The organism is Lacrimispora struthionigena (genome assembly GCF_048627165.1).
Lineage (GTDB): Bacteria > Bacillota > Clostridia > Lachnospirales > Lachnospiraceae > Lacrimispora.
Window position 1 is genome coordinate 1,887,501 of sequence record NZ_JBMBWP010000002.1, and the last position, 57,671, is coordinate 1,945,171.

50 protein-coding genes (2 of these 50 cut by a window edge) are annotated in these 57,671 nt (G+C 43.2%); 9 read left to right on the forward strand and 41 right to left on the reverse strand.

Annotated elements, in window-relative coordinates; all coding sequences use genetic code 11:
* The 8 genes from tsaD to ACOAOT_RS17940 all read right to left on the reverse strand — a co-directional run.
* Positions 1 to 654: the 5' portion of a tRNA (adenosine(37)-N6)-threonylcarbamoyltransferase complex transferase subunit TsaD gene (gene tsaD / locus ACOAOT_RS17905; RefSeq protein WP_420218218.1), read on the reverse strand. 384 nt of this gene lie to the left of the window's left edge; only the first 654 of its 1,038 coding nucleotides appear in the window; the start codon lies at positions 652 to 654; the stop codon falls past the left edge of the window.
* A gap of 10 nt (positions 655 to 664) precedes the next feature.
* Positions 665 to 1,576 (reverse strand): ribonuclease Z, encoded by a 912-nt coding sequence (locus ACOAOT_RS17910; protein WP_420218219.1) that lies wholly within the window; start codon positions 1,574 to 1,576, stop codon positions 665 to 667.
* Between the two features lie 86 nt (positions 1,577 to 1,662).
* A complete protein-coding gene (locus tag ACOAOT_RS17915) occupies positions 1,663 to 1,905 on the reverse strand; it encodes a hypothetical protein (RefSeq protein WP_104434554.1) in 243 nt (80 codons plus the stop codon).
* 199 nt (positions 1,906 to 2,104) lie between these two features.
* The gene (rimI, locus tag ACOAOT_RS17920; protein ID WP_420218220.1) at positions 2,105 to 2,539 is read right to left on the reverse strand and encodes a ribosomal protein S18-alanine N-acetyltransferase; all 435 of its coding nucleotides are present in this window, start codon (positions 2,537 to 2,539) and stop codon (positions 2,105 to 2,107) included.
* 1 nt (position 2,540) lies between these two features.
* Positions 2,541 to 3,245 (reverse strand): tRNA (adenosine(37)-N6)-threonylcarbamoyltransferase complex dimerization subunit type 1 TsaB, encoded by a 705-nt coding sequence (gene tsaB, locus ACOAOT_RS17925; protein ID WP_420218221.1) that lies wholly within the window; start codon positions 3,243 to 3,245, stop codon positions 2,541 to 2,543.
* Positions 3,246 to 3,671 carry a tRNA (adenosine(37)-N6)-threonylcarbamoyltransferase complex ATPase subunit type 1 TsaE gene (gene tsaE / locus ACOAOT_RS17930; RefSeq protein ID WP_349674777.1) on the reverse strand — a complete coding sequence of 142 codons (426 nt, stop codon included), beginning with the start codon at positions 3,669 to 3,671 and terminating at the stop codon, positions 3,246 to 3,248.
* A 3-nt stretch (positions 3,672 to 3,674) separates the two neighbouring features.
* The gene (locus tag ACOAOT_RS17935; protein ID WP_420218222.1) at positions 3,675 to 4,181 is read right to left on the reverse strand and encodes a YcxB family protein; all 507 of its coding nucleotides are present in this window, start codon (positions 4,179 to 4,181) and stop codon (positions 3,675 to 3,677) included.
* A 37-nt stretch (positions 4,182 to 4,218) separates the two neighbouring features.
* Complete coding sequence (locus ACOAOT_RS17940; RefSeq protein ID WP_420218223.1) at positions 4,219 to 6,360, reverse strand: Tex family protein; 2,142 nt, start codon at positions 6,358 to 6,360, stop codon at positions 4,219 to 4,221.
* A gap of 176 nt (positions 6,361 to 6,536) precedes the next feature.
* Between ACOAOT_RS17940 and ACOAOT_RS17945 the strand changes: the two genes are divergently transcribed.
* Entirely contained in the window at positions 6,537 to 6,932 is a 396-nt protein-coding gene (locus tag ACOAOT_RS17945; protein WP_104434544.1) for a sodium:solute symporter, read from the forward strand.
* A gap of 4 nt (positions 6,933 to 6,936) precedes the next feature.
* Here the strand turns inward: ACOAOT_RS17945 and ACOAOT_RS17950 are convergent, their stop codons facing one another.
* From ACOAOT_RS17950 to secA, 6 genes are all read right to left on the reverse strand, one after another.
* Positions 6,937 to 7,281, reverse strand: a complete 345-nt coding sequence (locus ACOAOT_RS17950) for a DUF2752 domain-containing protein (RefSeq protein WP_420218224.1) — start codon at positions 7,279 to 7,281, stop codon at positions 6,937 to 6,939.
* A 15-nt stretch (positions 7,282 to 7,296) separates the two neighbouring features.
* Positions 7,297 to 8,505 carry an aspartate kinase gene (locus ACOAOT_RS17955; protein ID WP_420218225.1) on the reverse strand — a complete coding sequence of 403 codons (1,209 nt, stop codon included), beginning with the start codon at positions 8,503 to 8,505 and terminating at the stop codon, positions 7,297 to 7,299.
* A 19-nt stretch (positions 8,506 to 8,524) separates the two neighbouring features.
* Positions 8,525 to 9,739: a homoserine dehydrogenase gene (locus tag ACOAOT_RS17960; RefSeq protein WP_420218226.1), complete on the reverse strand. Its 1,215-nt coding sequence runs from the start codon at positions 9,737 to 9,739 to the stop codon at positions 8,525 to 8,527.
* A gap of 4 nt (positions 9,740 to 9,743) precedes the next feature.
* Positions 9,744 to 10,187, reverse strand: coding sequence for an ACT domain-containing protein (locus ACOAOT_RS17965; protein ID WP_277409158.1), 444 nt, complete (start codon positions 10,185 to 10,187; stop codon positions 9,744 to 9,746).
* A gap of 136 nt (positions 10,188 to 10,323) precedes the next feature.
* A protein-coding gene (gene prfB, locus ACOAOT_RS17970; protein ID WP_104434534.1) for a peptide chain release factor 2 occupies positions 10,324 to 11,461 on the reverse strand; the annotation gives its coding sequence in 2 pieces (ribosomal slippage) (positions 10,324 to 11,385 and positions 11,387 to 11,461; 1,137 coding nt in all).
* A gap of 89 nt (positions 11,462 to 11,550) precedes the next feature.
* Positions 11,551 to 14,121, reverse strand: coding sequence for a preprotein translocase subunit SecA (secA, locus tag ACOAOT_RS17975; RefSeq protein WP_420218227.1), 2,571 nt, complete (start codon positions 14,119 to 14,121; stop codon positions 11,551 to 11,553).
* Positions 14,122 to 14,735: 614 nt separating this feature from the next.
* On the opposite strand from secA, the gene hpf reads away from it, so the two are divergent.
* Positions 14,736 to 15,266: a ribosome hibernation-promoting factor, HPF/YfiA family gene (gene hpf, locus ACOAOT_RS17980; protein WP_104434530.1), complete on the forward strand. Its 531-nt coding sequence runs from the start codon at positions 14,736 to 14,738 to the stop codon at positions 15,264 to 15,266.
* Positions 15,267 to 15,321: 55 nt separating this feature from the next.
* On the opposite strand, the gene ACOAOT_RS17985 is transcribed toward hpf, so the two are convergent.
* Positions 15,322 to 17,016, reverse strand: a complete 1,695-nt coding sequence (locus ACOAOT_RS17985; RefSeq protein ID WP_420218228.1) for an endo-1,4-beta-xylanase — start codon at positions 17,014 to 17,016, stop codon at positions 15,322 to 15,324.
* 246 nt (positions 17,017 to 17,262) lie between these two features.
* Between ACOAOT_RS17985 and ACOAOT_RS17990 the strand changes: the two genes are divergently transcribed.
* The 3 genes from ACOAOT_RS17990 to ACOAOT_RS18000 are packed head-to-tail and all read left to right on the forward strand — an operon-like array spanning position 17,263 to position 19,728.
* A complete protein-coding gene (locus tag ACOAOT_RS17990; RefSeq protein ID WP_420218229.1) occupies positions 17,263 to 17,970 on the forward strand; it encodes a LytR/AlgR family response regulator transcription factor in 708 nt (235 codons plus the stop codon).
* Positions 17,971 to 19,314, forward strand: a complete 1,344-nt coding sequence (locus ACOAOT_RS17995) for a sensor histidine kinase (RefSeq protein WP_420218230.1) — start codon at positions 17,971 to 17,973, stop codon at positions 19,312 to 19,314.
* 57 nt (positions 19,315 to 19,371) lie between these two features.
* Complete coding sequence (locus ACOAOT_RS18000; RefSeq protein ID WP_420218231.1) at positions 19,372 to 19,728, forward strand: hypothetical protein; 357 nt, start codon at positions 19,372 to 19,374, stop codon at positions 19,726 to 19,728.
* 58 nt (positions 19,729 to 19,786) lie between these two features.
* Here ACOAOT_RS18000 and trxB read toward each other — a convergent pair whose 3' ends face one another.
* On the reverse strand, positions 19,787 to 20,710 hold the full coding sequence (trxB, locus tag ACOAOT_RS18005) for a thioredoxin-disulfide reductase (protein ID WP_104434520.1): 924 nt from the start codon (positions 20,708 to 20,710) through the stop codon (positions 19,787 to 19,789).
* Positions 20,711 to 20,859: 149 nt separating this feature from the next.
* Here trxB and ymfI point away from each other — a divergent pair, with 149 nt between their 5' ends.
* Positions 20,860 to 21,591 (forward strand): elongation factor P 5-aminopentanone reductase, encoded by a 732-nt coding sequence (gene ymfI, locus ACOAOT_RS18010; RefSeq protein WP_104434518.1) that lies wholly within the window; start codon positions 20,860 to 20,862, stop codon positions 21,589 to 21,591.
* Here ymfI and ACOAOT_RS18015 read toward each other — a convergent pair.
* From ACOAOT_RS18015 to scfA, 6 genes are all read right to left on the reverse strand, one after another.
* Positions 21,550 to 22,020, reverse strand: coding sequence for a MarR family winged helix-turn-helix transcriptional regulator (locus ACOAOT_RS18015; protein ID WP_420218232.1), 471 nt, complete (start codon positions 22,018 to 22,020; stop codon positions 21,550 to 21,552). The genes ymfI and ACOAOT_RS18015 overlap by 42 nt on opposite strands.
* 218 nt (positions 22,021 to 22,238) lie before the next feature.
* On the reverse strand, positions 22,239 to 22,535 hold the full coding sequence (gene yajC, locus ACOAOT_RS18020; protein WP_104434514.1) for a preprotein translocase subunit YajC: 297 nt from the start codon (positions 22,533 to 22,535) through the stop codon (positions 22,239 to 22,241).
* A 54-nt stretch (positions 22,536 to 22,589) separates the two neighbouring features.
* Positions 22,590 to 23,732 (reverse strand): tRNA guanosine(34) transglycosylase Tgt, encoded by a 1,143-nt coding sequence (tgt, locus tag ACOAOT_RS18025; protein ID WP_420218233.1) that lies wholly within the window; start codon positions 23,730 to 23,732, stop codon positions 22,590 to 22,592.
* Between the two features lie 16 nt (positions 23,733 to 23,748).
* Positions 23,749 to 25,902: a protein translocase subunit SecD gene (secD, locus tag ACOAOT_RS18030; RefSeq protein WP_420218234.1), complete on the reverse strand. Its 2,154-nt coding sequence runs from the start codon at positions 25,900 to 25,902 to the stop codon at positions 23,749 to 23,751.
* Positions 25,903 to 25,964: 62 nt separating this feature from the next.
* Positions 25,965 to 27,359: a thioether cross-link-forming SCIFF peptide maturase gene (gene scfB, locus ACOAOT_RS18035; RefSeq protein WP_420218235.1), complete on the reverse strand. Its 1,395-nt coding sequence runs from the start codon at positions 27,357 to 27,359 to the stop codon at positions 25,965 to 25,967.
* Between the two features lie 128 nt (positions 27,360 to 27,487).
* Complete coding sequence (scfA, locus tag ACOAOT_RS18040) at positions 27,488 to 27,634, reverse strand: six-cysteine ranthipeptide SCIFF (RefSeq protein WP_097003442.1); 147 nt, start codon at positions 27,632 to 27,634, stop codon at positions 27,488 to 27,490.
* A gap of 183 nt (positions 27,635 to 27,817) precedes the next feature.
* On the opposite strand from scfA, the gene ACOAOT_RS18045 reads away from it, so the two are divergent.
* Positions 27,818 to 28,177: a TIGR04086 family membrane protein gene (locus ACOAOT_RS18045; RefSeq protein WP_170824178.1), complete on the forward strand. Its 360-nt coding sequence runs from the start codon at positions 27,818 to 27,820 to the stop codon at positions 28,175 to 28,177.
* A gap of 640 nt (positions 28,178 to 28,817) precedes the next feature.
* Here the strand turns inward: ACOAOT_RS18045 and ACOAOT_RS18050 are convergent.
* The 13 genes from ACOAOT_RS18050 to ACOAOT_RS18110 form a co-directional block, all read right to left on the reverse strand.
* Positions 28,818 to 30,095 (reverse strand): HlyC/CorC family transporter, encoded by a 1,278-nt coding sequence (locus ACOAOT_RS18050; RefSeq protein WP_420218236.1) that lies wholly within the window; start codon positions 30,093 to 30,095, stop codon positions 28,818 to 28,820.
* 87 nt (positions 30,096 to 30,182) lie between these two features.
* Positions 30,183 to 30,650: a signal peptidase II gene (locus tag ACOAOT_RS18055; RefSeq protein WP_420218237.1), complete on the reverse strand. Its 468-nt coding sequence runs from the start codon at positions 30,648 to 30,650 to the stop codon at positions 30,183 to 30,185.
* Positions 30,651 to 30,669: 19 nt separating this feature from the next.
* Positions 30,670 to 32,070: an ATP-dependent Clp protease ATP-binding subunit ClpX gene (gene clpX / locus ACOAOT_RS18060; RefSeq protein ID WP_420219448.1), complete on the reverse strand. Its 1,401-nt coding sequence runs from the start codon at positions 32,068 to 32,070 to the stop codon at positions 30,670 to 30,672.
* A gap of 191 nt (positions 32,071 to 32,261) precedes the next feature.
* On the reverse strand, positions 32,262 to 33,677 hold the full coding sequence (locus tag ACOAOT_RS18065; RefSeq protein ID WP_420218238.1) for a S1C family serine protease: 1,416 nt from the start codon (positions 33,675 to 33,677) through the stop codon (positions 32,262 to 32,264).
* Between the two features lie 174 nt (positions 33,678 to 33,851).
* A complete protein-coding gene (locus ACOAOT_RS18070; protein WP_420218239.1) occupies positions 33,852 to 35,735 on the reverse strand; it encodes an LCP family protein in 1,884 nt (627 codons plus the stop codon).
* Between the two features lie 36 nt (positions 35,736 to 35,771).
* Positions 35,772 to 37,190, reverse strand: a complete 1,419-nt coding sequence (locus tag ACOAOT_RS18075; protein ID WP_420218240.1) for an undecaprenyl-phosphate glucose phosphotransferase — start codon at positions 37,188 to 37,190, stop codon at positions 35,772 to 35,774.
* 98 nt (positions 37,191 to 37,288) lie between these two features.
* Complete coding sequence (locus tag ACOAOT_RS18080) at positions 37,289 to 38,278, reverse strand: glycosyltransferase family 2 protein (RefSeq protein ID WP_420218241.1); 990 nt, start codon at positions 38,276 to 38,278, stop codon at positions 37,289 to 37,291.
* 1 nt (position 38,279) lies between these two features.
* A complete protein-coding gene (locus tag ACOAOT_RS18085; protein ID WP_420218242.1) occupies positions 38,280 to 40,472 on the reverse strand; it encodes a glycosyltransferase family 2 protein in 2,193 nt (730 codons plus the stop codon).
* Positions 40,469 to 41,476, reverse strand: a complete 1,008-nt coding sequence (locus tag ACOAOT_RS18090) for a glycosyltransferase family 2 protein (RefSeq protein WP_420218243.1) — start codon at positions 41,474 to 41,476, stop codon at positions 40,469 to 40,471. Before ACOAOT_RS18090 ends, ACOAOT_RS18085 begins: the two co-directional genes overlap by 4 nt.
* Positions 41,477 to 41,480: 4 nt before the next feature.
* On the reverse strand, positions 41,481 to 42,548 hold the full coding sequence (locus ACOAOT_RS18095; protein WP_420218244.1) for a zinc-binding dehydrogenase: 1,068 nt from the start codon (positions 42,546 to 42,548) through the stop codon (positions 41,481 to 41,483).
* A 9-nt stretch (positions 42,549 to 42,557) separates the two neighbouring features.
* The gene (locus ACOAOT_RS18100) at positions 42,558 to 43,748 is read right to left on the reverse strand and encodes a class I SAM-dependent methyltransferase (RefSeq protein WP_420218245.1); all 1,191 of its coding nucleotides are present in this window, start codon (positions 43,746 to 43,748) and stop codon (positions 42,558 to 42,560) included.
* Between the two features lie 31 nt (positions 43,749 to 43,779).
* Positions 43,780 to 44,712 (reverse strand): NAD-dependent epimerase/dehydratase family protein, encoded by a 933-nt coding sequence (locus ACOAOT_RS18105; protein ID WP_420218246.1) that lies wholly within the window; start codon positions 44,710 to 44,712, stop codon positions 43,780 to 43,782.
* A gap of 24 nt (positions 44,713 to 44,736) precedes the next feature.
* Positions 44,737 to 46,671 carry a thiamine pyrophosphate-binding protein gene (locus ACOAOT_RS18110; protein ID WP_420218247.1) on the reverse strand — a complete coding sequence of 645 codons (1,935 nt, stop codon included), beginning with the start codon at positions 46,669 to 46,671 and terminating at the stop codon, positions 44,737 to 44,739.
* 397 nt (positions 46,672 to 47,068) lie between these two features.
* Here ACOAOT_RS18110 and ACOAOT_RS18115 point away from each other — a divergent pair, with 397 nt between their 5' ends.
* Both ACOAOT_RS18115 and ACOAOT_RS18120 read left to right on the forward strand, forming a co-directional pair.
* On the forward strand, positions 47,069 to 48,415 hold the full coding sequence (locus tag ACOAOT_RS18115; protein WP_420218248.1) for a cell wall-binding protein: 1,347 nt from the start codon (positions 47,069 to 47,071) through the stop codon (positions 48,413 to 48,415).
* A gap of 228 nt (positions 48,416 to 48,643) precedes the next feature.
* Positions 48,644 to 49,051: a hypothetical protein gene (locus ACOAOT_RS18120; RefSeq protein ID WP_170824164.1), complete on the forward strand. Its 408-nt coding sequence runs from the start codon at positions 48,644 to 48,646 to the stop codon at positions 49,049 to 49,051.
* A 48-nt stretch (positions 49,052 to 49,099) separates the two neighbouring features.
* Here ACOAOT_RS18120 and ACOAOT_RS18125 read toward each other — a convergent pair whose 3' ends face one another.
* The 6 genes from ACOAOT_RS18125 to ACOAOT_RS18150 form a co-directional block, all read right to left on the reverse strand.
* Positions 49,100 to 49,249 carry a hypothetical protein gene (locus ACOAOT_RS18125; protein ID WP_420218249.1) on the reverse strand — a complete coding sequence of 50 codons (150 nt, stop codon included), beginning with the start codon at positions 49,247 to 49,249 and terminating at the stop codon, positions 49,100 to 49,102.
* Positions 49,250 to 49,648: 399 nt separating this feature from the next.
* On the reverse strand, positions 49,649 to 50,320 hold the full coding sequence (locus ACOAOT_RS18130) for a hypothetical protein (protein ID WP_420218250.1): 672 nt from the start codon (positions 50,318 to 50,320) through the stop codon (positions 49,649 to 49,651).
* Between the two features lie 202 nt (positions 50,321 to 50,522).
* Positions 50,523 to 51,470 (reverse strand): hypothetical protein, encoded by a 948-nt coding sequence (locus ACOAOT_RS18135; RefSeq protein WP_420218251.1) that lies wholly within the window; start codon positions 51,468 to 51,470, stop codon positions 50,523 to 50,525.
* Between the two features lie 17 nt (positions 51,471 to 51,487).
* Positions 51,488 to 52,219 (reverse strand): LytR/AlgR family response regulator transcription factor, encoded by a 732-nt coding sequence (locus tag ACOAOT_RS18140; protein ID WP_420218252.1) that lies wholly within the window; start codon positions 52,217 to 52,219, stop codon positions 51,488 to 51,490.
* A gap of 9 nt (positions 52,220 to 52,228) precedes the next feature.
* Entirely contained in the window at positions 52,229 to 54,115 is a 1,887-nt protein-coding gene (locus tag ACOAOT_RS18145; protein WP_420218253.1) for a sensor histidine kinase, read from the reverse strand.
* Between the two features lie 241 nt (positions 54,116 to 54,356).
* Positions 54,357 to 57,671: the 3' portion of an N-acetylmuramoyl-L-alanine amidase family protein gene (locus ACOAOT_RS18150; RefSeq protein ID WP_420218254.1), read on the reverse strand. The gene runs 1,101 nt beyond the window's last position; the window shows 3,315 of its 4,416 coding nt (coding positions 1,102-4,416); its start codon lies beyond the right edge, outside the window — the gene reads right to left on this strand; it ends in the stop codon at positions 54,357 to 54,359.

Below are 57,671 nucleotides of genomic sequence, written 5' to 3' on the forward strand. Positions count from 1 at the left end.
AAAATCGTATATATTTCCGTCTACTTTTGCTCTCGGGAATTTTATTGCATGTGGATTTCCCTCTTTTGCTGCCCTGTCAACTTTCGGTCCGCCCGGATATCCCAGCCCCACAGCTCTGGCCACCTTGTCAAATGCTTCGCCTGCCGCATCATCTCTGGTTCTTCCAAGAATCTCAAACTCTCCGTAATCCCTTACAATCACCAGATGTGTATGTCCGCCTGATACAATCAGACACATAAAAGGCGGTTCCAGGTCTGGATGCTCAATAAAATTAGCGGAGACATGACCTTCTATATGATGGACTCCGACCAATGGCTTGTTTGCCGCATAAGCCATTGCCTTTGCTTCCGCCACTCCCACTAAAAGTGCTCCCACAAGTCCGGGGCCGTAGGTAACCCCGATGGCATCCATATTCTCAAGTGTAAGACCAGACTCCAAAAGTGCGGACTCTATGACCTGGTTAATCTTTTCGATATGCTTTCTGGAAGCAATTTCGGGAACGACTCCGCCATATAAGGTATGAAGATCGATCTGGGAGGAGATTACATTGGACAAGATCTCTCTTCCGTTCTTCACTACCGCTGCTGCCGTCTCGTCACAGGAACTTTCAATTGCAAGTATATAGACATCTTCTTCTGTATTATTTTTCTTCATCGCCATTCCCTCATTCCTCATCAAATTCCAGTTCCAGCGTCCAGGCATCTCTTGCTGCTTTTGCCCTGGGGAAAATCTCACGAACCTTGTCCATAAAATCTTCCGGTCTGGTTAAAGAGGGACTGTAATGGGTCAGCCACATCTGTCTTGGCTGAGCTTCTTTCGCAAGTCTGGCAGCCTCATAAAATGTCATGTGGCGATATTCCCTTGCCTTTGCCTCTTTTCCTTCTTCGCCGTACATGCCTTCGCATATGAAAAGATCCGCATCCTTTGCATACTCAGCAATCACCGGTACGGGTCTGGTATCTGTACAGTAAGTCACCTTAAGGCCACGCCTGTCCGGTCCTAAAACAAGATCAGGCGTCAGAATTCTACCATCATAATCGATGGTTTCTCCCTTTTGAAGACGACTCCAGAATTTTTGTGGAATCTCTGCCGCTTTGGCACGGTCCACATCAAATCTTCCGGTTCTTGGAATAGAAATGGAATAACCATAGCAGACAACGTTATGATTGACGCGGTATGCATCAATTACGTAAGGCGCCATGGTTATCTGCTCTCTGTTTTCGGAGAGTTCAATGAATTTAAGTTCAAAAGGAAGCTCCGGCGCAATGGTACGAAGTGCTCCCACCACCCGCTCAAGCCCTTTCGGACCAATCAGAGTTAAGGGTTCTGTCCGCTCTGCGTTTCCCATTGTCAAAAGAAGACCGGGAAGACCGCTGATATGGTCCGCATGATAATGGGTAAAACAGATAGTATCAATGGGTTTTGGGCTCCAGCCCTTTTCTTTTAATGCAATCTGGGTTCCTTCCCCGCAGTCAATCAAAAGATTGCTGCCATCGCACCGTGCCATCATAGCTGTCAGCCAGCGGTATGGCAGAGGCATCATGCCCCCGGTTCCCAGTAAACATATATCCAACATAGAATTTCCTCGCTTTTGTCTCATTCAGTGGGCAGAACAAAAAACTGCCACATAAAATCATAACACAAAGCAGAGGGAATTAGCAACTATAAATATTCCAGCTGTTCCTCTACCTCCACCGGTATCTTAAACTCAGATATCAGTGCATCGTAACAGGTTTCACATAAATCAAAATGATGGATCTCCCCATCTTTCTCTGAAAAGAAGTCCCATGCGTGATTGATGCTAATGACCCCTTCCCTGGCAATCCCTTCTGACACAATAATTTTTTTGCCGCAGCAGTTGCAAACAACTGTTTCTAGCTGACCGCCGTTTTTGTACTTTCTCATCTTACTCTCACCTTTCCTTTTACCGCCCATGCTTTTCTTTCCGGGCATAATGGTATGCCTGCAAGGCGTTCCTTTTTCACATTTTCCAGAAAAATCCCTTTATCCGCCTCCCTGCACACCAGGATAGAAAAAAGGGCATCCTTACTGGATACCCCTACATTATAAACGGTGTTATGCCCTATTTTTAGTGGTAAATGTTTCAAATATGGTAACAGACCATAAGGACCGCATTTTCACTGGGATTTGAGTAGTAATGTTTTCTGATCCCCTCCTCCACAAATCCATAGGATTTATAAAGGTTTCTTGCCCTGTCATTACTTTCTCGTACCTCTAAAAATATGGATTTTACTTCTTTTTGTCTGGAATAAAAAACCATCTGGTCCATAAGTTTCTTGGAAAGGCCCCTCCCCCTCAGTTCAGGAAGGACTGCAATCCGAAGCAGCTCGCATTCATCTGCGATTGTCCGAAAAACACAGTATCCCGCTGCGGTTCCTTCTTCCCAAAGCACCAGCCAGGTATCAAGACTGCTTTCTGATCCCTTTTTAATCATCTCATAAGACCACGGATCGGAAAAGCACTGCATTTCTATTTCCAGTACACTTAAAACATCCTCCGGAGTCATCTCACCAATCATCTTACTCTCCTTTTAATGCCTCTTCTCTTTCACGCTCTGCCTGGGGCTTTCGCAGATAATCGGGAGCATGCTCCGCTGCCGTTACCGTTTTCCCCTGAAGGAACAGACGGGCTCCATAAGCTGCTACTGCACCTGCCCGCTGTCTGCTTAAATGCGCGGGTGCAAATTCAAATGGAACCTTCATGAATTCTTCTATACTTTCTTTATATGCCGGTATGCCGTCTCCTGAGAAAAATACACGCTCTCCCATGGAATTAAGCTCTTCAATTAAATCTCTGATATCCATGGCGCAGGATTCCTTCACGATGGAGAATCCCATGCGGTTATCATAAATACCGGTATAGACCTGGTTTCTTCTGGCATCCATAATTGGGCATATAATAGAAGCGCAGCCGTAGAACTCATAGGCCATTGCATCGATTGTGGGAACAGAAATAAGCGGTTTTTTCAGCGCAAGCCCCAGACCCTTTCCTGTGGCAGAACCGATCCGAAGTCCGGTAAAGGAGCCTGGTCCTGCTGAAACTGCGATGGCATCAACATTTTCCAGGCTGACTCCTGTCATGGTTACAATCTCATCAAGCATGGGAAGCAGTGTCTGGGAATGGGTCTTTTTAAAATTGACCGTGTATTCTGCAGTCAGTATGTCATCCGAAAGAAGGGCGACCGATGCAACAAGAGACGAACTTTCAATTCCTAATATGTTCATTTACATTCCCTCCACGGTGATTTTTCTGTAGTCAAATCCTTTTTCCAAATCTTTTTCAATGGTTACTGTAATAACCTGTCTGGGAAGAATCTCTTCAATCAGTCCGGACCATTCAATTAATGTGACACCTTCCCCGTAAAAGCAGTCTTCATAGCCGATCTCGTCCATTTCACTGACGTCACCAATCCGGTATACGTCAAAATGATAAAAGGGAAGGCGTCCGTCGTCATATTGCTTTACTATGGTAAAAGTAGGGCTGTCCACCGGTTCTGTAATGCCAAGCCCGGCGGCAAACCCCTGGGTGAATACGGTTTTTCCCACCCCCAGATCTCCATTTAAGCAAAATATGGTGGAAGGAGCCGCTTCCTCTCCCAGTTTTTTTCCAAGTTCAAAGGTATCTTCTGGTTTCCAGCTTTCTATTACCATCATTTATATCCTCTTTCGCCTCTCCGGAGGCAGATTTTCTTTCATTAATGCTGTTATTTCCTGCGCTTTCTCACCTGCTACAGAATCCGGAAGCAGATAGGCATGAATCTTGTCCATATAAATAATCAGCAGTTTGCCGATTCGTTTTACCACCATCACATCTTCCCATAACAATTCCAGCTTCTCCTGCCCCTGGGTTACCACAATTCCTTCTGCTGAAAATGAAAGGGTCATACCATCACGAATGGCAGATTTTTTTGCCTGTCTTACTGCCTTCGTATAGAGGACGAAAGGCTGCCAGACCGTGAACATCAGCGCACAGACAAGAATCAGAATCCGGTAAGGGCGGGATGATGTCGTCCAGGTTGCAATGAGCACATAAAGAGCAGCAGCACTGAAAAGAAAACTGAAAATCCCCTGGAATCCCCGGTATGAATGGTACATGGAAAATTTCCAGAGATCTTTTGCAGTCAGTTTCACTTCTAATATAAGCGGATTTTTCTGTTCCACATTTTCCTCCTTTTATACAGCATTTCACTGTATCTGCTTAGAATTTCATGGTAAGAGCGATTCTCTTTTTGGGAACATCTACGCTTATTACTTTTACCTCAACGATGTCTCCTACGCTGACAGCTTCTAAGGGATGTTTAATAAATTTGTCCGATATCTGGGAAATGTGAACCAGTCCATCCTGGTGAACTCCAATATCCACAAACGCACCGAAGTCAATTACATTGCGAACCGTTCCCTTTAAAACCATCCCAGGCTGTAAATCCTTCATCTCCATAACATCCGTACGTAATATGGGTTTTGGCATCTCGTCACGGGGATCTCTTGCCGGTTTTTCCAGCTCCTTTACAATATCCCGGAGGGTGATTTCACCAATCTCTAATTCTTCAGCCAGCTCTTTATAGTTATGAATCTTTTTACTGATTCCGTTTAATCCCCCGTTCATCAGCTCTTTTGCCTCATATCCCAGTTTTTTCAGCAGCTTTTTAGCCGCATCATAGGACTCCGGATGAACGCTTGTTAAATCTAGAGGATTCTTTCCTCCCTGGATTCTCATGAAGCCCGCACATTGTTCAAATGCTTTTGGTCCAAGCTTTGCAACCTTTAACAGCTGGCTCCTGCTTTCAAACGCACCGTTCTCCTCCCGGTAAACCACAATATTCTTTGCTATTGGCTTTGAAATACCGGATATATATTCCAGAAGAGAAGCAGAGGCCGTATTTAAATCAACACCTACTTTATTTACGCTGTCTTCCACAACTCCCTGTAATGCTTCACTTAAATGCTTCTGGTTCATATCATGCTGGTACTGACCCACACCAATGGACTTAGGATCAATCTTTACCAGCTCTGCAAGAGGATCCTGCAGTCTTCTGGCAATGGAGGCTGCACTTCTCTGGCCTACATCAAAATTAGGGAATTCCTCTGTTGCCAGCTTACTGGCGGAATAAACAGAAGCTCCTGCTTCATTCACTATAATATACTGAACCGGCTCCGGGATTTCTTTTAACAATTCAACAATAATGGCCTCGGATTCTCTTGAGGCAGTTCCATTGCCCACAGAAATCAGGGAAATTCCATATTTCTTAATCAGCTTCTTTAAAACAGACTTGGCTTCTTCCACTTTATTTTGAGGTGCAGTGGGATAGATTACAACGGTATCCAGCACTTTTCCTGTTTCATCTACTACTGCCAGCTTGCATCCGGTACGAAAAGCCGGATCCCAGCCAAGAACCACTCTTCCAACAATGGGAGGCTGCATTAGTAGCTGCTCTAAATTTTTGCCAAATACACGGATTGCTCCATTCTCTGCTGTTTCCGTTAATTCGCTGCGGATCTCCCGCTCAATTGCCGGCGCGATGAGACGGTCGTAACTGTCTTTTACAACTTCCTTTAATATGGGAGAAGTAACAGGATTGTCCCGAATGATTACCTGCTTTTCCAGAAAACGGAGAATCACTTCTTCCGGTGCCGCCACCTTCACAGTAAGAACCTTTTCCTTTTCGCCTCTGTTAATGGCAAGAATCCGGTGTCCTGCTGCCTTCTTTAAAGGTTCTTCATAATTATAGTACATCTCATATACAGACTCTGCTTCCTCATCCTTTGCAGCAGATAAAAGGCTTCCCTGGTTCATGGTTGCATTCCGGATATAAGTGCGGTACTCCGCCTGATCAGAAATCCGCTCTGCCAGAATATCTTTTGCCCCGTCTATTGCTTCCTGGGCAGTGGCCACTCCTTTTTCTTCCGAAACATAGTCCGTTGCGGATTCCAGAAGAGGGGTCTTCGTCATCTGAAGAATAATAAGATCTGCTAATGGCTCTAATCCTTTTTCTTTGGCGATGGTGGCTCTTGTCCGCCTTTTCTGCTTATAAGGGCGGTATAAATCTTCCACTGCAACCAGCGTCTGGGCATTAAGAATCTTCTTTTCCAGCTCCGGTGTCAGCTTCTCCTGTTCTCTGATGGATGAAAGTACCTGTTCTTTCCGCTCCTCTAAATTCCTTAAATAACGAAGCCTTTCATCTAAATTACGCAGAACTTCATCATTTAAAGAACCGGTTACCTCTTTTCGGTATCTGGCTATAAAGGGAATGGTATTCCCCTCATCAATAAGTCTGATTGTCTCTTCCACCTGATTTCTGGAAATGGAAAGTTCTTCCTGTAAAATCTTTATTATATCCATGCTGTACCTCTTATTTTTCATAGTTGGTTCAATTCAACTATTATAATTCATCATTCCCCGTTATGCAATACCCGTCTGGACACAGCGGTCTTTTCGTGCTACAATCATAAAATACAGATTTAGTTCAGGAAAATCCTGGATGACTTCTGTACTATACACATACGAGGTAAACACCAATGGGAGAAAATTATAACAGCAATAAAGGAATGCTTCCGCAAACTCCGAATACAGGTTCGTTCCTGGCATTCTGGTCTGTCCTTTTAGGCGGCCTGGGACTGCTGACAGACTGCCTTCCCTTATTCAGTATCTGGAATCTGCCGGCAGGTCTGATTTTCGGTCTCACAGGCATTGCTCTTGCTATATTATCAAAAAAAGGAAAGCCCTTCAGCCACCAGGCACAGCTTGGACTGATCCTTTCCATTATATCTGCTGTCTGTGGCCTGTTACTGGCATTGTTCATTATATTTGTCTATGATGTCATGGATACCAACACCCCTTTGGGGCTGTATTTCAGACAGGTATTTGAAGCGACAACCCAGGCACTGATGCCCACTGGGGGCGTTGGCAGATAAATCATTATAATGGAGGTAAGAGATCAATTCCTTTCACCACCAGCATATAGTTCTTGAAGATCCAGTTTATCACTACAATTGCAGCTCCAATAAGAATAAGTATCCGTTCCCTTTTTTTATGGTCCAACGGGTGCTTTCTTTTTTTTGATATAAACCGGATGATACCCTCAGCCAAAACAGCAATAACAGTATAAAGGACCAGCGGATGATACTGAACGCTCATCCGCAGGTCCCCCTGTAACAAAGTCCGCACTGCTCTCGTTCCCCCGCAGCCGGGACAGTAGAGCCCGGTGAGGGAATGAAAGATACAGACGGATCCTATTTTCCAAATTTTTCTTAACCAGATCATTGGCTCCACCTTCGTTTAATCCGCAAGATCAAAGGCATCGTGAACCGTTCTCATGGCTCGGTTTACGTCCTCTTCATGAATGAGGACCGTAATCCTTATTTCAGATGTTGCAATCATTTTGATGTTAATATTGGCATTGTAAAGGGCTTCAAACATCTTTGCGGCAACTCCTGGATTACTGGTCATCCCTGCGCCGATGATAGAAAGCTTTGCCACATCCTCTTCACTGGTCACATTCTGGGCTGTAATCCCATCCTTATGTTCGTTTAAAAGATCCATGGTTTCTTTTAAATCCTGCTTCGCCACCGTAAAGGAGATGTCTTTTCTTTCTTCTCTGCCAATGGACTGGATAATGATATCAACGTTAATGTTGTGTTTTGCCAGAAGATTAAATATTTTAAATGCGACTCCAGGCTCATTCTTAACCCCGATTACGGAAATACGGGCTACATTTTTATCTGCGGCAACTCCGCTCACCAGCATTCTTTCCAATTTTGTTTCCTCCTTGACGATGGTACCTTCTTCTCTGTTCAGACTTGATCGTACTACCAGCTGTACTCCATAGCGCTTCGCCATCTCTACCGAACGGTTGTGGAGCACTTTGGCTCCCAGAGAAGCAAACTCAAGCATCTCATCGTAGGAAACCTCCAATAGCTTTCTGGCATGGGGAACAATTCGCGGATCTGCTGTATAAACTCCGTCCACATCTGTGTAAATCTCACATGCATCGGCATGGAGTGCGGCAGCCAGTGCTACAGCCGTGGTATCTGATCCCCCTCGTCCAAGAGTTGTCAGATCATCATATTTATTAATACCCTGAAAACCTGTGATGATAACGATTTTCTTCGCTTCCAGTTCATGCTGGATCCGTTCCGTATCAATTTTCTTTAATTTAGCCATTCCATAAGCGGAAGAAGTATGCATGGCTACCTGGGACGCGTTTAATGAAACAGACGGTACACCGAGAGCATTCATGGCCATAGACATCAGTGCCACGCTCACCTGCTCTCCCGTTGCCAGAAGCATATCCAGCTCTCTCTTTGGAGGATTAGGGTTTATCTCATGAGCTTTGGCGATCAGACCGTCTGTTGTCTTTCCCATAGCGGATAAAACCACAACTACCTGATTACCTTTTTCATAATCCTCAATGCAGCGTTTTGCTACATTGAATATTCTTTCTTTGTCTGCGACGGAGCTACCGCCAAATTTTTTAACAACTAACATTGATGCCTCCTGGCGAAAATTAAATTTCTGCGCGGATGCGCTGTCTGATACCTGACAGCTTTTTCGCTCTTAAATGGTATTCCTCCTCAGTCATAACCTCTGTCATGACTGCAAATTCATCCATGTGGTCCAGTTCTGTTACTTCTACCTTTCCAAAAGCAGCCTCTGCTTCAGCAAGCCGCTTTGCAGCAATCCCCTTGATTCTTACAAAATACCGGAAGGAAACGCTGTCCATGGCAGAGATGTTAAGGCGATTTCCATCCCAGCCCATCTTCACATGATGACCCGGGTTTTTAAGGGCTTCAATAATATCTGCTACAACTGCACTGGCCGTGGGAAGTTTTCCAGCTCCGCTTCCGTAAAACATGGAAGTTCCCAGCATATTTCCCTTTACCAGAATGCCGTTGTATACGTCGTTTACGGAATACAGCGGATGATCCTTTCCTATCATAACCGGAGCTACAAACGCATGAACTCCCTGATCACTGATTCTGCTGGATCCAAATAATTTTACAGAAGTTCCAAGAGCGTCGGCATAACGGAAATCCACATCCGTTATATTAGTAATCCCTTCTGTATAAATATGCTCGTAATTCACTTCGTGTCCCGAAGCCAGAGCAGTTAATATGGCAATTTTCCTGCAGGTATCATGTCCTTCCACATCTGCCTCCGGATTGCGCTCCGCATATCCCAGTTCCTGGGCTTTGCTCAGTGCCTCTTCAAAAGTTTCTCCGGCTTTGTCCATTTTAGTCAGTATGTAGTTGGTGGTACCATTTAATATACCGGTTATTTCTTCAATTTGCTCACCGGCCAGTGAAGTATACAACGGACGGATTATGGGAATACCGCCTCCTACGCTTGCCTCAAAGAGAAAGTTTACCTGATTCTCTTTCGCTATTTTTAAAAGTTCCGTTCCATATGCTGCTACCAGCGCCTTGTTGGAGGTGGCCACATGCTTACCTGCCTGAAGGCTTGCTTTCACAAAAGGATAAGCCGGGTTTAAGCCTCCCATGGTCTCAATTACCATGGATACCTCCGGGTCCTTTTCTATGACGGAAAAATCATGAACAATCTTTTTTTCAATCGGTGTACCGGGGAATTCTCTTAAATCGAGAATATATTTTACATTCACCGTGTCACCGGTCTGTCTGGCAATTATATCTTTGTTCTGTTCCAGAATTTCAACAACTCCTGATCCGATGGTACCATAGCCCATAACTGCAACATTCATCATATTCTCACTCCCTGGCTAAAATTTTTACGTAGTGGACTCCATCCTTTTCTTCCATATCCTCAACCATCTTTGAAACATTGCCTGTTGTCTCAAGAACCTCCACGCTAAGTGTGAGGGTGGCAACGCCATTGACCGGAATACTTTGATGAATGGTTAGTATATTCGCGCGGTACACAGCTACCACATGAAGCAAATCCGAAAGAAGACCAGGTTCGTCATCCATCTGCATAACCAGTGTGATGGTCTTTCCCTTGGCATTGTCATAAAACGGAAAGATATCATCTTTGTATTTGTAAAAGGAACTCCGGCTGATTCCAACCCGGTCAGTTGCCTCCTGTACGGTGATAACCCGTTCCGACTCTAATAATTTTTTTGCCTCAACAACTTTCAGCAATACTTCAGGTACAGCTTTCTGCTTTACCACAAAATATTTACTTTTATCTTCCATAAAAAAATATCTTCCCTTCTGTGTCCGCATCGGAAATACATCTGTGCTCATAGGGAAGATATTATCATATTTGTGCATGGTATGCAACTATTTTTGAGTTTATTTTATTCGGTATTTAAAAAAATGCATGAAAAAACTAGATTTCTGCAGAATCCTCACCAGCTTTTGCTCCGGTACTTAACCATCGCAGATATGCGTACATAAACTGATCTAACGCTCCGTCAAGGACACTGTTTACATTACCTGTCTCGGAATTGGTCCTGTGGTCTTTCACCATGGTATAGGGTTGCAGTACATAGGAACGAATCTGGTTCCCCCAGCCGATCTCCGTTACATCACCACGGATACCGGAAAGTTTTTCCGCATTCTCCTGTTGTTTTAACATATAAAGCTTTGCTTTTAACATCTGCATTGCCTTATCCTTGTTCTGGAACTGAGACCGTTCATTCTGGCACTGCACCACAATTCCCGTAGGAAGGTGAGTGATTCGAATGGCAGACGAGGTTTTATTGATATGCTGTCCACCTGCTCCGCTGGAGCGGTAGGTATCAATTCTTAAATCCTCATCGTTAATATCCACATCAAGGTCCTCTTCAATATCCGGCATAACATCGCAGGATACAAAGGAAGTCTGACGCTTTCCAGCCGCATTAAACGGTGAAATACGTACCAGACGGTGAACCCCTTTTTCTGACTTTAAATAACCAAAAGCATTGACACCATTAATCTGTATGGTTACGGATTTAATTCCGGCTTCATCACCGTCAAGATAATCAAGCACTTCCGTCTGAAAGCCCTTTTTCTCAGCCCAGCGGCAGAACATGCGGTAAAGCATGCTGCACCAGTCGCAGGATTCGGTTCCGCCAGCACCGGCATTCAGTTTTAATATGGCGTTGTGGCTGTCATATTCACCGGAAAGCAGCGTATTAATACGCATCTCTTCCAGATTTTCTTTCAATTCAGCAAGCATCTGGGCTATTTCCGGAATCAGGGAGGCATCGTTTTCTTCGTTGCCCATCTGAATCATGACCCCGATGTCTTCATACTGCTGTTCTAATTCTTTGTAGCCTTGTACCGTATCTTTTAAATTCTTTGCAAGCTGGACGATCTTACCTGACTTTTCCGGATCTTCCCAGAAGCCTGGCTCTTCCATAGACTTGTCTAACTCATCAATTCGCTTTAACTTGTTATCCAAGTCAAAGTGAATCCCTCACTTCCACTAATGGTTTTTCATACGATGATAATTCGTATTTGTACTGATCTAACTCTACCACTGTGTCACCCACTTTCGTTTTTTAATTTATAAATACAAAATTGGGGTCTGTTCCCATAAAAGGGAGCGGACTCCAATCTCATAAAAATACTATACTAGTTTGCGTCCGCAACACTGCTTATACTTTTTGCCGGAACCGCATGGACATGGATCATTGGGATAGACCTTATTATCAGCCTTTTTCACCGGTGCTTTCACTGAGCTGTCATCCTTGTTGGTTCCTGTCACTTTGGCAGCCGGTTCACGTTCCACCTTCTGCTCAACTCTGATGTGGAAGAGGATACGTACGGTATCTTCCCGGATCGCTGCTGTCATCTCATCAAACATCTGATAGCCGCTCATCTTATATTCTACAAGAGGATCTCTCTGGCCATAAGCCTGAAGACCGATTCCCTGGCGCAGCTGGTCCATATCGTCAATATGGGACATCCATTTATTATCAATAACCTTTAAGAGAATCACCCGCTCGATTTCACGGATCTGCTCTCCCTCTGGGAACTCTGCCTCTTTTGTTTCATAAAGCTTAATGGCTTCTTCTTTCAGCATATGCTTCAGTTCATTTTTTCTCACCTTTTTGTCTTCCGGAATGGTGATTGGCTGAAGAGGAATCACTGGCAGAAGCAGGGTATTTAATTCATTTAAATCCCATTCTTCCGGAGTCTGTTCATCACTGATAGACAAATCCACAGCATTCTCCACAATATCAGTAACCATCTTTAAGACAACGTCACGCATGTTGTCTCCGTCAAGAACTTTTCTTCGTTCTGCGTAAATAACTTCACGCTGCTCGTTCATGACTTCATCGTATTTTAAAAGATTCTCACGGATACCATAGTTGTTGGTCTCGATCTTCATCTGAGCTTTTTCGATAGCATTAGAAAGCATCTTATGCTCAATCTGCTCGCCTTCCGGTACACCAAGTGCATTAAACATGCCTACAAGACGTTCGGAACCAAACAGACGCATTAAATCATCTTCCAGAGAGATATAGAATCTGGACTCACCCGGATCTCCCTGACGGCCGGAACGACCACGCAGCTGGTTATCAATACGGCGTGACTCATGACGCTCTGTACCGATGATCTTAAGGCCACCGGCAGCTTTGGATTCATCATCAAGCTTAATATCCGTACCACGGCCTGCCATGTTGGTAGCAATGGTAACTGCTTTATGCACACCAGCGTCAGCAACGATCTCTGCCTCAAGCTCGTGATATTTAGCATTTAAGACTTTATGAGGAATGCCTCTGCGTTTTAACATACCGCTTAACATCTCAGATGTATCAATGGTTATGGTACCAACCAGTACTGGCTGACCCTTTTCATAAGCAGCTGCCACTTCGTCACATACTGCTTCAAATTTTTCCTTCTTCGTCTTATAAACCGCATCTTCCTGGTCAATACGGGCAATGGGACGGTTTGTTGGAATTGAAATGGCATCCATTCCATAGGTATTTCTGAATTCCTTTTCCTCTGTAAGAGCAGTACCCGTCATACCAGCCTTTTTGTTGTATTTATTAAAGAAGTTCTGGAATGTGATGGTGGCAAGAGTTTTGCTCTCTCTGCGGACATTCACATGCTCTTTTGCTTCAATTGCCTGGTGAAGACCATCAGAATACCGTCTGCCTGGCATAATACGTCCTGTAAATTCGTCTACAATGAGAACCTCATCGTCTTTTACCACATAATCCTTATCCCGAAACATCAGATAATTGGCACGAAGAGCCAGAATGATGTTATGCTGGATCTCTAAGTTCTGTGGGTCTGACAGGTTCTCGATGCGGAAGAACTGCTCTACTTTTTCCACACCCTGCTCTGTTAAGTTGACAACCTTGTCCTTCTCATCCACAATAAAATCACCGGACTCAGTGATTTCTTCTCCCATAATGGCACCCATCTTGGAAAACTCGCCGGAAGCTTCGCCCTTTTCTAACTGGCGTGCAAGAATATCGCAGACTTCATAGAGCTTTGTGGATTTGCCGCTCTGTCCGGAAATGATAAGAGGTGTTCTGGCCTCATCAATTAAAACAGAGTCAACCTCATCAATGATACAGAAATCTAAATTTCTTAAAACCATCTGTTCTTTATAGATGGCCATGTTATCTCTTAAATAATCAAAACCAAGCTCATTGTTGGTTACATAGGTTATATCGCAGTTATAAGCATCACGTCTCTCATCTGAGCTCATGTCGTTTAATACAACGCCTACTGTCATTCCAAGGAACTCATGAATTCTTCCCATCCACTCCGCATCACGCTTTGCCAGATAGTCGTTAACGGTTACAATCTGTACACCGTTGCCTGCCAGCGCATTTAAATAAGCCGGACATGTGGATACAAGAGTTTTACCTTCACCAGTTCTCATCTCCGCAATACGACCCTGGTGTAATACTACACCACCGATTAACTGCACACGGAAATGTTCCATATTAAGAACTCGCCTTCCGGCTTCTCTTACAGTTGCGAACGCTTCAGGCAAGATATCATCAAGAGTTTCTCCTGCTGCCAATCTTTCCTTAAAAAGCTTCGTGTTATTTTTTAATTCCTCATCCGTAAGTGCAACCATGGTCGGGCGCAGAGATTCTATTTTATCCACAATGGGATTAATGATTTTCAATTCTCTTTCACTATGAGTTCCAAATATTTTTTGAACCAAGTTCATGATTTATTCTCCTACTCTATCTTTCAATATACACCGTACAATCCTGTATATTGTAGCACTAACCTGCCTTTAATTCAACGAATTCATAAAAAATTAACATTCTGGTAATAATCTGACCTTATATTGCCAGGTACTGCCATTTTCTTCGGCAACCTCCAGCAAATTTAAGTTAAAATTATGGTTAACCTGACACATTGCACAAAAAATTTGTTCGATTCCCGACTTTTCCACATTATCCACATTGGATTGTGTATTTTTCCCCCATTTTTATCCCCACCTCCAACCCTCGAATTTGCGAAAAAAATCAGTTATACACCAAGTTATCCACATTATCCACATTTATTCTCCACATAATACCAGCATTCCCATCACAATGACAATTGCGTTAATTTTTGTATACTTGTCATAAAATTTTCTTTTTCGACGAAAAAATCCATTTTTCCCTTGACTTTTTTTTAACCTCATCTATAGTTTTTCAATAAATTGATAAAATATAAGAAGAGACTTTTTACAAAATCTTTTCTTAAATTATCTTAATACTTTACAACATGATTGAATTATTCTAATAAATATGCTATACTATACCTATCTCAAGAAAAAGGAGCTGATGACTTATGCGTTTTACAATTACAGGAAGAAATATTGAGGTGACAGCAGGGTTACGGGAGGCAGTTGAGGACAAACTTGGAAAACTGGACCGTTTTTTCGCACCTGCTACAGAGGCAACAGTAAGACTCAGCGTGCAGAAAGATATTCAGAAAATTGAAGTTACTATTCCAGTGAAAGGACATATAATTCGAGCCGAAGAATCAAGTAATGATATGTACGTTTCCATTGATCTGGTAGAAGAGATCCTGGAACGCCAGTTGAAAAAATATAAAAACAAGTTAATCGACAAAAAATTAAACGCTCCCTCCTTTTCAACAGCATTTTTGGAAGATGAAAGTGCAGTCGATGATGATGTGGAAATTGTCAAAACAAAGAAATTTGCTGTCAAACCCATGGATCCGGAAGAAGCCTGTGTACAGATGGAGCTTCTTGGACACAGCTTCTATGTATTCCTCAATGGAGATACCGATGAAGTGAATGTGGTATATAAAAGAAAAGGCGGCACTTACGGATTGATTGAACCGGAATTATTATAGGAATTATTTATATATAAAAATGCCTCAGGCCTGTAAAGCCTGAGGCATTTTTTACTTACTCTTTTAAAAGAAGATTTCCCCACCGGGCAGTTGACTGCCAGGAATTATCAGAATCATCATTAAATTTTGCTACGCTGATTCTCTCTCCCCGCTCATTGCTGTCATTGATCTGAACATCAAATCCCATAACTTTCCCTTTTTCAGCTGAGGTGGTAAGTGGAATCTTTGCTTCTACAAGATATCCATCTTCCGTCACTTTCACGGATGACTGGAACCCTTCTCTTTTCCCATTGCTTCCAAAGGTCACCATGTTTTTACAGGAAACGCGAAACTGTCCGTCGTCTTCCTGATAATAGTAGGATTTGTCATTGTTTTCATCTAGGAACAGTTCCACAGAATCCTGCTCATAAGCATTTTTACTATCAGTATTTAAGGTTTTATCTTTAACACGGACAAGAACATAAATATTATTTTCATCCCAAAGTGTTTTTACGGTACCAGTTGCGCCCTGCCAGGCCATTGTCATAATACGAACCGGTTCTTCCTTCGCCTGATTCCAGATTTCATCCACTGTTCCATCAATTACCGGTGTACCTTTTACTGCGTTTATGGTGTTTGGCTCTGGAATCTCTTTCAGAGGGTGTTTATTTAAATATCCGTCAGGATCTGCAACTGCATAATAAGCTTCTTTGGCTTTGTAATCTCCGTCAAATAAGCAGGGGAAACTGGAGCTTCTCCAGCTTCTTGTATCCGTATAGCCCCAAAACGTCACTCTTTCAATGACATCCGAATATTGATTATAAAGTCTGAAAAGCTGGGCATACGTCTGCGCCTGAGCGATCTCCTCTTCCTTGGTAAGCCCGGTTTCCTTCGCCTTACTGACTACTACATCAAGCTCTGTTATTGAAATTTCAGCCCCGGTCTTTTTAAACAGTTCCAGGGAATGTTCTACCGTAGCCACAGGCAGCGTGGTACTGTAGTGCGCCTGCATACCGATTCCGTCAATGGGTATACCTTTTTTCTTTAAATCAGTATACATAGCGGCTGCTATTTCGGCTTTGTTGTTATCATTTAAATTGTAATCGTTATAATATAATTTTGCATTGGGATCTGCCTCATGGGCAAACTGAAAAGCCAGTTCTATGTAATCAGTTCCAATATTTCTTAGCCAGGGAGTATCCCGTAAACAGGATTTCCAGTTTCCGTCTGCTGGAAGTTTTGCTCCATCCTGAATGGCTTCGTTTACCACATCCCAGGATAATAGTTTTCCACTGTAGTGCCCTGCAACATTTGAAATGTGATCTCTCAGTCTGTCAATTGCTTCTTCCCGTCCGCATGCCGCATTCATCCAGTCAGGCGTCTGACTGTGCCATGCCAGTGTATGCCCCACTGTCTTTAAACCGTTCTCCTGGCAGAATCCGGTCATGGCATCTGCCGACTCAAAAGTAAATACGCCTTTTTGCAGCTGCATGGCATCTGGTTTCATCATATTTTCCGGTGTAACCACATTGAAATGATGAAGTACCATATCTCTATCCGCTCCCGTAAGGTTAATGCTGTTATAAATGTTTCCAATCAGGAATTTCCCCTTATAAATATCTTTTAAGGGAGTGAGGTTTTCTATGTGGACTTCTTTCTTCTCCTGATCTTTAGCAGCCTGTTCGTCTGCCAGAGACACCCCCATTGTCATATTAAGGCAGACCAGAATACTCACACAGACCGCCCCAGTTTTCCCCAGTAATCTTTTCATCTCTTATTTTCCCTCCTATTATTTTGCCGCAAACAATTGCGTCTTACTAACAATTCTATCAATTAAGGCGTATTTCACAACCGGATGAATCTTATAAAAAAACATGGTTAATTATATGGTTAAAATTTTTTGCCTGACATATCAATTCAATCTGACTGCATTTCACCACATTCCACTTGAATTTTTTAAGCGTCAAAGGTATTCTTAATGTGGATTTTTATACTATTTGATACTGAGGTACTGATTTTGATTAATATTGCTGTATGTGATGATAATGACAATATGATACTTGAGTTAAAAAACAGGATATTCGATTATATGGGTGAAACCAGTTATAAAGCCGAGGTTCATTCATTTTCCTGTGCTGAGGACCTGCTTAAAAGCGATGAATTCTATGATATTATTTTTCTGGACATACAGATGGGAAATATGACTGGTATGGAAGCAGCAAAACAGATCAGGCAGTCCGGTTTGGAAAGCTTTCTTATATTTGTTACTGTCCTGAAAGAATATGTCTATGATGCCTTTTCTGTAGAAGCTTCGGATTATCTGTTAAAGCCCTTAGACACTCAGCGCTTTCAATCTACAATGGCCCGCGTTCTTCAACATGTTCAGGATAAAAAAACAGCCGTTTTAACCATTCAGAAAGGGGCCTGGTGTAAATCAATCCCATTCTCGGATATTTTATACTGCGAAGCAATTAACAGAAAAATCTTCGTTCATACAAAACAGGAAATTATCGACTACTATTTTAAGATTAATTCGTTGGAAAATCAGCTGGAACCTGATTTCTTCTGCTGCCACCGCAGCTATCTTGTTAACCTTAAGGCCGTATGCGGATATGAAAATGGCCAGGCTAAACTGGTCAACGGGGAGAGCATACCGGTTTCAAGACTACGTATGCAGGCGTTCATGGAAGCAATGTTAAACTATATGAAGAAAGGAGACAGATAGATGCCATTCACGGAACTGTTTAACAGGTGGTTTGATTTTATTTACTTTTTTTGCATTTTAAATGCCTGTCTGGCCTGTATGGAAGTCTGGTTTTTCAGCAGATTTTCAAATCAGAAAGTAAAATGGTATTATTTTGCTTCTTACATACTGATCATATACCTGTTGGCTTTAACCGAAATATCCATACGGGCTGCATTTCCTCTATCTACCCTTATGGAACTGGGAGCACTTTTTTTATTCGGCTGGCTGGCTTTAAAATGTGCACCGGCAATGTCCGCAACTGCAGCCATACTTGCCATCTGCATTATGCAAGTTGTTAACGGCATATTTCAGTCATTGTTAAGCCTCCTCTTAACAGTCCTGTTTCCCTATTCAATGGTTCTTACAACAATAAGCGGTCTGTTCGTCATGATAACGGTTTTTTTCTCCTATCGCCTTGTCCTGACATGGCTGAAAGACAGAAAAGTTCCCATGCTGCCATATATCCTGATACTGCTGCTGCCAATCCTCTTTGTGCTTCTGGTTATGCAGCATGTTTTTTCAGTATATGGAAACACAGTTACTGTCAGTGCTGATGGAACCAGAATCTCTCCTGAGGTAAATGACTGGACCATGCTGATCATTCAGATAGCAGCCTATTTGTGCCTGTTTGCAGTTCTTTTTGCTTATAAAGAATTATTGAAAGGTTTCGCTCTTCAGATGCGCAATACGCTTCTGGAGCAGCAGGTAAATGCTCAGGTCAACTCGGTCCAGGAAATGCAGATGCGATATGAAATGACAAGAACGTTCCGGCATGACTTAAATGGTCACTGGACCGTTCTTGGCGGCTTTTTAAAAACAGGAGAAGCAGATAAAGCATTGGAATATCTTGGAAAGCTGACCACTATATCCGATCAGCTTACCTTTCCATGTCAGACAGGAAATGCCGTATTAAATATCCTGTTAACAAATAAATTGGGAATTGCGCATCAAAAGGGAATCGATGTTGACTGCACCGTGAAAATTCCTGACAACTGTATGCTCGATGATATGGATTTGTGCATCCTATTCTCAAATGCGGTAGATAATGCTGTTAAGGCCTGTATTGCAGGAAATCAAACCAGTCCGTTTCTAACTCTGAAAACAATTCAGAAAGGCGACTTTTTTATGATTGACATCAAAAACAGCCGTTCTGACGTTTTTTTGCCCGTCAGTGGTACCGGAATCGGACTTCAGAGTATAAAAGCGGTTGCCGAGAAATACCATGGTACAGTTCAAATTGAAAAAACTCCCAAAACATTTCGATTAAACATACTTTTTCTCATTCCGCAACATTCAGACAGCATCTCATTGCATCTTACTTGAATCTCTATGATATCCCTTATATATTCATAGTATCTCAGGAAAAAAGGAGGCATTACGATGAATATCAGCAGTATAGGGATATCCCCACCACAATTCCCGTCTGAAACAGACCCTGTTACACAGCCAGAACAGGACAGTACCGAGGATATTGAACAGCAAATAAAAACCCTGGATAAGGAAAAGGGGAAACTGGAGGGGCAGCGGGATAAAGAAAGAAATCCTTTCGCTTTGCAGCAAAGTGAGAAATACAAAGAGCTGGAAAAGAGGATCAAGGAATTAGACAAGCAGATACAGCAATTAAAAGCAGAGGCTTCCTCCTCGCAGAAAAAAGCAGGAAGCCAAAACAAGGAAGCAGTTTCTTCCAGAAATCCTTTTGATACTTATGAATCTGAAAAACAGGAATTTAACGGTTAGCAAAATCCTCCGGTAAAGGCAATACATACCCTTATCGGAGGATTTATTTTAATCAGTTTTATTTACCGTATCTTGTCAGATAACGTTCTACGCTTGTAATTGCATTGGCTCCGTCTGAAACAGCCGTGGATACCTGTCTTAACTGTTTGGTACGGACGTCACCTGCTGCAAAAATACCGGGAACATTGGTCTCACAGTCCTCTCCTGCCTTGATGTAACCATGATCCATTTCCACAAGGTTATCGAAAGCTTCGCTCTGTGGATTAATTCCCACTGCAATAAACACGCCATCAACGGAAAGTTTATTTGTTTCTTCTGTTTTGGAATTCTTTATGGTAAGAGACTCAACCTGGTCTCCACCTTCTATTTCTTCGACTACTGTATCCCAGATAATTTCAACATTCTCCTGGTTAAATAACTGTGTCTGTAGTGTCTTTGCTCCGCGCAGTTCATCTCTTCTGTGAATTAAGTACACCTTCTTGCACATTCTGGAAAGGAATATGGCGTCTTCGATTGCCACATCGCCTCCGCCTACAACGGCGGCTACCTTGTTTCGGAAAAACGCTCCGTCACAGGTTGCACAATAGGAAACACCCATTCCGGTCAGTTCTTTCTCTCCAACGACGCTGAGTTTTCTGTACAGAGCTCCAGTTGCGATAATGACTGATTTTGTCACGTAGGACTTCTCCTGACCTACAACGGTAAATTCTCCGTCTGCTGCCTCAATCCGAAGCACTTCGTCTGTAACAAAATCTGCTCCCAGTTTTTCTGCATGATCCCGAAATTTCATACCCAGGTCAAATCCGTTAATTCCGGGAAGCCCCGGATAATTATCGACTTCGTAGGTATTGAGAATCTGTCCGCCACTGGCGACTTCTTTTTCAATCACTACCATCTTTAGTTCAGCTCTTTTTCCATATACTGCAGCAGTAAGACCTGCCGGACCTGACCCTATAATTACAACGTCATAAATCTCATTCATTTTATCTACCTGCTTTCTTTATTTTGTATTACAGATTCTTTTGTAATCATTATATCTCACCCATCTTTTTGTATGCAATGCCCTCGTTGCATTTTAAAGCAGAATTTGTTAAAATAATAGCATCACATAACGACAGAAAGGGTGGTTTTATGTCTAGAAAAACAGTACTTGTAACTGGCGCTTCCCGGGGAATTGGAAAGGCCATTGCTGTCAAATTTGCAAAAAAAGGATACAATGTGGTCATTAACTGTCTTCATAATGAAGACCGCCTTTTGCAGACCAGAAAGGAACTGGAGTCCTATCAGATCTCCTGTCTTTCCTATATGGGTGATATGGGAGATATGAATCAGTGCCAGGAACTCTTTCAAATGATAAAAAAACAGTTTGGTTCTCTGGATGTACTGGTTAATAATGCAGGGATCTCCTACATCGGGCTTCTCCAGGATATGACGACAGAAGCCTGGGACCGTATTATACGGACCAATTTAACCTCTGCCTTTCATTGTTCCAAGCTGGCAATTCCGGGAATGCTGGAACGCAAGCAGGGCAAAATTATAAACATCTCCTCTATCTGGGGTGTCTCGGGTGCATCCTGTGAAGTAGCCTATTCCGCAACCAAGGGTGGGATTAATGCATTCACCAAAGCTCTTGCCAAAGAGCTGGCTCCAAGTAATATCCAGGTCAATGCAGTGGCATGCGGAGCCATTGATACGGAGATGAATCAGTTTCTAAGCGAAGATGAATTAATCGCTCTCATCGATGAGATTCCAGCCGGAAGACTGGGAAAAGCGGAAGAGGTGGCAGATCTTGTCTATCACCTGGGCTATAAAAATTCCTATCTAACTGGTCAGATCATCGGTCTTGACGGTGGATTTATTTAAAAAGAGCTCCACATTCTGATTCATGATTGACGCGGTGCGGTGAAGAATTTCAAGATCTTCTTCGGGAATGCCCCTGTGAAGTTCTTCCACAAATTCCTTCCTGCACCGCCTGATCCGCTCCACAATCTCCTCACTTTTCTTCGTAAGCTGGAGGCGGACCAGCCTTCTGTCATTTTTATCTCTGTCTGCTGTTAAATATCCTTTCTCACTGAGAGAATCCACAGATCTTGCGATCAGGCCCTTGGAGATATTTCTATATTGTGCAATCTCCGAAGCGCTTTTCAGTCCCTCACTATTTGCCAGAAACATCATAACTACTATCTCGTTGGGAGTGAAACCATATTCTGATACAGACTGGCTGCACAGCTTCTGGTATACCTTATCGATTTTTACAAAACATGCCAGACAGCACTCTTCTTCCTGTCTCATTCTTTCTCCTGGCATACTGGTTATAGACTCATTCATAACAACACCCTTACTAAATCATATGAGAAAATTTCCCCGCTGTATACTATGGCAGCTATTACAACGTTTTCAATAGTTCATTATTGAACCGTTTACTTTTGAAGTATATCTCATAGAAATGCACCTGTCAACCCCGTATAGAAAAAACCCGGAAAAAGAAATCCTTTTCCGGGTAATAATTTTTATGCTTCTGGCTTTTCAACCTGTGCAATTTGTGACTTCTGCATAGGAATTCTGCAGTTTTTGTTATTGCCGAATTCAACGATAACGGTATCATCAGTCATATCGATAATAACTCCGTAAAATCCGCTGCTGGTTAATATACTGTCACCAACTGCAATACTGGCGAACATCTCCTGCTGTCTTTTTTTCTCTTTCTTCTGTGGTCTGATCGCAATAAAATACATGAAGCCAAAGATTACTGCAATGTAAATTACCCAGAAACCCATGCCCATTGTACCGCCTGTTGCTAATAACATAACCGTTTCCTCCTTAAATATCGATCTGCCGTCTGCCTGTCCTAAAAGGGGGCCTTATGCCTGGGAATCGCCGGCCATCATGCCGGACAGTTTCCTCTCCTTATACTCTCCATAACGGTGATTCTCGATTGCTTCGCGAATCTCTTCCATCATTGTATTATAAAAATACAGATTATGCAAGACACATAATCTCATGCCCAGCATTTCTTTCGCTTTTAATAAATGCCTGATGTAAGCTCTGCTGTAGGAACGGCAGGTGGGGCACTGGCACCCTTCTTCAATCGGCTTATGATCCAGTTCAAATTTGGAATTAAATAAATTTAATTTTCCATGGTTTGTATAAACGTGGCCGTGACGGCCGTTTCTTGACGGATAAACACAGTCAAAGAAATCCACGCCCCGATCAACAGCCTCCAGGATATTGGCCGGAGTTCCGACTCCCATGAGATAAGTGGGCTTATTCTCAGGCAGATAAGGAACCGTCTCATCAAGAATCCGGTACATCTCCGAGTGGCTCTCTCCTACTGCGAGACCGCCCAGAGCATATCCATCAAGATCCATGGCAGATATGGTTTTGGCATGAGCAATTCTGATATCTTCAAACGTTCCGCCCTGATTAATACCAAAGAGCAGCTGATCTTTATTAATGGTATCAGGCAGCTCATTTAACCTTGCCATCTCTTTCCTGCACCTCTCCAGCCATCTGGTGGTACGGTCCACACTGTTTTGCATATATTCCCTGGTAGCCGGATGAGGAGGGCATTCATCAAATGCCATAGCAATGGTAGATGCCAGATTGGACTGGATCTGCATGCTCTCTTCCGGACCCATAAAGATCTTGTGTCCGTCAATATGGGACTGGAAGTACACACCCTCTTCCTTAATCTTCCTGAGTCCAGTCAGAGAAAACACCTGAAAGCCGCCAGAGTCTGTAAGAATGGGGCGGTCCCAGTTCATAAACTGGTGAAGACCGCCAAACTCCTTTATTAACCGGTCGCCTGTACGCACATGAAGATGATAGGTATTGGAAAGCTCCACCTGGGTTTTAATTTCCCTGAGATCATCGGTGGACACAGCCCCTTTAATGGCAGCTACCGTTCCCACATTCATAAACACCGGCGTCTGGATTGTTCCATGCACCGTAGTCACTTCCGCCCGTTTTGCACGTCCGTCTTTTGCAATGATTTTATAGTTCATTTACAATTCCTTACTTTTATTTTTTGCTTTTTTTCGCAGTTGCTTTCACACCAGAATTCTTCTTACCCTTATTCACAGTCATAATATACCACAGGGATCCTGTGATGCATACGGAAGAATAGGTACCGCATACAATACCCACCATGAGCGGAAGGGCAAACTCCCGAATGGAGGAAACTCCCATAATAAACAGAACAAATACCATAACAAATGTGGTAAGAGAAGTATTAATACTTCTGGTAAAGGTCTGAGTGATACTTAAGTTAACGATCTCAGCAAGCTCCAGCTTACTCTGAGTCTTTAAGTTTTCACGGATACGGTCAAAAATAACAATGGTAGCGTTGATAGAATAACCTACAATCGTAAGCATGCAGGCAATAAATGTAGAACCTACAGACCATTTTAAGATTGCATAAAAAGCAAGTACAACAAGCACATCATGAACCAGTGCCAGTACCGCACTGCTTGCAAACCGGATATCCTTAAACCGGAACCAGATATACAGAAGCATACAGATGGTAGCTATAATAACAGCCACAATTGCATCACGCTTCATTTCCTGGCTGATTGCTCCGGAAATACTCTCTGCAGTGATCTTCTCTGATTCTACTCCAAAATGCTCTACCATGGATTTATTAAGCGCTTCTCTCTCATCCACAGTTAATGTTCTTGTCTTAATAATAACTTCGTTTGTACCTGCTACCTTCTGAGTCTGTACATCGGCATCTTTGGTAATCTGCTCAACCACCGGAACTACATCGGAAGAGATTTTTTCCAGAGTCATGTCTTCATTAAATGTAACATTTGTGGAAGTACCGCCTTTAAACTCCATGCTGTAATTTAAAATACTTCCAGTCTGGGACCGATTCACTCCAAGCCATGCAAGACCAATAACAATAACAATGAGGGAGGCAGAAAACCAGATCATACGCTTTGAAACAAAATCGATGGGCTTTCTATCCTTTTTGATACCATACATTTTTTCATTTTCAAATCCCAGTTTAAACAGACTGTTTAATACGAACTTTGTCACAAACAGTGCAGTTATCATGGAAAGTACGATACCAATGGCTAGTGTGGAAGCAAAGCCTTTTACTGTACCGGATCCTCTCCAGAACAGCACAGCTGCTGCAATTAATGTTGTAACATTTCCATCGATGATTGCAGACAACGCTTTATGAAAGCCTGCCTCGATGGCACTTTTTACATTTTTTCCAAATCCGATCTCTTCTTTGATACGGGTAAAAATAATTACGTTTGCATCCACCGCCATACCAATGGACAGAATAATACCTGCAATACCAGGAAGAGTAAGAGTTACCTCAAACGCCTCTAACAAAATTAAGATCACGCCTACATAAATAGACAGTGCGATAACAGAAGCAACTCCTGGAAGCAAATAAACTAGAATCATAAATACAGCCACAATGGCAAATCCAATTGCACCTGCCTTTAAGCTGGTACTGATGGCTTCCTGTCCCAGTTTTGCACCCACTACATTGGAACGTAATTCTTCCAGTTCGAGAGAAAGAGATCCAATACGAATGGTAGAAGCCAGTGTTTCCGCTTCCTCATAAGAGCTCATTCCGCTGATCTGACACTGACCCTGGGTAATTGGTTCCTGAACAACTGGATTTGAGTACATCTTTCCGTCATAGATAATCGCAATTCGTTTCCCAACATTGGCAGTAGTCGCATCACCAAATACTTTTTTTCCGTCATCAGTAAACGTTAAATCTACCATATATTGCTTGATGCCGTTATTCTCAGTAATAACAGGTTTTGCAGTAGACACCTGATTACCATTTAAAATAACTTTTCCAGCTTCATCTGTAAATGTCAAGGAACCAGGTTTTCCAAGTTCTTCAAGAATTGCATTAGCATCTGAAACGCCAGGGATATCAACGTTAATACGGTTGTCACCCTCCTGATATACCTCTGCCTCAGTGCTGTAGTTTTGAACTCTCTGCTGCAGCTTGTAGATGGTATCCTTCATGTCCTCTTCACTTGGTTTTTCTTCTTTTGCCTGATAGGTAATGCTGACGCCCCCCGCCAGATCAAGTCCAAGCTTAATGTCACCCATGGTAGTATATCCAAAATAACCGAATAAACCAACCATCACCAGTGCAAAAATCAGCCCTAACAGGCCCTTGCCTTTGTTACTTTTCATGACTTTTCTCCTTCACTTTTGGATTAAAACAAGTTTAAGTCTGAAAGCTGAAACTTTCAGTCTTATTCTTCAGCCAATGCTGCCTTAATCATGATCGCACACTCAATCCGTTTCTTCTGCATCTCGCAGCCGGTATCATACGCATCCGTAATGCTTCCATGAAAATTATAGGAGTTAGCTGCACAGCCCCCGCTGCAATAAAACCTTGCGAAGCAATCCCGGCATTTGTCTTTTGCATAAACGTTGCAAAGTTTAAATTCATCGCGGATCTGTGTGTTTGTCACACCTGTATCTACATTGCCCAGAAGAAATTCTTCTTCTCCGACAAATTGGTGGCATGGATAGAAATCACCCCATGGCGTAACCGCCAGATATTCGGTCCCTGAACCGCAGCCAGACAATCTCTTGGCCACACAGGGTCCCTGAGTCAGATCAATATTAAAGTGGAAGAAATTAAATCCTTTTCCTTCCTTCTGTCTCTTAATATACTCAACAGCCAGCTTATCATACTCCTCTAAAATAGCCGGAATATCTTCCTGTCTGATAGAATAATCCTCTTCATCCTGAGCCACAACCGGTTCAATGGACATGCTCTCAAACCCAAGATCTGCAAACTCCAGAACATCTTTGGCAAAATCCATATTATTCCGTGTAAACGTACCCCGGATATAATAATCCTTTTCCCCTCTCAGCTTTGCGAACTTCTGAAATTTAGGAACGATCAGCTCATAGCTTCCCTTCCCGTTCCGGAACGGACGCATCTGATCATTAACTTCCTTCCGTCCATCAAGACTCAACACCACATTGCTCATTTCCCGATTGCAGTATTCCATAATCTCATCATTTAAAAGCACGCCGTTGGTAGTCATGGTAAAACGGAAGTTCTTATTATATTCTTTCTCTTTTGAGCGCCCGTATTCAACAAGTTGTTTTACAACATCCCAGTTCATCAGCGGTTCGCCGCCAAAAAAGTCCACTTCCAGATTCTTACGGTTACCGGAATTGGCAATCAGAAAATCCAGTGCCTTCTTACCAACCTCAAATGACATCAGCGCACGGCGTCCATGATACTCTCCTTCTTCCGCAAAGCAGTACTTGCAAGCAAGGTTGCAGTCATGAGCAATATGCAGGCAAAGAGCCTTCACAACGGTCTTTCTCTTTTTAAAATCAACCACATAATCATGGTAAATATCCTTGGTAAACAGTTCCCCTTCATCGATCAGAAACTGAATTTCTTCCAGAGCCTCTCTCACCTCAGCCTCTTCATAGGTACTTAAAAGCTCTAAAAGCACTTTCTCCTCCGCTTCCTTTGGAAGCGCTGCGGCCTTGTCCATATCTGGCACCAGCGGTGCTGCAATCTTTACAGCATCATACATAACCGGATCAACGGAATGAACAGACCCGCTGTTGACATCCATAATAATATGGAAGCCGTTATTAATATATTGATGGATCACTTGTATTCTCCTTAATTAAGATTTAAACCCATAATCATATTTAGCAGACAAGCGAAGCAACCCCTACCGTCTAACGACCGTAGGGGCATGTGCTTATCTGCCTTATGGCTGTACTATACAGTTTTATACTAGCGATTGCTGTTTTCGCAGCTCTGGTTACCTACTGTACAGGATGTTTTACAAGCTGACTGACAGGAAGTCTGGCACTCACCGCAGCCGCCTTTTTTCATAGATTCTTTTAATGTACTGGAACTTAATGTTTTTACGTGTTTCATAAACTTACACCTCCTGTATTTGCCTAATTCTTTGAGATTATACCACATGTTTTTAACCAGTGCAAGATGAATTGCCCCCTCAGGGAGGTGGCGAAACATTTTTTTCAACCGCCAATATATTCGAATATCCTCCCTGATGGACGAATATACTGAACCAGAAGACAAGACATAAGGAGAAAAAACATGGAAAAATCAAAGCTTCAGGTCACACTTAGAAATCTGCTTGTCACCTACATACTGACCGGAGTCCTGCTGGTGATCCTGGCCTTAGCGCTTTATAGATTCCGGCTGAAGGAAGGTCAGATCCGGCTGGGTGTCAATGCAGTATACGTAATCACCTGTCTCTTTGGAGGGATTCTCATGGGGAAGAGCATTAAGCAAAGGAGATTCTTCTGGGGCCTGCTACTGGGTCTTTTGTATTTCCTTGTGCTGCTGGCAGTTTCCTTTATGCTGAACAGAGGGATTAACGGGTCGATGAATCAGATACTGACTACGATGGCGATCTGCGCAGCTAGTGGGACTGCGGGGGGGATGCTTAGTTAGTGGGGGACGGTTGGTTTAGAGATGGGGAGTTATGGGGGCTGGCGGAAAATGAGGAGTCCGGTCCCCGGATACGCTCATGGTTTCGGACGGGATAGGTGTAAGGGAGAGAAAGCACAAAAATAAGGACACCGGCACCATTCGTCAGGTTTTCTTGATGAAAACCCGACTCAGGGCGCCTAAAAAACGGACTTTGTGAGTCCGTTTTTTGTCCTCATTTTTGCACTTCCTCTCCCTAACACCTATCGACGCCCTCCACAAATCGCTTTATCCGGGGACCGGACTCCTCATTTTCTGTTCAACACTGCTTCTCCATCTGGGAAAAAACGTCGCGGACGAAAAGGTGAAATAAGCACCTTTACTTCGTTAGGATTGATGACGTGGAGGAGTTCTTTTAACAGTGGAGGGGCCTGATGCGTCGCTGGAAACAGGACAGACCAAGAGGGGCGGAGACGGTTTGGAGGCGGGGTTAGAACTTCTTAGGCCGGAGAGGTGCAAAAAACATGGGCGGAAACTGGCTTCAAAGCCAATTTCCGAGGAAACCCTGAGCGCGAATTTCTTTCAGAAATTCGGGTGAAGTGTTTCCGATCCCATGTTTTTTGTGCCTGTCCGGTCTTAGAAGTTCTCCCGCCGAAACTCCGTCTCAGTCCCTCTTGGTCTGTCCTGCTTCTTCAACTCCCAGATACATTCTCACTTTATCAATTCGATTCTTATCCAGGGCTTCTACTACCAGCCTGATATCACCGTAAATCACTTCTTCTCCCTGCTCGGGTAGACGGTCTAAAAGTCCGATGATTAAGCCCGCTATGGAATCGTAGTCCTCTGATTCCAGTTCCAGACCAAGCCTGTCGTTTAAATCGTCTAGTTTCATGGAGCCTTCTACAAGGTATTCCTGGGGGGCTACTTCTACCAGCTCGTTCTCTTCGTCTTCATCGTATTCGTCCCGGATCTCTCCTACAATCTCCTCCAGTAAATCTTCCAGAGTGATCATGCCGGCTGTCGCTCCGTATTCGTCCAGGACGATAACCACGTTGTTACAGGTCTGGCGCATCTCTATCATGAGTTCAGCTGTTTTTTTGTACTCATATGTATAGAGGGGCTCTCTTAGGAAATCACGGATGTTAAAATCGGTGCTGTTATCGGTTAAAAGAAGGTCTTTCATGTTGATGATTCCAATTACATTGTCATTGGTTTCTTCATATACAGGAATTCTGGTGTACATCTCCTCGCGGAAAATATCGATCAGCTCTTCGTATGTGGCATTTACGTCTACTAAGGTCATGTCAATACGAGGTATCATGATATCCCTGGCTACGGAGTCACCGAAATCAAATACATTGTTAATCATCTTTCTTTCTTCTGATTCAATTACGCCCTCTTCATGGCTTACATCTACAATGGTTCTTAGTTCATCTTCTGTAATGGAATCCTGCTTTTTGTTGGGGTTCACGTGGATGAAACGCAAAAAGCTGGAGGAGAGGATGTGCACTACGTAGATGACTGGTGTCATGATTGTCATAAATGCGTAGATGATTTTTGCATATTTTAAAGCAATCGTTTCGGAATATAAGGTTGAAATGGTCTTAGGGGAAATTTCACCGAAAACCAGAATTACAAGTGTCAGAATGCCGGTCCCAATACTGATTGCCTTATTCCCCCAGATACTCATGACCAACGTAGTGGACATGGAAGAGGCGGTTAAGTTAACCACATTGTTCCCTACAAGAATCGCGCTGAGCATCTTCCCCTGGTTCTCCAGTATCTTCGTAAGCGTGATGGCATTCTTGTTGCCTGCTTCTGCCAGTGTCCTGACCCTGATCCGGTTCACCGTTGTAAATGCTGTCTCAGCGGATGAGAAAAATGCTGATAATGAAACTAATAAAATTAACGTAAGCAACTGTATATAGTCACTCGAATCCAAAAAAATCAACTCCTGTTTTTTTATATTTTATGAATGATTGTACAATAGAAAAACGGCTGTGTCAAGAAGACAGCCGTTTTTTTTGGTTTAGCGCTCTTTGAATGCACGTATGGTTTCAATTATGATGATGAGACCAGCACCCAGAAAGATGAAGAAATCGCCCAGATTAAAGACTACTTTTTTTAGCTTGCCATACTGAATACTGAAATAGTCTACTACGTAATGACGAACCAGACGGTCGTACAGATTGCTGACCGCTCCTCCAAGGGCTATGGAGAAGGCAAGCTTTTCTGCAGTTTTTCCTTTGCTTTTTAAGAGGCATGCTAACATTCCTCCAATGAAGGAGGCAACTGCAAGGGGAATCATGGAAACAAGTTCCGGGTGGTCTTTTAAATAGCCAAAGGAAAAGCCCGGATTGTGATTTTTGTACAGAAGAATCTTACCGCCGCTTTTCTGTAATTCTTTGGGGAAGTCTGATTCGCTTTGCTGTTCTATGGCCTGCTTGATGAATAAGTCGAGAGCCGCAAGGATACCTATGATACCGATATATAGCATGTTTCACTCTCCTTTCTTCTTATCCTCTCATCTGGATGAGAGGGCCTCCGTTTTTGTCTAAGTAAGCTCTGGTGATGATCACGGAACCGATGTTGGGGTCTTTGGGAATCTCATACATGATGTCCAGCATGAAGCTTTCTATGATGGCACGCAGGGCTCTTGCACCGGTCTTTTTTTTCAGTGCTTCCTCGGCAATCCATTCCAGGGCTTCGTCTTCAAATACCAGTTTTACTTCGTCCAGCTCTAAAAGCTTCTGGTACTGTTTTAATATGGCATTCCTTGGCTCGTTTAATACCCGGACTAATAGTTCTTTGGTTAAGGTCTCCAGGGTGACTGTGATGGGGAGTCGTCCGAGAAACTCGGGTATCATTCCGAATTTTTTTAGGTCTTCGTTGGTTACACGGGAGAGTATGTTGGCATCCTTGTCGTACTTGTCTTTTAATTCGGAGGAAAATCCTATGGAGGTCTTTTCTTTCAGGCGCTCTTTGATGATATCCTCCAGATCTGGGAAGGCTCCGCCGCAGATGAACAGGATGTTCTCGGTGCGTACGGTTGTCATGGGGGTCATGGCATTCTTCTGGTTTGCACCTACAGGGACTTCTACGGTGCTTCCTTCCAGTAACTTTAATAGTTCCTGCTGGACGGACTCGCCGCTTACATCTCTGCTGCTGGTATTCTTCTTTTTTGCAATTTTGTCAATTTCATCGATGAAGATGATTCCACGTTCTGCACGCTCTACATCGTTGTCAGCGGCAGAAAGAAGCTTTGATACTACGCTTTCAATGTCATCGCCAATGTATCCGGCCTCTGTCAAGGAGGTGGCATCTGCGATTGCAAGGGGGACATCCAGGAGTCTGGCCAGTGTCTTTACCAGATAGGTCTTGCCGCTGCCGGTTGGCCCGATCATGAGAATGTTGGATTTCTCGATTTGGACGGCATCTTCGTCGTTCTGGGCTGTGTCTGCAAGGTATACCCGCTTATAGTGATTGTAGACCGCCACGGATATGGCTTTTTTCGCCTGCTCCTGGCCGATGATGTATTCGTCAAGCTTCTGACGGACGGTATGGGGAGCCGGGATGTCTTTTCGTTCCAGCTGTTTTTTGGGCTCTTTGTCGGATCTTTTTTTGATTTTTTGTTTTTTGGGAATCTCCAGATCTTTGTTTAGGCTTCCCAGATCGTTGAGGTTTAAGTTCATGTAGGGCATTCCGGGGAGCTTGCTTAGGTCAAGGCCTCCCTGAGTGACGGAATCAAAGGCTTTCTGCATACAGTCGTGGCATAAGTTCATGCCTCCTGGCATGGATACCATGGAACCTGCCTTGCTTTCTGGTCTGCGGCATACGTAACATATTTTTTCGTATTCTGATTCGTCTTCTTTTTTTTCTTTATCAATATCAGAGTTTTGGATCTTGTCGTCTTCCATCTTCTCCTCCAGAAAATCTTTATCGTTCAAAGTATAATCTCCTTTTGTCTGTAATTCTATACTGTATATCAGATTATTATAAAGCATTTAAAAGAGTCGTACAAGAGGAGACAGACAGTTTAGAGTTTTTTAATGAAATGGAAAACTCCCGGAATTCCTCTGAGGATTCCGGGAGTCTGATTTTTTATTTGTTATTGCTGATTGGCGTCTGCTGGCTTTTTGCCCAGGGTGATGTCAACGTTACGTTCTACATACTGGCCGTTTTCCAGGGACTGTACAGTCAGGGATACTTTTGTTCCTCCTGCATAGTATTTGAGCATGCTGGTTAAGTCATCATAGGTTTTGATTCCCTGTCCGTCGAATTTGGTGATGATGTCTTTTTCACGAAGATCTGACTGGGAAGCTGCTCCGCCTTCTACAATTTTGTAGATAAATACACCCTGAGGCATACCCAGCTGCTGGCTGGTGGTGGAGTCAATGTTCTTGCACTGGATTCCTAAATAACCCTGATCATTGTCTGCAACCTGAGTTCTGGTCTTCTTGGTTATGAGACCATCTATGATTGTCTGGGCTTTGGAGATTGGAATGGCGTATCCCATACCTTCTACTTCTGTAGAGGAATATTTGGCTGAGTTAATGCCGATTACTTCTCCCTGCATATTTAAAAGTGCGCCGCCGCTGTTACCTGGGTTAATGGCTGCATCGGTCTGAAGCAGATCACGGTTTGTTCCGTCTTCGGTCTGTACAGCACGGTCAAGTGCACTGATATAACCTACGGTTACAGACTGGCCGTATCCAAGTGCATTACCGATGGCAATAACGCCCTGACCTACTTTTAATGTTTCGGATTTTCCAAGTGAAGCAATGGCTATTTTGGATAATGTGTCAGAGGAGATATTTTTTAATGGAACTGCTATCACTGCCAAGTCACTGTCTGCATCGGTTCCTTTAATGGCTGCATCTACTGCTGTCTGATCAATAAAGGTAACTTTTAACTCCTTGGCTCCCTGAACCACGTGGTTGTTGGTGACAATTAAAAGCTCATCGTCGTTTTTGCCAACAACGATTCCGGAACCGCTTCCTTCTCCTTCCTGCTGCATGGGGCCAAACCATGTCTGGCTTTCATAGACCACCTTGCTTGTAATGGCAACTACCGATGGCATTGCTTTGTCAACGATAGGGGAAACGTCATTGATTGTGGATATACTGGATGTATTGGAAGCGGGAAGTGAGTTGTTTCCTGATGTTGTGGGAAGGGTTTCCGCACGGCTTATCTCTACTGATTTATTTTGAGCATAGGAGCCTGCTGCCCAGTTGATTCCCACAATGGTACTGCCGGCAACGATTCCAAAGACCAGAGCACTTCCAACAACTGCTGCTGCCTTTTTTCCGAAATTGCCTTTTTTCCGTTTCTTTCCTTCTTCCTCATAAGGGGTCTGGTCCGGTGTTCTCTGATAACGGTATTCCTGATAATGGGGAATGGTGTTCTGAGACTGTTCCTTTTCCGGTTCCGGATCTCTCATTATAAAATTGGTTGTTACGGTTTCTTCTTTATTGGCTTCCGGGTTTACCCGGCCTGTTTCAATATTGTCATTTTCGTCATACATAACATCAATCTCCTTTCATGTATGTTTGTTATCTCATCTGATAAACAAAGTCTACCAATGAAATGTGACCATTCTGTGATAAATCTATATTGAATATGTGAATTGAAAAAATCCCTGCAAAAACAGCTTTTTTACAAAGCGCTGTGTGCAGGGATTCTGTATTTTATTTTAAGTTTAATTGACTGGAGGTGCAGGAACTACAACAGTATCTGTATTGCCCCCTGGAGCTGTTGCTGCTGTGGTGGGAGCCGTATCGGTCTGCTGTTTCGTGGGAGCTTCACCAGGACCTGTCGTCTTTGTTTCCTCCGGGACAGCTGCCTTGGTTGTCTCGCTGGTTCCAGGTCCAGCCGATGTAGTCGTTGTCTCAGTGGTTCCTGAGGTGGTTGGTTTTGTCTCTCCCGGTTTTCCAGTGCCTTTGGTGGTTTCATTAGGTTTGGTTTCTTTTGTGGGGCCTGTGACATTTTCAGAGCTTTCAGTAGTCTTTACAGGGTTTCCGAATTCGTCAGTGGCACTCACAGTTTCCTCTTTGCTTGTCTCTTCTGCCTCTGTACTCTTCGTCTCCTTTACCGCCGGTTTGGTTTTGTCTCCGCCATCATATCCCTTGTCAGTGGGCACATGATCCACGCTTGTTCCCTGCTTATACATGCCGGAATCAGCCGCAATCTTGGCACTGATCTTTTTCACCATATCGGAGGGTTCATAGCTGTCCTTGTCGAAAAGGAATTTATGCAGCTGTACCACGTTTGTTTCCAATGTCTGAGGAATTACACAGTCACCTTTTTTACCTATGTCCATATCGCCGCGGGCATATGGGAAGCCGCCTGTTTCACCAATGTGATATTTACCAATATCTAATAACAGTTCAGTAAAATCACTGAATGTTAAATTAGAGCCGATCTGGTCAACTTCCATAAGAAGAATTCTGTTAAGCAGACCCAGATCCGCTTTCTTTGCCTTTTCAAAGGATTTCTGAATTACAAGACGCTGACGCTCTGTTCTTGCAAAGTCTGTATCCATCTTTCTGAGTCTGGCGTAGGCCACGGCCTGAACACCATCTAAATGATTGAGACCAGCTGATTTTAAATGAACGGATGGAACTCCGGTTTTCTCAACAGTCTCTGTAATAAAGGAGTTGATATAACGGAATTCTGCCTTGCTGATATCGATATCCACGCCGTCCAGCATGTTAATTCCATCTGCCACGGACTTCCAGTTGAAGGTCACATACTCGGTGACATCCAAATCTAAGTTTCTGTTAATTGCTGCAAGTGCCTGGGCAGCACCGCCATTTGCATAGGCTGCATTAATCTTATTATAAGTATTGCCTTCATTGATGTTTAAATATGTATCACGGAAAATGGATACAATTTTTATTTCTCCAGTACCTCTGTTTATATTACAAAGCATAATAACATCGGCGTTGGTTCCTTTATTTACATTACCATCACGGCTGTCAACACCGAATACTGCTATGGTCCGATATCCGGTCATATGCTTCTTCTGATCTGCAGTCATCACTTCGTTACGTACCTGATTTGTATTAAAATTATCGGGCTTCTGGATCGAACCCATGAGTCTCGACACATATGCATAGGAGAAAATAAGTGCGAGGGTAAATATTTCTGCAACTGCAAGGATTATGAATTTACGGATCCGTCTCTTTTTTTCTGTATGAGCAGCTAACCGGCTGGCTGCAGCGGCCTTCTCCTGAGGAGAAATTCTTGGCTGCTGTCTGGAAGCACCGTCTCCGATCACGATCTGATCTCTCGCAGGTGTTCTTCCTTCCTCTTTAGAGGCGCGGCTTCTGCGGTTTTCCTGTTCCATGTTCGTTCTGGCCCTGTTCTCTTCCGGCTGCCTTGCACCAGTCCTTTGGGGTCTGGCAGCGTCTTCCGGCTGTCTGCGTGTTGTGCCTGCCGATGCCTGCTGTCTGCCTGCTGATGATTGTCCTTTAAACATGGGCTGCCCGCTGCTGCTGGCAGAATCTGGCTTCGAATCAGAACCGCGCCTTTCTTTTCGTGAGCTTTCACGGTTTAATTCATCATCAAAATCATTTCTCATTTACTTATCCTCATCCTAATTGTGTCGTATCCGATATCAGTACGCATTTTTATTAATAAAACCTTTGAACATCGTCAGGAACAGGATCTTAATATCAAATCCCAGTGTCCAGTTTTCAATATAATAAAGATCATGTTCAATCCGTTTTGTAATGGAAGTATCTCCCCGAAGGCCGTTTACCTGAGCCCAGCCTGTGATTCCGGGGCGCACCTGATGCTTAATCATGTACCTTGGGATTTCCTCTTTGAATTTTTCTACAAAAAGAGGCCGTTCGGGTCTAGGACCCACCAGGCTCATATCTCCCCTTAATACATTAAGAAACTGCGGCATCTCATCAATACTGGTTTTTCTGATAAAACGCCCCACCGGGGTAACTCTGGAATCGTGTTTGGTTGTCCACTTCATTTTCTCTTCTGAAGGAGCCTGTACCACCATGGACCGGAATTTGTACATATGGAATGACCGGTTGTGAAGCCCGACTCTCTCCTGCTTATAGATAAGAGGACCGGGAGCAGTAAGCTTGATTAATATGGCAGTAAGAAGCATAATCGGCGAAAAGACCAAAAGAGCAAAGGCTGCTCCGAATATGTCTACCGCCCGTTTTAACATGGCGTTTACCGGGTCAGTCAGCGGCACACGCCGGATGTTGACCACAGGAAGCCCCTGGAGGTCTTCGATGTAAGGCCTTGTGGGAATCATATTATTATAATCAGGTATAAATTTGGTGTGAACTCCTGATTTCTCACAGGAAGCCACAATCCGTTCTAAATCCGCATATTCGCTGATGCTTAGGGTAATGGCAATTTCGTCAAGGGAATTGAGGGCAAGTATCTCATCTAAGTCACTTACCTTTCCTATGACATGAATTCCTTTAAACTCATAACCCCATTCTTTCTTATTGTCAAGTATTCCTTTGATCTGATAGCCCCATTCAGGATTCATACGCACCCGTTCAATAAAGCCTTCTGCTGCGCGGCTGTAGCCGATCAGAAGGATATGCTTCTGATTGTATCCCTTGGTCCGCATGGAATGAAGGGCCATACGGATTAAATTTCGTTCCGCTGTCTCCAATATGACATTGACAGCAAAGAAATAAAATACCAGTCTGGTTGAAAACTCACTGAAATACGGGTTTTTCTTAACCAGGAACAGACTGAGGGTAAAAAGCAGAAGCCCCAGTACGTTGGCTTTTAAGATATTAGTAAACTCGTAACGCCTTTCCTGAACCCGCTTCGGTGCATACAGCTGGAAAATGCCGTAGAGGAGCAGATAGGTCGGCAAAATCAGGAGAAGCGCCGCAAAATAGTACTGAGGTGGCAAAACCTGCTTATAGGGACTGAAGAACCAGTTTCCCAGTAAAAGAAGCAGCCAGGCAATCACATAAGACAGAATTATAACCAGTCCATCCAGTACTACATGAAACCCATTAAATTTTTTTTGATTATCTTTAATCATAGCAGCAAAACCTTCCTACTTGCATGACTCCATACTCTTCCATGATAATTTCCCGTTTATTATACATGATATGTCAATATGATGCCATTAAAATATTCTTAAATTGACCTGTCAATTTTTAGTTTCCTTTTCATAAATTCCCAAACATAGAGAAATGTGCCCAATATCAGCTCTCCCTCAATTCTTATATAATTACCAAGGCGGGACATTTGAAACCTGACTTTCTTTGTTTTTTTCAAAGTTTTCAGCCCTTCCTTCACTCCTTCTATATAATCAGAAGCGAAGCCAATCCGACGGAAAAACATATATTTTACCGCCATTCCGGCCAGAATGGGAAGAAAATTCAGGATTAACTGGAGCAGAGGCATATTTTTATAATTCAGATAAAGATTGTTTCTTGCAGCCAGTTTTACTTTAAAGGAATTGTATTTGGAACCACTGGTTCCGCTCCCCACATGGTAAACCACAGCTTTGGGGCAATACCAGTTCTCGTAGCCGAAGATCTTCGCCCGGTATCCCACATCGATATCCTCCAGATATGCGAAATGGTCCTCATCAAAGCCTCCGATCTTATCAAAAACGTCTCTCCGGTAAATGGCAGCGCCAGCACAGGCAGAAAATACACGGCAGGCTTTATTATACCCGCTGCTTTTTTGTCCCACCCCCCGTTGATAGGCCCAGCCTAATACGCTATACATATCTCCGGCGTCATCCATCAGATCTTTATGGTAAAGCTGAATCATCTTACTGCTGACGGAGAATATCTTAGGAGAACGCTCGATGGCTTTTACCATCTCTTTTACGTAATCCGGCTGAGGCTCTGTATCATTGTTTAGTAATATGACATAGGGGGTTACTGATTCCCGGATTCCGATGTTGACTGCACCGGAAAATCCCGTATTCTCTTCTAAAAATATGGAGGGAATCTGATGGTCTTCCAGCCATTTTACACTGCCGTCAGTGGAGCCGTTATCCACCACAAGAAGCTCAAAGTTCTGATCACTTTGAGCTCTTAAGGCCTTAAAACAGGGTTCCATAAATTTTAATCCGTTATAATTGGGAATAATGATTGTTACTTTCTTTTGCATCTTAAACCTCTAACTGATAGGGTTCCCCTATTTTTTCTTTCTTCAAATCCCTCAGTGCAAAATTGGATTTGCGAAGAGTTAAATTGGGGTTATAGTAGGGATCACCGTCCCGTAAAATATCCGGCCATTTTTCTGAAAATTTCCTGATCTCCCTGTTGAAGCGTTCCACCTTTTCTGGTGTATCCTCCAGTCCTCTGGACTTTGACTCATAATGATAGAACAGAGCATAGGGTACGTAAACAACCAGTTTATTTAAGGAACGAATCTTCATGCAGTAATCAATGTCATTAAATGCAACCGCCAGGTCTTCGGAAAATCCTCCCACCTGATCAAACAGGGACCGCTTGCTCATCATACAGGCTGCAGTAACCGCACTGTAATTTCTTGCACACATGGCCTGATTGAAATAACTGCTCTCCGCCTTATGAAGACCAATAAAGGTGTGGCCTGCGATTCCGCCGAATCCGACAACGACTCCGGCATGCTGAATGGTATCATCGGAATACAGAAGCCGTACTCCTGTAATTCCTACATCTTCTCTCTGGCAGTATCCTAACATCTCTTCAATACTCTCGGGATTAATCAGCTCCGTATCGTTATTTAAGAACAAAAGGTACTCTCCCTTTGCAAAGGTAACACCAAAATTATTAATGGCAGAATAATTGAATTCTCTTTCCCATGTTACAACATGAACAAATTCAAATTCTTTCTGAATCTTCTCATAGTAGGCAAATGTTGCCGGATCCGCGCTGTTATTTTCCACTACAATGAATTCCAGATTTTTATAAGTTGATTTTTCAATCAGGGAACGCATGCATAAATCCAGGTCTGCACTGTGATCCTTGTTTGGAATAATCACAGATACCAGAGGGTCTCCCGTAATTTCAAATGTTGTGTGGTAGATGCCGTAGTCGATCCCCTTTTCAACAGACTTCACAGGGATTCCCAACCGGTCATAATGGGCTTTCACAGCTCTGGCACCGGCTTCAAAAGCATAGAGTTTGCTTTCCGGATTACTTGCTGTTGAATCCTGATGGCACCGCCAGTGGTAAAGTGCTTTTGGAATATGACAGATTTTCCTTGCCTTCTCTGTACATCGTAAAATAAAATCATAATCCTGGGCTCCGTCAAACTCTTCCTTAAATAATCCTACTTCCAGAAGCAGTTCATGGTTTACCACAAACAGATGGCAGATATAGTTGACACTGGTTAATAAATCCGGATTGAAATCAGGTTTGAAATGAGGCTCAAACAATTCTCCTCCGTCGATATCAAGCTTATCTTCGTCGGTATAAACTACATCAATTTCAGGATCCTGATTAATGGCCTTTACACATTCAAATAGTGCATCAGGCGCCAGAGTATCGTCATGATCTGCAAGAACAATGAAATCACCGGTAGCCATCTCAATGGCAGCATTGGTATTGCCTGAAATGCCCTTGTTTTCTCCCAGTATCACATAACGGAACCTTTCATCCTTCATGGCATAGCGCTTTAATACCCGCTCCACACCTTCCCCCTTCGGGCTTCCGTCAGCCACACAGACCTCCCAGTTTGTATAGGTCTGGGCAAGAAGGGAATCAAGCATTGCAGAAAGGAAACGTTCCGGTGTTTTGTAAGCAGGTATGACAACGGAAAGTTTTGGCATATAGTCAAATACCATCTCTTTCTGCTGTGCCAGTTCTTCCTCCGTTGTTTTTGTAAGGGATACCCATTCCGGATAATCGTAATCGCTGTCAATTCCCTGAAGCTTATGTCTGGATTTAATCACGAAAGCTTTGAGTCCGTTTTCCATAAGAAAATCCATGGCAGACTGCAGGGTCTGCTTATTCATCATACTCTTTAATTTTGCTGACTTTTTGTGGGAAGAGCTGTTCTGCTTTTCAATAATATCTGCATTCAGCTTTACCGCCACTGATTTGTTTTCACATTTAATCACCAGAGTCCGGTCTTTTTTGCTGTCCCTGACATAAGGAATCCGGATATCAAAACCAAGATCTTTTTCAACTGTCTTCTTAAAATAAATCTGGCTTACATCGTCTCTGCGTACCGGTACGTATTTAAATTCCACAGGGGTATCCTGCTCATCAAGCACCTGGAACTGTACCTCTTCTTCCGGAGTTTTTCCGATCACCCAGCCGTTTAATACGATGGAATTGTCACGGATCCTCATAACATCTATCTTATATTTCATCTCTGTTTCCCATCCTCCATGGAGGCTGCCATAAGAAGCAGATCCTCATCTGTATCTTCCTGTGCACCGCAATTAAAATTAATCCGTTCTTCTTCAATCACAAGAGGACGTTTCATGATGCGGGCATTGATGGAAAGAATGTACTCTCCTACAAGACCGATAAAAAATATCTGAACGGATCCTAAAAAGCACATGCCAATCAGGAGAGGCGCCATTCCAGCAGGGAAACGGTCCCAGTAAATCAGCTTTAAAATCAGATAAACAAGAGCTACCATCATGCTGGCGCAGGAGCAGATGCTTCCGAAAATAGTTGCCAGACGAAGTCCGACCTTGGTGTAGGAAGTAATGCTTAGCATTGCCGCATCATAGAGCTTAAAAAAATCATTGCTGGTTTTCCCAGCCCGCCGTTTGGGCTGCTCATAAGGAATTTCTTTTCTTTTGAAACCAAGTTCTGCCACAATCCCCCGAAGGAACGGAGTGGGATCATCAAGCTGTCTTAAAACCGCAATAAATGTTTTATCATAAAGTCCAAATCCGGTAAAATGTTCGATCTGCTCCACATCAGACAGTTTTTTAATCATCTTGTAGTAACAGCTTCTCAGCCAGTACATAATCTTACTTTCCTTGCTGGACTTTTTAATTCCGATTACGATTTTGTAGCCGTCTTCCCATTCCTTTACGTATCTGGGGATCATCTCCACCGGGTCCTGAAAGTCTGCCGCCATCAAGATCGTACAGTCGCCGTCCGACTGAAGCATGGCATAGTATGGGGAGTTGAACTGTCCAAAATTTTTGGCATTAAAGATTCCTTTTACTCCCTGGTCCTTTGAGCATAAATTACGGATTATCTCTCTGGTTCTGTCCGCGGAATCATTATCAATAAAAATCAGTTCATAACGGTATTTGTTTAATTCCCTTTTAAAAACGCCTGATATAGCCTGATACATGGCTTCTACGTTTTCTTCCTCATTATAACAGGGAACTACAATGCTTATTGTTTTCATCTGTTCACTTCCCATCTGTCTTAACCATCACTTTTATTAAATCTGCAGGTTTTTCTTTCATCATCTGGAGCGCAGTCTCCACTTCATCCAGTCCATGCAGGTGATGGGTCACCAGCTTCTGAGGATTAATTCTGCCGTACTGTATCATCTTTAAAAGGCGTTCAATCCGGATTCTTCCGCCTTTTGCCAGTTCCGTATGAATGGTTTTTCCGGCCATTCCCCTGCCCCCTGAAAATTTAGGGAAACCCAGGTTTCCGGTACCGCCAAAGTAATTCACGTTGGAAATGGTTCCAATTCCATATCTGGCCATATCAACAGCCTGGGTAAATACTTCATCACCGCCGCCGCAGATGATAACGCCATCGGCGCCCAGACCCCCGGTCCGTTCCATCACCTGATCAACGATATTGCCGTTCTTATAGCTTAAGACCTCACTCGCCCCATATTCCAGAGCAAGGCTGGTACATACAGGTCTTGTTCCCACTGCAATGATCCGGGCTGCTCCCAAATGTCTGGCGCCCTCAATAGCCATCAGACCGATGGGGCCAATTCCCATAACCACTACCGTATCGCCAAACTTAATATCTGCATATTCCGCTCCGGTAAAACCGGTGGTAACAACGTCCACACACATCAGAGCCTGTTCCAGAGTAACTCCCTCAGGAATCTTTGCCAGTGTGGTATCCGCATCTGGGATGAGAAAACGTTCCGAAAATACGCCGGGAATGGATCTTCCCAGCTGATGGCCGGAAAACGGAGCAGATGCATGCTTATAATTCCCTTCCTGAATGCCCATGGCTCTCCAGTCCGGTGTAATGGCTGGAACTGCAACAATTTCTCCAGGCTTAAAATCTTTTACCAGATCTCCGGTTTCTAAAATCTCCGCCACACATTCATGGCCTAAAATAAGATTCGGAGCTTTTCTTGAACCTCCGCCGTAAACGGTATGAACGTCTGAGGAGCAGGGTGTTACAGCTACAGGTCGAAGAATCGCCCCATAAGGCGTAAGCTGGGGCTCTGGCGCATCATGCCATCCCACTACTCCCGGTTCAACTAAAACAAATGCTTTCATACTTTTTTCTTATATCCTTTCCAAATGATTGGATTTCAACGCTAAAATCTCCACATTCCGTCCAAATTTTTCCACAATGGATTTAGCGATCTCTTCTGTATAGCCTGGCGCCACGATTAAAATGGCATCTACCGGATCCGTAAGGAAATGATCCGGTGCCACGATAGGCAAATGGGACGCAGGTGCAAACCGTCCCTGCTTAAAGGGTGCTGAATCGATAATATATCTGGCGAAATCACCGATTACCGTTGTGGATGCCAGGGTAAAGCCCTGATGGCTGGCTCCCCAGATCCCAAGATTCTTTCCTTCTGATTCTAACTCATCAACCAGACGTTTCAGTTCTTCATCGATGATCACCCGGCTTTTAAGCAGACCGGAGACATCCAGTTTTTCGGGATTTTTCCTTCCCGCATTCTCTTTTACAGTCTTTTTCTTTCTGACAATGACGGATAAGGTATCCCGGTTTACCATCTCCTCTTCAAGCACTTCGAAACCAGCCTGGTCTGCTGCAAAACGAAGCGTGTCAAAGGTATAATAAGCGATGTGATCCCGGATCAGTTCGTAGTAGCCATCGTATTCCAGAATATATTCAAGGCTGGGTACGGTAATCAGTCCCACGCCATCATCTGTTAAATTATCTGCGATGCAGCGAAGCATACCCACCGGATCCGGTTGATGTTCCAGATAGTTAAAGGACAAAAATCCATCATAAGGGCCACTGGTGCTTCCATCGGGAGATGTAAGAATCTCTCCAACCCCTGCAAACTGTTTCCAGACGTTCAGTCCTTTTTCTTTTCCAAGTGAAACCAGGCTCTCCCTGTGCTCAATCCCGCATGCAGTAACGGGAAACTGGGAAAGGACAGAAAGAAATTCTCCCTGACCGCAGCCGGCCTCAATTAACTTCTTTCCTTCCAGGTGGCAGAAATCAATAAAATGCCGGTACTGGCGTTTTCTTAGCTCCACCATAGTAGTGCTGAATCCGCCTGACCGGATAACGTCCTTATAATAAGGCACAGGCTCACAATCAAACTGAACCAGACCACAGCAGCTGCACTGATGCAGATTTAGACTGATTCCTCTGTCTTCTGCCAGTTCTTCCATACCCGGGATATCCTGGGCAGAAGCCGGCATGTGATCCAGTGTCATCAAAGGCTGGCCATCAAGCTCCTGTCCGCATACAATACAAATCCTATCTCTCATACCACAAAATTTCCTCCATGTCAATCCCTTTTTAATAGCTGCAGGTCTTCTTTACTCCCTCAGAAAAGCTTACAAGAGGGGAAAATCCTGTATTTTTCTCCAGCTTACTAATGTCCGGAATCAGATTTGCAAGTCCCTCTGCATTGGGACGTCTTCTTCCATAGCTGTAGCTGCCATGATATCCCATGGTCTCATACATCTGCCGTATGTATTCCCGCAAGGGCTTTGTTTCCTCTTCCGGCGCTGCTACATTATAAATTCCGGAAACCGATTCTTTTTCCTGTTCCATTAAAAGTATCAGCGCCCGGACACAATCCTCCAGATATAAAAAATTCCACATTTGGGTGCATTCCCCAAGGGAAATGTATTCTCCTCTTGTAAATGCCCTTAAACAGCTTTCCACCAGAGACCAGGGATGATCTCCCGGTCCATACACGCTGAAAATCCGCGCATGGATATACTCCATGGAAGATATCCCTTCCTGCTGCCACTGGTTCGTCTTTTCTGTTGCCTGTTTTAAAAAGTCCAGCTTTGCCTTTCCGTATTCAGAAACCGGGCTGCAGTCAGTTTCCTCAGAAAGGGCTCCCTTGTGAATTCCGTATTCCGCCTGGGAACCGCTAAAGAGAAAACGGCTGCAGCCTAAACGTCTGGCCCCCTCTAATGCCTTTAAAGCGTCCACCACATTCTTCTGCTGGACTTCCCGCTTCATCCGGTTCTCGCTTCCGGATCCATCCCAGCCAAAATGGTAAAAAGCCTGACAAGGTTCATGAATTACCTGATCCAGTGTATCAAGCTCACCAAGTTCCCGTTCTATTATTACCAGACCGTCCTGATCTGACGGAAGATATCTTAAATTCTCCGAACCGGGGCGAACCACCGCATATACTCTGCTGCCCTGCTTTAAAAGGCGGTTCGCCACAGCTCTTCCCAGGAAGCTGGTCGCTCCTGTTACAACAACGTTCACCTTATTTCCTCCCTGTATAAAAATCTAGTCCCTGATCCGGGGAATAATCATATTCCGATCCATCTCTTCCTCGGAAAGGAACGGGGACAAATCCTCTAAGGGAGGAGAAACCATGGTTCCATCAGGAAGCCGCTTTGCCGCCGATTTAGGTTCAAAATTCTGATCTCTGCTGACAAATACTTCGCAAATCACCGGTCCGTCTAAAGACAGGGTGTGAAGGAGCGCCTGGTCAATCTCACCGTTGTGGCGGGCACTGACGTAAGGATATCCGTATGCCGCAGAAAGTTTCTCCATATCAGGAAAGCTTAAATCTCTGCTGTCATCTCCGATTCCCACAAGCGGTTCTCCAAAATAGTTCTTCTGGGTCTGGCGAATGGAGTGATAACCCCCGTTATTGATTACAAATATCTTAATGGGAAGGCGATGATGTATAATCGTCTGCAGTTCCTGGAGATTCATCTGGATACTTCCGTCTCCTGTTACCAGAATAATGTCTTCTCCCGGATCCGCCTTGGAAATACCGATGGCTGCAGGGAGATCATATCCCATGGAGGCCACAGCAGAATTGGAAATAAAGCGCTGGCCCGGTTTTATCACATAAGCATGACCGCCTACTACACAGGCTGATCCATTGCCAACCACAGTAATCCTGTTCTCAGGAAGGCGGGAGCTCAGTTCCTTTATAAATGCATAAATGTTTACTTCCTTGTGTTCATCCTGGCTGTAGTGCCTTGGTAGCACCACCGGATAGGTCTCTTTCCACATGCGGCATGTGTCATTCCAGGTTAGGGAATCAATCCCTGTTCCGCCTTGAAAGAGAGGATCTTGCCTGGTTGCCATAAATTCGTGATCTAAAAGATCTTCCATCACTGCCAGCAGATCTTTCACATCTGCATGAATCCGCATATCGGAATGTACCGATGGTTTCTTTAACTCCTCGGGATCAATATCATTTACAATCACATAAGCCTCTCTGGCCCAGGTGGCAAAATTATATCCAACCTGACGGATGCTTAAACGGCTGGCCAGGGAAAGCACCAGATCACTGTTTTGAATGGCAAAATTACCGGGACGGTCTCCCATTCCACCACCTCTTCCGGTATAAAGAGGGTGGGCATCATAGATGCAGTCCAGACTGTTCCAGCCGGTTACAACAGGAACTCCCAGCTTTTCCGCAACACGCATAAATGCATCATGGGCCTGTCCGATGCGAATACCATTCCCTGCATTAATCACGGGGCGGGAGGCTGCTTTTATCTTTAAAAGGACCTCACGTACTGCATTCTTATCCGGCTTAGGGGGCAGTATCTGACGTTTTTCTCCAAGACCGCTTTCGTCCTCAGTTATCTTAGCATTACTGGCAGAAACCCAGCCGTCTCCCCCATTCTCATAATTTTTTGCATCAAAGCCAATGAGATCGTCGGTTTCTACGTAAGCGCCCTGCACATTCAGAGGGATATCTAACCAGGCAGGTCCCGGACGGCCGGAATACGCAAGATAAACTGCCTTTTCCAGGCAGTAACGGATTCGCATGGGATCAATCACCATCTCGCTGTATTTGGTCATGCAGTCAACTGCCTTTGTAATGTCAAATTCCTGATCTCCCATGGCACGGATTCCTACGCCGGACCATCTGGCTGTGGTATCGTAGCGAACCTGTCCTGACAGAATCAGCATGGGAATGGAATCCAGCCAGCCGCCTAAAACTCCGGTTATGGCATTGGTACCCCCCGGGCCTGTGGTCACACAGACAGCGGCAATCTGGCCCTTAATTCTGGCGTAGGATTCGGCAGCAATGGCGCATGCCTGCTCATGATGGTTATAGAGACAGGTAAGCCCTTCCTGATGTCCCAATGCATCGTTTAAATGCATGGCACCTCCTCCTGTTACCGTAAACACCTGGGAGATCCCAAGCTCCACCAGCCTCTGGGCTATATAATTGGATATTTTCATTCTCATGTTATTTTCTCCTTTATTAAGGAATGGTAATTATCTGTCTGTGATTATACCACACCGTACTTTATTTTCCTATTAAAGTTTTCTTACTTTCTAAAAGCTTCCATTTTTCCAAGAAACAGGCTTTCTTTGGCAACTTTACCAGTTATGTTCCGTTTGTTTCCCCGCTCCTCCTTATTTTACAGGCAACTGCCGGTGCTCTCTGCTTTACAGCGTACTGGTACATTCCGGGTAACCCCTGCCTGTCAACAACTTTTCTCCTGTTCTGTTAGCTCCTTCCATATCTGCCATCAAACCACACTTTCTTTGTTCCTTTCATTTACGTTATAATCGCAGAGTAATGCAACTATGGATTTTCGGCCACGATAAAACTTACTGCAAAAAAGGAGAGAACATATTTATGAAAAAGCAAATTAAATTGATGGCTGTATTATCCGCTGCCGGTATTTTAACTGCAGCTGCCCCACAGATGGGCATCTTAAACACAGCCTCTACTGTCTATGCCAAAGCAACTGGCTGGGTAGAAGAAAACGGTACATGGAAATTCTATGAGGAGGGTGATTACTACGCCACTGATTCCTGGAAGAAGTACGGAGAAGACTGGTATTACTTAAATGAGGATGGCGAAATCGCTGTCGGTCAGAAAGTTGATGAGTACTATGTAGACGAGAGTGGAAAGAGAGTATCCAATTACTGGGTTTCTGTTACCAATGACAGCTACTGGGACTCCCCTGATTCACCGGAAAATTACTGGCATTATTATGGAAAAGACGGAAAAGAAGTCGTTTCCAAATGGCAGAAGATCAACAACAACTGGTATTATTTTGACGAACAGGGTCAGATGCTTACCGGCAAGGTAGAAATCGCTGGTTCAACTTATTACCTGGGTAACGAAAATGACGGCGCACAGAAAACAGGCTGGTTTGAGCTTGAAAGTGCGAAAGAAGATTCCGACCATACAAATGCATGGTACTTTTTTGACAAAGACGGCGTTATGGTTAAAGATCAGGTAGATAAAAAAATTAACGGTTCTTACTTCACCTTTGTAAATGGCGAAATGCAGACCGGCTGGTACAAACTTCCTGTAACAGCAACTCCTTCAGAAGCGGCCGAAAATACTGACAACAAGACTTCCGCAGCAGGCTATCAGTACTATGATGAGAGCGGTGCAAGAGTCGATGGCTGGAGAGAAATCGAAGGCATCGAGGGCATCAGCGCAGAAGGCGAACAGCACTGGTTCTTCTTTAAAAACGGTGCTCCTTACTTTGCGAAAAAGGGTATTGAATTATTCACTGTAAACTCCCAGAAATATGGATTTAATACAAAAGGTGAAATGCAGACCGGTCTTAAGGTTGTAAATCTGGAAGACGGAAATACTGCAAACTTCTATTTCGCAGACAACGGCGTGATCAACACTGGAAAACAGTCCATTATGAACGAAGATTCAGGCGAGAACCAGATTTGGTACTTTGTAACTTCCGGAAGCAAGAAAGGTCAGGGCTTCCACGGTATTCTTGACGATACTCTTTACGAGTATGGTTTAAGAAAACAGGCAGATGCGGATTTAAGAGTTGCTTCATTTGCTCTTAACGGCAAAAACTATCTGGTGAATACCAACGGTGTTCTTCAGAAAGCTTCCTCCACATCTAAGTCCACAGCAAAACCAGAGCTTGGCGCAGGCTTCAGAGATTTCAAAGACACCAATGAAAAAGTTTATGTTGTTGATGTAAATGGTATTATTCAGTAAATAGACACCTTTATAAATGAAACATCCGTTCAATTGCCAAAAAGCCCGCAGTGTAACAGCTGCGGGCTTTTATTTGTTTTTAACAATTATAAGAGTTGTAACTATACAAAATGCCTAAATAGTAATTTTTTTATCGATATTTCTGTTTTTGCGTTATATTTTTGTCGATTTAACGTTATACATATAGGAGTAGATTGTTTATCAATCTATAAAAAAAGGAGGAGACCAATGAGAGAACTGTCCGTATACTATTGTTCCAAATGCGGGTATTATGGTTATTATCAGCTGGAAAGGAATGCGGTATGTCCAAAGTGCAAGGTGGACATGATAGCGTTATCCATCAGCTATCAGGCTTTCATGGATTTGTCCTGTGAAGAAAGGGACGAATTGCTTTCCTCTCAAATCATTGCTTCATCGTCTCCCTATGTAAAGCGCATTCTTGTGCCCCACAAAGTGAATAATAACCGGGAAATCATAGCCCGAATGGGAGACCGCATCACCGAACTGGAGATTGAAAATGAAAAACTGAATAAAACCATTGAATGGATGCACCAGACAATTTGGGAAATGGTACGTAAAAACAAAGGATTAAATATAAGTGATCAGGATGAATCCCCTAAGGGGATTGATCCCTGACAGGGACATTCCGGGAGTGCCCCCCTGCACTCCTTATCCATCCCCCTGTCAGGCGATTTTGTCAGTACTTATGTAACGTCCGATCAATCTGTTCAGCGTCTGATTCAACCTTTCAATCACTTTATGGAGTCTCGAATTTTCTTCCATCAGCTTCTTATTCTCCATCTCTACAATCCGCAGTTTCTCAGCATCTGTCATAAAGATACCCCCTCCTTCTTCTGCTTTACTTGTAATCAATATAAGTCCTTTCTAAGTGTTTGAAAAGTGAATTTTATCGCATTATTCGACATTTTTCACTTTATTTTAGTCAATTTAATCAATTAATCTATGATAATTTTAAAAGAAGTACTACATATGCCATGTCGAAATTAGTCTGGCACTAGATATGCGATTGCCTTTAATCTTATATTGTCGACATAATTGATATTAATTATAAAGGTTTTCCCGATAATTTTTTAAATTATCACACGCTCTTTCGATCTCGTCTGATTTTTCACATATATAATGCCATATATCTATTTATTGATCGCCCAACTTCAAGAAGCCGGCACTGAGTCCGGCTGAAAAAAAGGGTTATATTTTTCTGAACTATTATACTCACGAGCGTTTAAGCCTCGTCATGAGAAGAGGGAGTTTCAGCTCGTCTAGCACTTCATTAATATGAAACAGCACCGGAGCAGTTCCGTCCGCCCTTCTGTCACCGGAAAGGAACCAGCAGACAACTGCATCATTGGGAAGAGATGCAGACAACGCGTATCCCGCTTTTTTAAGCAGATGCTGTATTTCATCAATTCCAAGACCAAGAGAAATGGCAATTGCCAGCAGTGTCTCCTTTGATGGCTGTTTATAGCGTTTAATGTATTGCAGCATCCGTTCACTGACATTGGCCGCGTCACAGATGGACTTGCACCTTACTCTCCTGCCATTTAATATTTGTCTGAAATATACGTTAAAATCATGATCACTACTTAGAGAAAGACCTGCCTTATTAGCCAGTAGCTCAGTTTCCTCCGCTGTTAAATGAAATAACTCTGCACAAGAGGCGATCAACTGTATCTTGGACTGCCTTGTCTGGGTGCTGCATGGGTGATTTTTCCACCAGGAAACAGCCTGTTTATTAACCCCCAGTTTCTGATAGACCTCCTCGAGAAGCCTTAAATCATTTGTTTTCTTATAGTCTCTAGCCAGATTGTTTAATGCATTATAGAAGCTTTCTTCCAGTATTACGCCATGATCATCCAGCCATTGTCCGGTTTTTTCATAATCCATTTCATTCCCCCGCCTTCCTTAAACGGCTATTTTATGTGGTTTTTTTACACAAAAAGAAGCCAGCTGATTTATAACGATCAACTGGCTATATTATATCTGCATTTTTTTTATTGGAGTGGGGATGTCCTTATAATGCAAAAAACCGCCACAACTGGAAAATCGGGGTGGGTAAACGGTTTATCACATGTTATCAGAAGCTACCTTAACCCTGATAACCGTCGTAATCAACCGTGCCGATGCAGGTTAGATTTAAGGTGTTTTTTAACAGGTCTCCCGGAGAGATGAAATATTCATACATATCCTTTAACTTTTGCAAATATGGTACTGCATCATTGTTACCACCGTCTGTTCCACGGGAAAAAGTCTTTACGAATTGAATGCAAAAACGGGTTACTTCTATAATAAGGTCATCCGACAGTTCATATGAAGCAGAAAGCTCCGTTTCATACTGATTCTTACTGAGTGCTTCATATAACTGGTCGATTGCTTCATCCACATTTTCATCGGATACGAAACTGTTTTCCACATCTGCCTGAAATATACGGTTGTTATAGCTGGAAGGATCTTTTTGTATGATTTCAATAATCCGGTCAAGCAGAGGAAAGCCTGGAGTACCCTTTAATTGAATCTCATACTCATCTCCCGCTTCCTTATAACAATGATAAGCAAACTGGGAGCACATCATCGCTTCTCTGCCCTTGTATATTAAAGCATCTTCCAGTTCCATTAAGATACCCATGGAAAGCTTCACAATCCTTGTTACAAGGCCTTGAAGCCCTGTATCACCCAATATGTTGTTAGTGATACAATAAAGACCGATAAACGGCAGCTGGGCATGTGCATAGGGCAGCTTCTCACTAACATAGCGGGTTGCGATGTCCATGACTGGCTGGCAATTGTTATTCCCTGGATTTAGACGCATCACATAGGCGGTTCTTGCTGTTCTGGTAAGGATGGTGTCCTCCAGCGCATTGGGGGGCGTTTCCTCGATTACAGTTCCTACAGGCTTGCCCGGCCCGCAGCTTAAGGCGGTATGGCTTACTTCTGATCTGGTAACCCAGGCAATAATTTTAGATATCTTTTCGTTATTCGGCTCCAGTAAAAGGATATCTCCTGCCTTTAGTTCACTTACTCTGACTTTTTCACCCATCGTATTTTCCTCCTGAATTAATTAAAATATTGTTTCAGTTCTTTTACCTTATTCCGACTGACCAGTATCACATCGGAAATGTCCTTAAAATACATATCATAGGTATAGTTAATCCGCGGACGGAACCGTTCTGCTCTGGATAAATTAGCCAGATAGCATTTATGAGTGCGGAAAAATGAATTCTTCTTCAGCTTCTCCTCATAAAAATTCAGAGTTTTATTTCCACGGAATACGCAATCCCTGGTATGTATCATACAAACCCCCTGTAACGCTTCTATATAAAATATATCAGCCGCCGGTATCAGAACAATGTCTTCCTCGTTAAACCCACAGATCATATCTAAATTATAATCATACTGCCCGCTGATCTCCTGATACACGTTTTGTCCGGTAGTGGTAGTCTCTAATTTATTCAGGCATTTAAAAAGCCGTTCTTTCGTATAGGGCTTTAGCAGATAGTCCACTGCATTCAGTTCAAATGCCTTGGCTGCATAACCATTATATGCAGTTACAAAGCAGATTTTAGTCTTGGGGTGAAGGCTGCTGATTTGCTCTGCAATGTACATGCCATTAATTCCCGGCATGTCTATATCCAAAAACAGCAGGTCACAGGGGTTCTTTAATAAATATGCCAGTCCCTCTCTCGAATCAGAAAAAGCCCCAGCCAGAGAGAACTCCTCTTTTTTCTTCAGTAACTCCGTAAGATATTCAATTGAATTTTTTTCATCATCAATAATTACAACCTGCATACCTGCACATTACCCCCTCTTTGGAATCTGAAAGCTGATTTTCGTTCCCTTTAAGTCCTGACTCTCAATAACCAGCCTGCTTTGAAAACATATGTTAAGCCGGTAATTAATATTGCTGATCCCAACACCGCTTTTTGAGGTGCTGCTTTTTGGAGCATTGCTTTTTGGAGTGTTACTTTTATCAATGGTCTCAAGTGTTTCCGGGCTGATCCCCCTGCCGTCATCCTCTACACTGATTACCAACCTGTTGTCACAAGTCTCCATGACCCGTATCAGAATATTCAGTTCACCAGACTTATATCCATGCTTGATGGAGTTCTCCACCAGCGGTTGAATGGTTAGTGGAAGAATGTCATTTGAAAGGAGTTCATCCGGTGCATCAATCTCAAGCTTTAAGGCACCATTCATTCTTACATTTTCCAGTTCCACATATGCATTTACCAAATCCAGCTCTTCCTTTAACTGATAAAGAGTATAGGTTCTGTAATCAAATCTGTATTTTACCCTTAGAAAGTCTGACAGGCACATGAGCATATTTTTTGCCATCTTCACATTGGTGTCCATAAGGCAGTATATGTTGTGGAGAATATTAAATAGGAAGTGAGGGGAAATTTGCGCCTGCAAAGAAGCAATCTCCATCTCATGGGCAAGTTCCGACTGGCGGAAGGTATCTTCCACATTGACTGCCAGAACATATCCCTGGCCAAGGAGGAAAAAAAGCACCCCAAAGTAGTAGAAATTAAAATCGCTTAAGAATTTTACATCAATATTATGCTGAATATCCATGATCTGCAGGACACACGATGCAAGAAATACGCAATAGCCCAGAAAAACCGGGCCGGCATTTGTTTTTTTCAACTGAAACGCCCTGGCAATCTTAAAAAAATAACAAATCGCATTTACAAACAGAATGGGTATGAATACCATATCGTCATATAAAACCGGCATAACCGGCAGACAAATAAGAACTGCAGTATAGAAAACATCAAAAAACTTTAAAAAACGAAACGGGTGGTTTTTCCCCAGTTCTGGGTACATGCTCCACAGATAAAACTGAATGGAGGTGATCTGAACCATAAACGACACATACTCTATCTTTAGAACTGTATCAATGGTGAGAAGTGGAAAAATACTGACCAGACTCTCGCCGTCTATTATAGAAGCAGCAATTAGCACAGAAATACAAAAAATCCAGAGATAAATAGACTGGGCTTTTTTATTCAGGCACCAGTTAAAAACATACAAATAGCACGCCATTCCGGCCAGAATGCCTATAAATCCGATGTTTTTCATCAGGTTAATAAGGTGGAACCGATACAGTGGAACCTGTTTCCCAATATAGACAGGAAGGACAATTCCCCCATTGTTACAATGAAAATTAGATACCTTAATTTTAATTACGAGATCATTTTGATCTGCATGGAAGTAAACAAACTGAGGAGCCCAGCTGGAAATTTCTGAACCCTTATCAGCTCCAATTTTTCCATTCTCTACAATTTTTTTATCATTTATGTAAAGCTCATATGCACTGGAAACATAGTTAAGCTCCATACAATATTCACCGGGAGAGGGTAATTTTACACGCAGTTCATATACGCCTATGCCATGTTTACCCAGCTTCTTTCCGTTTATCACCTTTCCCCGCCAGGATCCAGGAACCTCGATGCTGTCTGCGGTCTGTGAGCCGGTATCTTCTAATGTACCTTCATAAAATTTCCATACACCATTTAACTGAACAGCCTTCTTCTCCAAATTCTCTTCTGACAGGTTTAAAAAACCATCCGCTATAGAATAAGAAATATATTGATTGCGGATGCTTAACAAACCTGATATCAGACAGACTGACAGAATTAGAAATAACAGGGCTTTTCTGTTCTTCTTGTATTTTTCTTTCATTAATTGTTTAATTCTTCCCCCGGATCCGTTGCCGATCACGCATTAAATTTCATGTATTTTTGTTTATTTTACTATTTATGGAAAAATATAGCAATAAAAATATTTTTCATTATACAGCAAAAAGAAAGGGCGCAAACAGGCTGTTTTTATGCTGCATGCGCTCTTTCTTTTTTTGCATCCGGGAAACTTCATAATCTATTACGGAATTAATAGTGTAATGGGCTTTTTAAATGTTGTGATATTAAGAAATACGTTCTCCATTGGGTCCTACCCGATGCCCATCGGGAGTTACAGTATCTTTGAGCATGGAACCTTTGGTAGCGTCTGCTGCCTTACTGAAATAGTACCATTTCCCATCAATCATGTTCCAGCCGGTATACATAGATCCCTTTTTTCCGTCACTGACCGGATTTAAATAATATACACTTCCTTTGTATTCAAACCAGCCAGTTACCATATATCCGTTATCATCAAAGAAATACCAGTCATTTGTTCCTTTCCAGTCAGTATACACCCACCGGTTCACCGGTCGGCTTCCATCTTTTCCGATTATCTTCCAGCCATTTTCATCTGATTGCCAGTTACCTGGGTAGTAATGATCATCGTCTCCGCCAGTTCGTTTTCCGGGCTCTGTGATCTCTCTGTCATCATCGTCACTGTCGTCTCGGGGCAGTTCTTTTACTGTGACTGTGAAATCATCAGTGAACTCTTTCTCATTCCCATAACGGTCTGCTGCGTAATAAATAACCTTAACTGTCCGGGTTCCTGTTCTGGTAAGATTATATTCCAGATCATACTGTCCCTCTGATAAAGTTGTTTTTCTGACTGCATTGGAGGGACTGGCTTTTTGATATTCGGTTACCTCGAGGCCCTGTGTATCCAGGTCTTCTCCCAATGTATAGCTGACTTTATCCGGTCTTTTTGTTACTTTGATTCGAAGGGTGTAGTATTCCTGCTCTTCCTGTTCTTCCAAAACCGTTATGTGAATGATTACATCAAGAGGGATTCCACTGGGATTAATCACGTTGTCTGGAAGTACTACGGTTCCTTCCACGGTAAAGCTCTGTTCTTCACTTAGTAACGGATCATAGGCGCTTGAATCTAAATCCCAGTCCACATCTGCCTGCACGTTTCCGTAATTGGTTCCTAACGTAACTTTTTCCGGGATTCCCAGGGCAGTAACTGTTTTGGCAGTTCCGTTGGTAATTCCTTTTATCCCAGACAGAGGATAAATTTTTTCCAGGATTTTATCCGCTGCTGATTCGGCATCCACGGTTACTTCGATGGTGGCAGTCAGGGGTATCCCATCGGGATTCACCACTTTATCGGGAAGAGTCACAGTTCCTTCCACGGTAAAGGTCTGTTCTGTCTTCTGGTCAGGATCATAGGAGCTTGCTGCTACGTCCCAGGTTACAACAGCTGATACCGTCCCTTTATCTGTCTCAAGGTTCACGTTCTCAGGCAGCCCAAGTGCGGAAGCAGTTTTTGATGCACCATTGGAAACCCCTGTTACAGCGGGTAATGCTGAGATACTCTTAAGAACTTTATTAACCGGCACTTCAGCATTTACAGTAACATGGATCGTTGCCTGAAGGGATATCCCATCTGGATTATATACATCCTCAGGAAGAACCACAGTTCCTTCCACATCAAACGTCTGCTCTTCCTTCTGATCGGGATTATAGGAGCTTCCTTCCACGTCCCAGGTGACTTCTGCGGATACCTCACCCATATCAGTCTCAAGAAACACATTCTCAGGCAGCCCTAGTGCAGAAGCAGTTTTTGATGTACCATTTGCTATTTCAGTAACCGGCGCAGAAGATGTAATAGATCTCAACGGATTTTTGGTTGCTGATAAAGTTATGGTATAGGTATCTTCTGAATCTGCAGTTCCGTCATTGGCCTTGAATACCAGTGTATATGTTCCAGCTTCTGTCGGAGTGTAGGAATAGTTCCTGGCAGCAGACTTCTCTGCTTCCTCGTTTACTTTTACCTTATAGATCAAATCGTCCTTGTTTTCATCAACAAATATTGTATCCAAATCCAGTGTATAAGCATGATTGATTATTATTGTTGCGGACTCTGCTGCATCTACTCCACTTATCCTCTCTGGAATTGTATTAACGGCATTGAGCGTTACCATATAGGTATCTGTGGAATCGGCTGATCCATCATTGGCTCTGAATACCAGTGTATTTGTTCCTGCAGCGGTAGGCTTATAGGAATAACTTGCATCTGCTGTTTCTTCTGCCCCTCCGTTTACTATTACTTTATAGGTCAGAGCATCATGATCAACATCTTCAAAGATATCATTTAATTGAATGGAGTAGGTTTTCTGGACTGCTACGCTGTCCACTACGGACTCACTTACTCCGCTTTTTCTTTCTGGAGGTGTGTTTGCTGCTTTTGCATTCAGAGTTACCTTGTAGGTATCTGTAGAATCGGCAGTTCCGTCATTGGCGGTGAATTCCAGTGTATACGTTCTAACCTGATCCGGTACAAAAGTATAATCTTTGTCAGCTGCCGTTTGAGTACCCCCGTCAACTTTTACTTTATAGTTTAAGGTATCCAGATTCTCATCTTCAAATATTGTACTTAGATTTAATGCATAGGTGGTATTGACTGTTATATTTTCAGTTGTCGCGGCTCCTATATTAATTTTTCTATTTGGAACCGTATTTACAGCTGTTAGTATTACCGTAAAGGTCTCTGTGGAATCGACTGATCCATCATTCGCCCTGAATTCCAGTGTATTGGCTCCCGCAGAAGTTGGTTTAAATGAATAGTGCGCATCTGCTGTCTCTTCCGCACCTCCGTTTACTTTTACCTTATAGGTTAAATAATCACCTTCATTATCCTGAAATATTGTATTTAGATTAATTGTATATGGTTTATTAACTGCTATACTGTCTGATACCACTTCATTTATATCATCCTGCCTTACAGGAGGCGTATTGGCCGCCTTCACATTCAGATTCAAAGTATAGGTATCTTCCGAATCTGCAATTCCGTCATTTGCTATAAATTCCAGAGTTAACGGTCCAACAACCAATGGAGTATAGGGTAGCACATCATTTGCCGCAGTTTCTGCTCCCCCATTAACTTTAACCTTATAATTTAAATCATCATGATCGGCATCCTCAAAAATATCATTTAAATTAATGTTTATTGGATCACCTTTTATAACGTTTTCCGATATAGATGCTGGCACCCCGCTTTTCCTTACTGGTGCTGTATTAACTGCAGTAAGTGTTACTGTATAGGTGTCTGAAGAGTCCACCGTTCCGTCATTAGCAATAAATACAAGGGTATATGTGCCTGCTGGCGAAGGGGTATAGGAGTAATTGTTTCCTATTGATACGAACGACGTGTCGTTAATCTTCACTTTATAGGTCATAGAGTCCGTATCCGGGTCCTCAAATATTGTACTTAAGTCCACAGAAAATGCGGTTTTAACTGGCAAACTGGCTGATACACTGGCTCCTACATCACTTTTTCTGACAGCAGGATAGTTTACACCTTGCACATTAACGGTTGTGTAAACCGGTTCTGAATG

Coding starts and splice junctions, on each gene's coding strand:
- ACOAOT_RS18070 (WP_420218239.1), bottom strand. CDS start 35,735: ATGAGAAATGATTTTGATGATGAATTAAACCGTGAAAGCTCACGAAAA.
- ACOAOT_RS18110 (WP_420218247.1), bottom strand. CDS start 46,671: ATGAGAATGAAAATATCCAATTATATAGCCCAGAGGCTGGTGGAGCTT.
- ACOAOT_RS18075 (WP_420218240.1), bottom strand. CDS start 37,190: ATGATTAAAGATAATCAAAAAAAATTTAATGGGTTTCATGTAGTACTG.
- ACOAOT_RS18125 (WP_420218249.1), bottom strand. CDS start 49,249: ATGACAGATGCTGAGAAACTGCGGATTGTAGAGATGGAGAATAAGAAG.
- ACOAOT_RS18140 (WP_420218252.1), bottom strand. CDS start 52,219: ATGCAGGTTGTAATTATTGATGATGAAAAAAATTCAATTGAATATCTT.
- tgt (WP_420218233.1), bottom strand. CDS start 23,732: ATGAACTATAAAATCATTGCAAAAGACGGACGTGCAAAACGGGCGGAA.
- ACOAOT_RS17950 (WP_420218224.1), bottom strand. CDS start 7,281: ATGATCTGGTTAAGAAAAATTTGGAAAATAGGATCCGTCTGTATCTTT.
- ACOAOT_RS18130 (WP_420218250.1), bottom strand. CDS start 50,320: ATGGATTATGAAAAAACCGGACAATGGCTGGATGATCATGGCGTAATA.
- ACOAOT_RS18115 (WP_420218248.1), top strand. CDS start 47,069: ATGAAAAAGCAAATTAAATTGATGGCTGTATTATCCGCTGCCGGTATT.
- ACOAOT_RS17955 (WP_420218225.1), bottom strand. CDS start 8,505: ATGTTAGTTGTTAAAAAATTTGGCGGTAGCTCCGTCGCAGACAAAGAA.
- ACOAOT_RS18000 (WP_420218231.1), top strand. CDS start 19,372: ATGAATATCAGCAGTATAGGGATATCCCCACCACAATTCCCGTCTGAA.
- ACOAOT_RS17945 (WP_104434544.1), top strand. CDS start 6,537: ATGGGAGAAAATTATAACAGCAATAAAGGAATGCTTCCGCAAACTCCG.
- secA (WP_420218227.1), bottom strand. CDS start 14,121: ATGAACTTGGTTCAAAAAATATTTGGAACTCATAGTGAAAGAGAATTG.
- ACOAOT_RS17915 (WP_104434554.1), bottom strand. CDS start 1,905: ATGAGAAAGTACAAAAACGGCGGTCAGCTAGAAACAGTTGTTTGCAAC.
- yajC (WP_104434514.1), bottom strand. CDS start 22,535: ATGTTATTAGCAACAGGCGGTACAATGGGCATGGGTTTCTGGGTAATT.
- ACOAOT_RS17940 (WP_420218223.1), bottom strand. CDS start 6,360: ATGGATATAATAAAGATTTTACAGGAAGAACTTTCCATTTCCAGAAAT.
- secD (WP_420218234.1), bottom strand. CDS start 25,902: ATGAAAAGTAACAAAGGCAAGGGCCTGTTAGGGCTGATTTTTGCACTG.
- hpf (WP_104434530.1), top strand. CDS start 14,736: ATGCGTTTTACAATTACAGGAAGAAATATTGAGGTGACAGCAGGGTTA.
- ACOAOT_RS17960 (WP_420218226.1), bottom strand. CDS start 9,739: ATGATGAATGTTGCAGTTATGGGCTATGGTACCATCGGATCAGGAGTT.
- ACOAOT_RS17995 (WP_420218230.1), top strand. CDS start 17,971: ATGCCATTCACGGAACTGTTTAACAGGTGGTTTGATTTTATTTACTTT.
- scfA (WP_097003442.1), bottom strand. CDS start 27,634: ATGAAACACGTAAAAACATTAAGTTCCAGTACATTAAAAGAATCTATG.
- ACOAOT_RS17910 (WP_420218219.1), bottom strand. CDS start 1,576: ATGTTGGATATATGTTTACTGGGAACCGGGGGCATGATGCCTCTGCCA.
- ACOAOT_RS18085 (WP_420218242.1), bottom strand. CDS start 40,472: ATGAAATATAAGATAGATGTTATGAGGATCCGTGACAATTCCATCGTA.
- ACOAOT_RS18120 (WP_170824164.1), top strand. CDS start 48,644: ATGAGAGAACTGTCCGTATACTATTGTTCCAAATGCGGGTATTATGGT.
- ymfI (WP_104434518.1), top strand. CDS start 20,860: ATGTCTAGAAAAACAGTACTTGTAACTGGCGCTTCCCGGGGAATTGGA.
- ACOAOT_RS18055 (WP_420218237.1), bottom strand. CDS start 30,650: ATGCTATATATCGGTATCATAGGTATCCTTGCGGCTCTCGACTTATTC.
- ACOAOT_RS18045 (WP_170824178.1), top strand. CDS start 27,818: ATGGAAAAATCAAAGCTTCAGGTCACACTTAGAAATCTGCTTGTCACC.
- tsaE (WP_349674777.1), bottom strand. CDS start 3,671: ATGGTAATAGAAAGCTGGAAACCAGAAGATACCTTTGAACTTGGAAAA.
- clpX (WP_420219448.1), bottom strand. CDS start 32,070: ATGGAAGACGACAAGATCCAAAACTCTGATATTGATAAAGAAAAAAAA.
- tsaB (WP_420218221.1), bottom strand. CDS start 3,245: ATGAACATATTAGGAATTGAAAGTTCGTCTCTTGTTGCATCGGTCGCC.
- rimI (WP_420218220.1), bottom strand. CDS start 2,539: ATGATTGGTGAGATGACTCCGGAGGATGTTTTAAGTGTACTGGAAATA.
- ACOAOT_RS18090 (WP_420218243.1), bottom strand. CDS start 41,476: ATGAAAACAATAAGCATTGTAGTTCCCTGTTATAATGAGGAAGAAAAC.
- ACOAOT_RS18095 (WP_420218244.1), bottom strand. CDS start 42,548: ATGAAAGCATTTGTTTTAGTTGAACCGGGAGTAGTGGGATGGCATGAT.
- ACOAOT_RS18135 (WP_420218251.1), bottom strand. CDS start 51,470: ATGGGTGAAAAAGTCAGAGTAAGTGAACTAAAGGCAGGAGATATCCTT.
- ACOAOT_RS17965 (WP_277409158.1), bottom strand. CDS start 10,187: ATGGAAGATAAAAGTAAATATTTTGTGGTAAAGCAGAAAGCTGTACCT.
- ACOAOT_RS18145 (WP_420218253.1), bottom strand. CDS start 54,115: ATGAAAGAAAAATACAAGAAGAACAGAAAAGCCCTGTTATTTCTAATT.
- ACOAOT_RS18015 (WP_420218232.1), bottom strand. CDS start 22,020: ATGAGACAGGAAGAAGAGTGCTGTCTGGCATGTTTTGTAAAAATCGAT.
- ACOAOT_RS18065 (WP_420218238.1), bottom strand. CDS start 33,677: ATGTATGACGAAAATGACAATATTGAAACAGGCCGGGTAAACCCGGAA.
- trxB (WP_104434520.1), bottom strand. CDS start 20,710: ATGAATGAGATTTATGACGTTGTAATTATAGGGTCAGGTCCGGCAGGT.
- ACOAOT_RS17985 (WP_420218228.1), bottom strand. CDS start 17,016: ATGAAAAGATTACTGGGGAAAACTGGGGCGGTCTGTGTGAGTATTCTG.
- ACOAOT_RS18080 (WP_420218241.1), bottom strand. CDS start 38,278: ATGCAAAAGAAAGTAACAATCATTATTCCCAATTATAACGGATTAAAA.
- ACOAOT_RS18100 (WP_420218245.1), bottom strand. CDS start 43,748: ATGAGAGATAGGATTTGTATTGTATGCGGACAGGAGCTTGATGGCCAG.